The following is a 55846-nucleotide window of genomic DNA, read 5'->3' on the forward strand; positions in this document are numbered from 1 at the left end:
TTCCGCGCCTTTGCGGACCAGACGAAAAGTGACCGACTGGCGCTTGCCGCCTGTATCGAGACGTCCCGGGTTCTCGTCACCCGCGAACAGGCGGCAAAGATCGATGCGCCAACGCTGATCGCGGTTGGAACGAAGGACGATATTGCCGGTTCAGGTGCGGAGCTTGCCGCGATCATGCCGCACGCGCGGGCGATCGACATTCCCGGCCGCGACCACATGCTGGCCGTCGGCGACCGGGTGTTCAAGGCGGCGGTGCTGGAATTTTACCGCTCGCTTTGAGCGGGCGCGGCAAGAAACGTTTTTTCATGCTGCATGAAGAAAAACTGAAGCCTTGCCGCCTTTAAAGTCGTCATTCGAATCCCATTTCTAATGCACGTCTTTTTCTGTATAAAGAACGACCACTGCAAACGAGGAGACCATTCATGGTCGCACGTACCGAGGCCCGTCAGCCGGAACAGCTGGCGATCGTCGATCCCATCTGGGGCAGCCTGCTCAATGAAGCTCGAAGTGCTGCGGCACAGGATCCGCTGCTTTCGGCCTTTCTTTATTCGACCATCCTCAACCACCGGTCTCTCGAAGAATGTGTGATCTACCGCATCTGCGAACTCCTCGATCATCCCGACATGCAGGCCGTGCTGCTGCGCCAGACCTTCCAGGACATGCTGGATGATTGGCCGGAATGGGGAAGCGTGTTGCGCGTCGATATTCAGGCCGTTTACGACCGCGACCCCGCCTGCACGCGCTTCATGGAGCCGCTCCTCTATTTCAAGGGGTTCCAGGCCATCCAGACCCATCGCCTTGCTCATTGGCTGCTGCAGAAGGGCCGCAGGGATTTGGCGCTTTATCTGCAGAGCCGCTCATCGAGTATCTTCCAGACCGATATCAATCCGGCGGCGCGCATCGGCAAGGGCATTTTCCTCGACCATGCCACCGGGCTGGTGGTCGGCGAGACGGCGGTGATCGGTGACAACGTCTCCATCCTCCACGGCGTCACGCTCGGTGGCACGGGCAAGGAAGGGGCCGACCGCCACCCGAAGATCGCCAATGGCGTGATGATCGGTGCGGGGGCGAAAATCCTCGGCAATATCGAGATCGGCAGCTGCTCGCGCATTGCCGCCGGTTCGGTGGTGCTGAAGCCGGTTCCGCCGAAGACGACGGTTGCCGGCGTGCCGGCGCGCGTGGTGGGGGAAGCAGGGTGTTCGGAACCCTCGCGACTGATGGACCAGCTTATCGGGGCCGATATCTGACCGGCCCTGTCGCGCTCTGATGTGCCGGCATTTTCACGGTTGTCCGTGTGGAAGACGCGGATGACGTGCCGCTTTCACTTTACTTTGGCCTTTATCCCATGCCAAAAGCGGGCCAACGTGAACCGCACAGGAGAATAGTGGTGAAAGCCGACGAAATCAAAAAACTCGACGCCTATTTCAAGCGCACTTTCAATGAAAAGATGATTGTGAAGGCGCGTCCGCGCAAGGACGATTCCGCCGAAGTGTATCTTGGCGAAGAGTTTCTCGGCGTCGTTTATATCGATGACGAAGACGGCGACCGTTCCTACAACTTCTCCATGGCGATCCTCGACGTCGATCTGTGATCGTCACCATCCGGTGACGGATGGAGTTCGCACTAAAACAGTCGCCCGTGGCGGTCACGCCGCGGGCGATTTGTTTTTTCGGCTGCTCACCTGCATCATCAGGCGGTTTTCCGGTCGCAAGGTAACCCGCATCAGCGGTTCGGTATTTGCCGGGCTTTTGTTCCTGAGGTGGACGTCCTGCAAAATCACGGCAAGGATTGCGACAGCCTCCATCATGGCAAAGGCATTGCCGATGCAGACACGCGGGCCGGCGCCGAAGGGCATATAGGCGTAACGGTGGCGCGCCTTGACCTTATCGGGCTCGAAACGTGACGGGTCAAAGCGGTCGGGCTCGTTCCACAGCGTGGTGTGCCGGTGGACGGCGTAGATCGGCACATAAAGAACGGTGCCCGCGGGAATATCGTGTTCGCCGAGCCTGAAGGCCTGCAATGCGGTGCGTGTCACGACAGGGGCGGGCGGGTAGAGCCGCATCGCTTCCGAAAACACCTGTCTGGTATAGGTGAGGTGAGCGACATGGTCCGCAGCGACTGGCTCACCGGCGGTAACGGTTTCGATTTCCGCGATGACCTTGTGCTCCACGTCGCTGTTTTGCGAGAGCAGATGGAAGGTCCAGGCGAGGCCGAGGGCCGTGGTTTCATGCCCGGCGGTGATGAAGGTCAGGAGATTGTCGATGATTTCCGTGTCGCTCATCATGCGGCCGGTTTCCGGATCTTTCGCTTCGAGCAGCATGGAAACCAGATCGTTCCTCTCGATCGGCTTCCGCCGTCTTTCGGAAATGACGGCTGCCAGGCTGGAGCGAAGATAATTCGCCGCCGCGCGCGCCCTGCGCCGGCCTGGATGCGGAAGCCATTCCGGTGCGCCCAGCATGGCGAGTGCGAAGGTCCAGCCGGTGGGTTTCAGATAATCGGTGATGCTTTGCTCGACACGTCCTATGTCGATGCCATGGCCGCCGGACATCATGGTTTCGACGATGATGTCGAAGGTCGTCCGCATCATCTCATGGCCGATATCGATGTCTCCGTCAGGGGATGAGCGCCAGCGCCCTGGCGCGCGACGCGCGGCGTCGATCATGACCGGCAGCAATTCCAGCAGCTTCTCATGCCGAAAGGCCGCAGCGACGGATTGCCTTTGCCACTTCCAGTGATCGCCGTCGGCCGTCAGCAGTCCCTGGCCGAGTGCGGGGCCGAGGGCGCGGCGTACATCTTCGCCCTTGCCGAGCAGATGGGCGTTCTTGACCAGAGCTTCATGAATAAGCGCGGGATCGGCGAGATGAACCCGCATGACGCCGCCAAGGCGCGTGAAGACCGCCGGCTCGCTGAAAATTTCCGGCGGCAGAGCCTTCAGCGGATTGCGGATCAGCGACAGGGCGACGCGTACCGCCGCGAATTTGGAGACGGGAGGGGTTCCGGACGTATCGGGGAAGGCTGTGCGAATGTCGATGCCGGTCATTTACAGGTCCTTTGTCCGCGTTGAACACTTACATTTCCTGTTAAGGTATATACCTTATTTTGATCATTTAAGGTGTGCACCTTAGGTTTCAATGGTCAGGTTCGAAATCAATGAAGAAAAGCAGTACCGGGCGAACGGCGGCACCCCCCACACGCCAGAAAATTATCGACGCCGCTCTCATCCTGTTTAACGAGCGCGGGCCGGATCATGTGACGACGGCCGAGATCGCTAGAGCGGTAGAGATCAATGAGGGCAATCTCTATTATCATTTCCGCACCAAGGAAGCGCTGGTTCTGGCGCTGTTTGCCCGGTTCGAGGCCGATGCGCTGGAAATTGTCGGAAAGATTGACGGGGCAGATGAGGGAGCGGCGGAAACCTATGCCGGTTTTCTGCGGCTCTGGTTTTCGCTCGTATGGGACTACCGTTTCCTGTTTCGCGATCTGGTCGCTCTTGTCTCTTCCGCTCCGGCGCTGGTGGAGCCGGTGCGAACCATAAGCGCGGCCATGCGCCTTGCCGTCGGCGATATCGTCGCCCGTATGGAGAAAGCGGGGCTGGCGGCAATTCCGGAGGAAGAACGCCCAGCCGTCCTGACGAATCTCTGGATCGTTTTCACCTATTGGGCGGCCTATCTCAACCTTCAGGAAGGTATCACCGAATTTGGTCCACAGCAGCTGGACTGGGGATTGAAGCAGGTCTCAAGTCTGTTCAGACCCTATCTCTCGCAGGAAGCGAAAAACGAGCTGGACGTGCTGTTGGTAGGGGAGCCATAGTTTCACCTGACGGCGACACAGTCGAAAAATAAGACGCCCGCGACGATATCCGTCGCGGGCGTTTCAACTCGTCAGCCGTCTGCGGGCAGAAATATCAGGCGGCCTTCAGCAGATCACCATGCGGGTCGAGCACGAACTTGGTGGCAGCGCCCTGGTCAAAGCTTTCATAACCCTGCACGGCATCATCAAGCGCAATGATCTTGGCGTTGACGATATCGGCAATCGGCAGGCGGTCGTGCAGGATCGCCTGCATGAGCTGGCGGTTATATTTCAGCACCGGCGTCTGGCCGGTGTGGAAGGATTGCGCCTTTGCCCAGCCGAGGCCGAAGCGTAGCGACAGACTGCCCTGTTTTGCCGCCGCATCCACCGCGCCCGGGTCCTCGGTGACATAGAGGCCCGGAATGCCGATGGAGCCGGCGGCGCGGGTGATTTCCATCATCTGGTTGAGAACGATCGCAGGCTGTTCGCCGCCCGCATGGCCGCGTGCTTCGAAGCCGACGGCGTCGATGGCGCTGTCCACTTCGTTGGTGCCGACGATTTCGGCGATCATGTCGCCCAGCCGGTCGCCCTTGGAGAGATCGACAGGTTCGAAGCCGACTTTCGCCGCGTGCGCAAGGCGATCCTTGTTGAAATCGCCAATCATGACGACGGCCGCACCCAGAATGCGTGCGGAGGCGGCAGCGGCAAGACCGACCGGGCCGGCACCCGCGACATAGACCGTGGAGCCGACGCCAACGCCCGCCTTGACGGCGCCATGGAAGCCTGTCGGCAGAATGTCTGACAGCATGGTGAGGTCGCGGATTTTCGACATCGCCTTGTCGCGGTCCGGGAACTTCAGTAGGTTGAAATCGGCATAGGGGATGGTGACGTAACGGGCCTGTCCGCCGATCCAGCCACCCATATCGACATAACCGTAGGCGCCGCCGGCGCGGGACGGGTTCACCGTCAGGCAGACGCCGGTATCCTGCGACTTGCAGCAGCGGCAACGGCCGCAGGCGACGTTGAACGGCACGGAGACGATGTCGCCCACCTGCAGCATCTCGACGTCGATGCCTTTTTCGATGACTTCGCCGGTGATTTCATGACCGAGAACAAGGCCCGGCATCGCGGTGGTGCGGCCGCGCACCATGTGCTGGTCGGAGCCGCAGATATTCGTGGAAATCACCTTGAGAATGACACCGTGCTCGATGCGGCGGCCATCCGGCGCTTCAAGCTTGGGGTCGTCGATGTCGCGGACTTCGACCTGACCCGGCCGCATGTAAACGACGCCTCTGTTCCTGCTCATATCCATCTCCTCCATGGTTCGAACACCGTACCTGTCCGCTCCTCTGCGGCAGGATGACTGGCTGGGTGTAGCAAACCACGGGAGGGGAGATGTGGCGTTCGGGAATACGACACGCGGTGTGATCGTAACGACACCGTGTTTCGCCCGATGTCAGGGCGCGTTATCTTTCGAGTGGCTTTCTGAGGCGGCCGGCGGCGTCCTGAATATATTGCCAGGCCACACGGCCCGAGCGGCCGCCGCGCGTGGTCGCCCATTCCAGCGCCTCGTGATGCAGCGTTTCACGGTCCAGACCCAGATCGAAATGCGCCGCATAGCTGTCGATCATCGTCAGATAGTCTTCCTGGCCGCATTTATGGAAGCCGAGCCAGAGGCCGAAGCGATCCGACAACGACACCTTTTCCTCAACCGCTTCGGACGGGTTTATGGCAGTGGACTGCTCGTTCTCCATCATGTGGCGGGGCAGAAGATGGCGGCGGTTGGAGGTCGCATAAAACAGCACATTGTCGGGTCGTCCTTCGATGCCGCCATCGAGCGCCGCCTTCAGCGACTTGTAGGCCGTGTCGTCATGGTCGAAGGAGAGATCGTCGCAGAAAACGATGACGCGATGGCCTGACGTCTTCAGGATGTCGAGCAGGGCGGGCAGGGTGTGGATGTCCTCGCGGTGCACTTCCACCAGCTTGAGAGATACCCCGCTTGCCGCGCGCACATCTTCGTGAACGGCCTTGACCAGCGACGATTTGCCCATGCCGCGCGCGCCCCACAAAAGCACATTGTTGGCGGCAAAACCCTCTGCGAAACGCAGCGTGTTTTCATGGAGGATGTCGCGGACATGATCGACGCCGCGAATGAGTTTCAGGGCGATGCGATTGGGGCGGGGAACCGGCTGGATGAAGGAGTTGACCGGGACCCAGACGAAACAATCGGCCGCATTCCAGTCGTTTACGGCGGGCGCCGGCCCGGCCAGACGTTCCACGGCGATGGTGAGCCGGCGCAGTTCTGAAAGAAGCAGGGAGGCCGTTTCTTCTCGAATCATGGTGTTTCTTCCACTTGTCTGGTGTTCAAAACTCTGTTTTGCGCCCGGCCTAGCATGGCGTTTCAGGCCCATAAAGGTTAAGAGGTCCGGAATCGGTACGGCGTGGGCCCTGCATCTGTTGCAATCCCGGCGTTCCCCACTATATTCCGGCGGCTTGAAAGCTGGGGCGGCATCCAAGGTCGTGCCGTAATTCTGAGGAGTTTTATATGTTCATTAGTCAAGCTTTTGCCCAGGACGCAGCAGGCGGCGCATCTGCCTTCGGTTCCGGCCTTGAGATGCTTTTCCTGTTTGCGCCGCTCATGGTGGTCTGGTACTTTTTCCTTATCCGCCCGCAGCGCGCGCAGATGAAGAAGCGGCAGGAAACGCTGTCCAATATTCGCCGCGGCGATCAGGTCGTTCTTGGCGGCGGCATCGTCGGCAAGGTGGTCAAGGTCATCGATGACAATGAACTCGAAGTCGAAATCGCCGAAGGCGTGAAAATCCGCGCTGCCCGTGCTTACATTGCCGAAGTGCGCGTGAAGGGCGAAGTGGTCAAGACGGAAGCCGCTTCCTGATCCTGCCGGATTATCGAATGCCCGATTGCGAATTTTGACGGGTTGCGCGGAGCGCGACCCCAACCCTGACCGAGATCGAAATGCTTCATTTTTCCCGTTGGAAAACAGTCTTCATCTGGCTGCTTGTGCTGGCAAGCGTCGTCATCGCCTCTCCTAACCTGTTTACGGACAAGCAACTGGAGGGCATGCCTGCCTGGTACAAGGACAACAAGGTAACGCTCGGTCTCGACCTTCAGGGCGGTTCGCACATCATGCTCAAGATCGAGCGTTCCGACATCGTCAAGGAACGGCTTGAAACGATCGTGGGCGATGTGCGTACGCAGCTTCGCGACGCCAACATCCGCTATTCGGGGCTTACCGGCAACGGGCAGCAGATTCAGGTCCGCATCAGCGACCCCGCTCAGGTGGAAGCAGCAAAGAATGCACTTCGTGAACTGACGCAGCCGGTGTCCGCCGGCACGCTGGTTGGCGGTTCCATCACCGAAGTGACGATGAATGACGGCGGCGACAATCTGCTCAGGCTCAACCTGACGGATGAAGGCATCGACTACCGCCTGTCGTCCGCCGTGTCGCAGTCCATCGAGGTCGTGCGTCGCCGCGTTGACGAAGTCGGCACCACTGAGCCTCTCATCCAGCGTCAGGGTTCGGACCGCATCATCGTGCAGGTGCCCGGCCTTCAGGATCCGCAGCGCCTGAAATCGCTCTTGAACCAGACGGCAAAGCTTTCCTTCCGCATGGTCGACACGACGATGCCGGTACAGGAAGCCATGAATGGTCGCCCGCCCGCGACCTCCGAGGTTCTCTATTCGCAGGACGATCCGCCGGTTCCTTATCTGGTAGAACGCCGTGCGCTTGTTTCCGGCGACAATCTCGTCGACGCGCAGGCAAGCTTCAACCAGCAGACCAACGAACCCGTCGTTACCTTCCGCTTCGACAGCCGCGGTGCGCAGCGCTTTGCGCAGGCGACGCAGCAGAATGTCGGTAAGCCTTTCGCCATCGTGCTCGATAATCAGGTCATCTCCGCGCCTGTCATCCGGGAGCCGATCATCGGCGGTTCGGGACAGATTTCCGGCAATTTCTCGGTGCAGGGCGCCAACGATCTCGCGGTTCTGCTCCGCGCCGGTGCGCTGCCGGCCACGCTGACCGTCGTTGAAGAGCGCACCGTAGGCCCAAGCCTCGGTAACGACTCCATCACCGCCGGCTTGACGGCCAGCGCCATCGGCGCCGTGGGCGTCCTCATTTTCATGTTCGTCTTCTACGGCTTCTTCGGCCTGCTGGCGAATATCGCCCTTATCGTCAACGTCATCATGCTGCTCGCGGTCCTCAGTGTGATCGGATCGACGCTGACCCTGCCGGGTATTGCCGGCATCGTCTTGACCATCGGGATGGCGGTGGATTCCAACGTTCTGATCTATGAGCGCATACGCGAGGAAGTGAAGAGCGGCAAACCGCTGATTCAGGCGCTGGATAACGGCTTCACCCGCGCCTTTGCGACCATTGTCGACGCCAACCTGACGACGCTGATCGTGGCAAGCGTGTTGTTCTACATGGGTACCGGTCCGGTCAAGGGCTTCGCGGTCACGCTAGCCGTCGGTATCATCACCACCGTCTTCACGGCCTATACGCTGACGGCGTGGATGTTCGGCTACTGGGTTCGCCGCAGCCGTCCGAAACATTTGCCGAAGGGTGTCCGCACCGCCATGTTCGACGGCCGCGATATCCCCTTCATGCGCTACCGTCGCGTGGTCTTCATGATCACCGGCGCCGTGATGCTCGCCTGTGTCGGCGGCTTCGTCGCCAAGGGGCTTAACCTCGGTATCGATTTCCAGGGCGGCTCGGTCATCGAAGTGCGCGCCAAGCAGGGCGATGCCGATATTGCCGATATTCGCGATCGTCTGAACCAGCTGAACCTCGGTGAAATCCAGGCGCAGAATTTCGGTACGCCTCAGGATGTTCTCATCCGCATCCAGGCGCAGGACGGCGGCGAGAATGCCGAACAGTCCGCCATAACCATGGTGCGTGGCGAGCTTGAGGACAAATATGACTTCCGCCGCGTGGAAGTTGTCGGCCCTGCCGTTTCCGGCGACCTGACCACGTCCTCCACGATCGGCGTCGTGCTCGCCATGGCGGCGATCATGGTCTATATCTGGGTTCGTTTCGAGTGGCAGTTCGCGCTCGGTGCGGTCATCTCCATGGTGCACGACGTGGTCTTCACGATAGGCCTGTTCGTGTTCCTTGGAATAGAATTCAACCTGACCAGTATCGCGGCGATTTTGACGATCATCGGTTATTCGTTGAACGACACCGTGGTCATTTACGACCGTATTCGCGAAAACCTCAGGCGTTATAAGAAGATGCCGTTGCCGATGATTATCGACGCGTCGCTAAACCAGACGCTGTCGCGTACCATCCTTACCGGTCTGACCGTGCTTCTGGCGCTGCTCGCGCTCTACCTCTTCGGCGGCGAGGTCATCCGCTCATTCACCTTCGCCATGCTGTTCGGCGTCGGTATCGGGGTGTTCTCCTCGGTCTATATCGCAGCTCCGGTGCTGATTGCGTTCAAGCTGCGCCCCGAAAGCAAGGATGCGGAAGACGAGAAGGACGACAAGTCCGGTAACGCCATCGGCGGCAAGCCTGCCGTCTGATGGCTGGCGGGATCGAAATACGCCCGGCCCATTTTCCCGGCCGGGCGCCCATCGATGCCTATGGCAACGGCGGGTTCCGCTTTGCAGACATGTCGCATCGTGGTTCGCTGCTGCTCCTGCCTTCGGGTATCTATGGGTGGGAGCCCGTTGATGCGAAAGAATTGACCGTCGGACATTTCGAAAAGCTTCTGGCGGAAGCGCAGGATATCGAAGTGCTGCTGATCGGAACGGGTGACGGCATGCGGGTTCTGTCGAAGGAATTACGCGCCGCCTTCAAGGAGGCGGGCATTTCCGTTGACCCGATGAGCACGGGTGCCGCCGTGCGCACCTATAATATCATGCTGTCGGAATCGCGTGCCGTGGCTGCGGCGCTGATTGCCGTCGAAGGCTGACAGGACGTCTCGCGCGGGGAACCATGGCACCCACAGAAAATCTAGACGTCTGCCTCGCGACGCTGCGCGATACCGATCGTGATCGCTATCTCGCGTCTCTTCTGTCGCCCGCAGACAGGCGCAATGCACTTGCCGCATTATACGCCTTCAACGCCGAAATCGCTCGCATCCGCGATTCCGTGCGCGAAGCACTGCCCGGCGAAGTGCGCATGCAATGGTGGCGCGATCTTCTCGACGGCAATCCACACGGCGACAGCCAGTCCCACCCGGTGGCTGCCGCTCTTTTGACGACGGTCGAGCACTATCGCCTGCCGCGCCCGGTTCTCGCCAATATGATCGAGGCGCGTATCTTCGATCTCTATGACGACCTGTTCGAGGATCGCAATGCGCTGGAAGGTTATGCCGGAGAGACCGCATCCGCATTGATCCAGCTTGCAAGTCTCGTGCTTTCCACCGAAGACGCCGCATCGAGCGCGGAGGCGGCAGGGCACGCGGGCGTGGCGCAGGCCATGGCCGGCATGCTGCTGCTCATGCCGCTGCACCGGCGTCGCGGCCAGGTCTATATTCCCGCCGATATGCTGGCTGCGGCCGGGCTCGACCGAGAAACATTTCTCGAAGGTCAGGACAGGCAGCGTATCGGTATCGCCATCGAAATTTTCGCGGCCCATGCGCTGGATCATATCGAGAAGGCGAGGCGTGCGAAGATTTCGAAAAATGTCTTTGCCGCCTATCTTCCCGTCGCCCTGTCCGGTCCGGTCATCGCTGCCGCGAGAAAGGCGGGGAGCGGCGTATTTGACGGCGACCTGCAGCTGTCGCAGCTTCGCCGGCAATGGCTGCTGGCAAAGGCTTCCTTCCTCAAGCGTTTCTGATGGCGCTGACTGCGCCAGGCTGCGAATCGAGATCGATCCCGCAAAGCCACACTTCACACAAGCCTCGGTCTATATGAACCTGAACCGGTTCGCATCGTTTCGATTCGCGAATCTTGATGTTGCTATACTGAGGGAGCGCCCCGGATGAATATTGCGATCTGGATTATCGTTTTCGTGCTGCTTTCAGTCTTTGCCGTTTACGCCTGGCGCATGTCGCGGGCGACGGACGAGGATAACAGTCATGATGTGGGGCAGGCGATTATGGATTTCGCCCGCGCCTTTCCCAACGAAGCGATCAGAAGCCTGCACATGACGGCGGATGGTGGTGCCGCCTTCGTGCGGCTGCACGACAACAAGGCCGGCTTCATGCGCAATATGGGGTCGCATTATGTGTGTGTAATGATCGATCCCGAGCGCATCCGGGTCGAGAGTCTGGAAAGCGGCGACGGTTTTGTCGTCACCTTCTTCGACATGCCGAAATATAGCGGCTCATACCGGTTCAAATCGGCCGGAGAGGCGGCCGAGGTTTCCCTCTGGCTGCTCGGCAGTCTCGTGGAGGCGCAGGACCATCACGACGAAGGGCCGCTGCCCTCGAATAGTTGAGAAATAACTGTGCCGGCTGTCATTGTCCGTCAAGCGGCGGGTTTGCGCCGTCTTTCTGGCGCTCGCGCCAGATGATGAACAGGCCGGATGCGACGATGATGAAGATGCCAAGCCATTTTGACGGCGTCGGGAAATCTGAAAACAGCGCATAACCGAGGATCGTCGCCGAGATGATCTCGAAATACTGGAACGGCGCCAGCAGAGAAAGCGGCGCCAGCCGGAAGGCCCTGACGATCAAAAGGTGCATGTAGCCGGATATCGATCCCAGCAGGATTAGCAGGGTAAGCGTAAAGCCGGATTGCGGAAGCGAGACGGCGAAATCCCTGTCGCCTAGCGCATCACCGGCGAAGAGTGCGGCACCCATGAACACGGTCCCCGCGATGCCGGACATGGTCTGCATGACCAACGGGCTGTCGGCATTGCCGATGGCGCGGTTCAAAAAGAGGTAAAGCGTATAAAGAAAGGCGCAGGCAACCGGCAGAAGCGACATCCAGCCGAAGATTTCGAAGCTGGGCTGGATGACGATCAGCGCGCCGCCGAAGCCGACCGCAATCGCCGTCCAGCGCTTCCAGCCGACCTTGTCGCCGAGGAACAGGGCCGACATCATCGTCAGCATGAAGGGTTCGACGAAATAGATGGCGAAGACATCGGCGAGCGGCATGTATTTGACGGCGGCGAAGAACATCAGGCTGGCCGAGGCATGCAGGACGCCACGCAGGCAGTTCATCCATGGCCGTCTGGCACTGAACAGCGCCCTGGGTGACACCACGATCAGCAGCGGCAGGGTGCAGAGCACCTGGAAAAAGAAGCGGTAGAAGGTCACCTGCGCCGGCGACATGCCGCCGCTCACCGCCATGTATTTGGCGATGGCATCCATGACCGGCAGCACCAGCATGCAACCCGCCATGATGGCCATGCCCCTGGCGATATCGTTGAAACCGGTCTGGCTGGTCATGGAGCGGGGAATCATGGGTCAGGCTACGCTTTCGACCGAAAGGTCCAACGGGAGAGGGGACGCCCGCAAGGTCGCCCCCTTTCAGGGTCAGGCGGCCTTCTGGCGCGGCAGGCTCTTCATATCAATCACGAAACGATAACGCACATCGCTTTTTATCATGCGTTCATAAGCGTCGTTGATCTGATCGATATCGATCATCTCGATTTCGGCGGCGATGCCTTTTTCGGCGCAGAAATCCAGCATTTCCTGCGTCTCGGGAATGCCGCCGATCATCGAGCCGGCAAAGGTCTTGCGTCCGGGGATGAGGCTGAAGGCCATCACCGAGAGCGGCTTTTCCGGTGCACCCACCTGTACCAGCGCGCCGTCACGTTTCAGCAGCGCCAGATAGGCGTTGATGTCATGGTCGGCGGCCACGGCATCGATGATGAGATCGAGGCTCGAAGCGGCCTTTTTCATCTGCTCGGCGTCGCGGGAGATGATTACCTCGTGTGCGCCGAGCTTTTTTGCATCCTCGGCCTTGCCGGGCGAGGTGGTGATCATCACCACCGTCGCACCCATGGCATTGGCGAGCTTGACCGCCATATGGCCAAGACCGCCGAGACCGACGACGCCGACACGCTTGCCGGGTCCGGCGTTCCAGTGACGCAGCGGCGAATAGGTGGTGATACCCGCGCAGAGCAGGGGTGCTGCTGCCGCCGGATCGAGGCCTTCGGGAATGTTGAGGACGTAACGGTCATCGACGACCACATGGGCGGAATAACCGCCAAGTGTATGCGCGCCGCCGCCCATCGCCTTGTCGGGGGAGTTATAGGTACCGGTCATGCCGTTTTCGCAATATTGCTCCAGACCCTCCGCGCAGCTTGCGCATTCCCGGCAGCTATCGACAATACAGCCGACGCCGACGCGGTCTCCGGTCTTGAACCGGGTCACCTGCGAGCCGACACGCCCGACGCGGCCAACGATTTCGTGGCCGGGAACGCATGGGTAGAGGGAGCCCGCCCATTCGCTGCGGGCCGTGTGGATATCGGAGTGGCAGACGCCACAGAATTCGATCTCGATTTCGACATCGCGCGGGCCGGGATCGCGGCGCTTGATGGTCGCAAGCTTCATCGGCGAAGAACCGTCATCGCAGGCATAAGCGGACGTAGTGAACATGATCGTTCCTCCTCTTGTGGTGATCGATGCTGGAAACACCGGCCTGCGGCAAAGGTTGCGGTGGGATCAGCCGCTTGCGCCGGCGTCGGGCGCTGCTTCGCCAAACACCTCCTCAAAGGCCTCGCGCAGCAGAACGTCGACGTCGCCGATCATAACCGGCAATCCAAGATCAACAAGGCTGGTGACGCCATAGGCGCTGATGCCGCAGGGAACGATGCCGGAAAAATGCGAGAGGTCTGGATCGACATTGATCGAGAGCCCGTGGAAGCTCACCCATTTGCGCAGTCTGATGCCAAGTGCCGCGATCTTGTCCTCCGCCATGCCGCCATCGGGAAGCAGCGGTTTTTCCGGCCGCCGGACCCAGACGCCGACGCGGTCCTCGCGTCGCTCACCGCGGACATTCATCTTGTCGAGCGTGCGGATGATGACATCCTCCAGCGCCGCCACATAGGCGCGTACATCCTGCCGCCGCCGTTTCAGATCGAGCATCACGTAGACAACCCGCTGGCCCGGCCCGTGATAGGTATATTCACCGCCGCGACCCGTTGCGAAGACGGGAAAACGCTCCGGCTCTATAAGGTCGGCGACATCGGCGCTGGTGCCGGCGGTGTAGAGCGGCGGATGTTCCAGAAGCCAGACGAGTTCATCGGCCTCGCCGCTGGCGATGGCGGCGACTTCACGCTCCATTTCCTCAATCGCCTGCTCATAGGGCACGAGGCCTTCCGAGATTCGCCAGCGAACGGGCGGGGAACCGGCGGCGGGCAGCATGTTTGTCTCTATTTCGGTGCGTGTGAGCATGAAAAAGTCCTTTCCACAGCCTTCTCGCAAAATGACGACAGGGCGGCAACCCCAGCATTTCCGGGCTTCCTGCATATAGGATGGTGCGGCGCGATTTTTAATTTCAAAAAACTGTCACGACGCTCTTGTGCACCGAAAATCCTTTTGCTACATGCACCCCCGTCGGCGCAAGTCGACACCTACCACGATGCGGTCGTGGCGGAATTGGTAGACGCGCAGCGTTGAGGTCGCTGTGGGGCAACCCGTGGAAGTTCGAGTCTTCTCGACCGCACCAAAGAAACCCGCTTCGGCGGGTTTTTTCTTTTTTAGCCAGTCGTTTAGATAGCTTTCTGTTTTCTGCTCGCGGTTTCGTTGGGCCAGAGCTCGGGCGGCTGCGATGTGATTTTCGTCACTGCCCGGGCTTTATAATTTGGTTCGGAAAATTCTCGATCTGCTGCTATTCCAGCATGTTCATCGCGATTTAGCGTCGAATGATATTTGAAGCCGTACCATTTCCCTGATGGTTGCCATCTCCGACGCGATACGGGTCACCGTCCATGACTTGGTCCATGCGCCATTGAGACCCTCGGTATGGACTTTCCCACGTCTGGCACCCGGCAAGAGCGGCAGTTACCGTCAGCAGTCCGAGAGTGAGAGCGGTTCGCAGCATATTAGCCTCCTATGGAATTTCGTCGCACAGCTATGTAGGATGAGGTTGGCGGCTTTGCGATGTCTTCCAGGAATTTATCGCTCCTTTGAAATCGTACTCCGATCAGACCGACATGAAATTTCGGTGGATATCAATGCACGCTCCGGTGGACATCGGCTTCACCCTAAAAAACGAGGGGTGGAATATCAGAGGTCTGATGTTAGCTTTCGTCAGGAAAAATGTCCGGGGGGTTTCGTGCTGGGGGACAAAACGGATTCAGACAATGCGCTTGGCTATTACATGTGGAGTATTTCCGACAACAGGCTGATCATGGATGCCGTCACCGCGGAGTGTCATGGCTTTTCGGAACCGGTTGCGTCACGCGGCGTGACGATTGAGGCGATTCTCGAAAGAATAGATGTCGAAATGCGCGATCAGGTGGCGCAGGCCATTTTTGAGAGCATTACGACAGGTGTTTTTTTTGACCAGCGTTACAAGGTCAATCTGCCGGACGGATCGAACCGGTGGATCGTGGCGAAGGGCAGGGCGATTTTTGATGCCGACAATACGCCGTTTCTGGGCATTGGCAGCGTTCGGGATATTACCCTGAAAAAAACCTATCAGTTCGAGCCTCGGCAATAGCAATCCGGGCGCTTGAAACCGCGCATAAAAAGAGGCGGCCTTCGCCGCCTTTTTTAGTTTGCACCGTGCTTGGACATCAGAAGACGGCAAGATATTTCAGCAGCGAAATAATGCCGATGATGATGACGATCACCTGCGCAATCTGTTTCGCACCGCCGCCGACCGGCAGGCGCGCGATAAGCCACAAGACGAGCACGATCACCAGGAAGGTGATCAGAATGCTGACGAGCGTAGATGTAACCATATGTCCCAGCTCCCTGTAAAATAAAGGCTTCAACGGTCGTTCACCGTTGTGTGAGTAAAAAGCGCCAGATAGATTTTTGTTCCACGCAGTTGATTGCGCGCGATTAAATTAGGACTTGCTGAATGGCAGATGGTGGGAAGGTGAAGTTGCGTCCCGTGGGGGCGAGGGCCGCGGTGGGGCGGCTCGGTCGCCCCACCATTTCGACGGTGACAGGCGGTAAACTGGATGTCGTGACCGGCGTTGCGGAGCCGGGATTCAACCCGATCGATCTACTGTATTCGTCACTCGCCGCCTGTCTTGCACTGAGCGCCCGGATCGCCGCCAGTCGGCTAGGTTTGCTGGAGCGCTTCAATGGTGTGGTTGTTGAGGTCACGGGCGAAAAATCCGCCGAGGAGCCGTACAGCATTGTCCGTTTCGACATTGACATTGCGGTGAGCGGCGATTTCGATGAGAATAGCCGCAACGTCATTGCCCATCTTGCCGAGGATATATGCACCGTCAGCAATACGCTGAAGGGCGATGCGGAATTCGCGATGTCTGTTACCGGCTGACGATCAAGGCTTCCGAGATTTTTCCCATTTTTTCACCAGGCGGTCGCGTTTGAGCTTCGAGAGGCGCTTCAGCCAGAAAATGCCATCCAGCTGGTCGATCTCGTGCTGGATGCAGATGGCGTGAAATCCCTCGGCGGTCTGCCGGTGTCCGCCGCCGGATATGTCCTGAAACCTCACCTCGATACTGCAAGGCCGCTCCACCTCGTCGGTAAAGCCCGGTATCGAGACGCTGCCCTCCATATGGCGCATGGTCTGCGTGGATTGGCTGATTATTTCGGGATTGATGTAGGTCAGGACGGTTCCCGGTGTCAGTTCCAACACGAAAACTCGCTGTTTTATGCCGATATGGGCGGCGGTGATGCCGACGCCTGGTGCAGCGCGCATCGTGTCGGTCAGGTCCGTTACCAGTTCCTGCAATTGGCCGTCGAAAGCCGTGACCGGCGCGCAGATTTCGGACAAACCGGGATGAGGGTAGGGCAGGATCGGCCTGATTGCCAAAGAATGCTCCGTTCGTTTCAAATCCGCAGGGACGCCGCCGCAAGGGCCTGTCCTTCTTCGGTTGCCTCCAGAAAGCTGCGCTGGGTGCGGGCATCGCGTTTTGCCACCCGCACGAAACGTGGCGACAGGGCAGTGATTTCGCGCAGAATGAGGGCGTGCGCAAGCCCCAGCCGGTTGGCGATGCTGCGGCTGTCAGCGGCAATGTTCAGATAAACCGAAAGAAGGATCGCCGCGCCCGTGGCCGTCAACCTCTGTGAGGAGCTTTCCTGTACCCGCTCCACCGCCGCCATGAACGCTGCGGCGGACTGCGCCTCGTCCATCAGGAGACATCCCGGCGCAGGCGAACGGAGACGAGCACCGATTTTGATGTCGGCGTGAAACTGTCTTCGCCATAGCTCGACAGCGGCACCAGCACGTTCAGTTCCGGATAATAACCGCCGACGCTGCCCTGCGGGATATTATAGGGCACCAGCCGGAAATTTCTCGCAATGCGTTCCACGCCGTCGCCATATTCGCCGATGACATCGACGCGCTGGCGGGAATGGGCGCCGAGCGTTTCCATGTCCTTCGGGTTCATGAAGATGACGTTACGTTCGCCATATACGCCGCGATAACGGTCATCCATGCCGTAGATCGTGGTGTTGTATTGATCGTGACTGCGGAAGGTCTGCAAGACGAACAGGTCATCGCGCGTGAGCGCCTGCTGGTGTTCGGTCTGTTCGGGCAGCGGACCGCTATAGAAGGTGGCCTTTTTCGTCGGCGTGTTCCATTCCCGTTCGGCTGCCGCGTTACGCAGATGAAAACCGCGCGGCACACGGACGCGCTCGTTGAAATTATCGAAACCGGGAATGACCCGCTCGATCATGTCGCGGATGAGGTCGTAATCATCGGCAAGCGCTTTCCAGTCGACATGCGCATTGCCAAGTGTCGCCTCGGCGATGCCAGCGACGATGGCCACTTCCGAACGCAGCTCATCCGAGGCCGGTGGATTGATGCCGCCGGAACCGTGCACCATGCTCATGGAATCCTCCACCGTAACGATCTGCGAGCGCCCGGCCGAATTGCGGTCGATTTCCGTTCGGCCGAGGCAGGGCAGCACAAAGGAGGTTTCGCCCGGCACCAGATGCGAATGGTTGAGCTTGGTGGCGATGTTGACGGTCAGCTTCTGCTTTTCGAAAGCCTTGACGATCAGCGGGCTGTCGGGCGTCGCCCGCATGAAATTGCCGCCAAGCGCGATGAAAGTCTGAGCCTTGCCGTCCAGCATCGCGGCGACGGCTTCGACGGTATTGTGGCCGGGCTTGCGCGGCATGGGGACGCCGAGTTCCTTTTCCAGCGCGTCGAGAAGTGCTGGCGGGGCTTTCTCGTCGATGCCGACGGTGCGGTCGCCCTGCACGTTGGAATGGCCGCGCACGGGGCAAAGGCCGGCGCCCGGACGGCCGATATTGCCACGCAGCAGCATGAAATTGGTGATTTCGCGAACGATGATGACCGAATGCCTGTGCTGGGTGACACCCATGGCCCAGGTGGCGATGACTGAACCGGCGTTCATGTAGATGCGGGCGGCTTCCTCGATCTCCGCGCGGGTGAGGCCGGACTGGTCCAGGATGCTCTCCCAGCTCGTCGCATCGACGGCGGCGCGATAGGCATCGAATTCAGCCGAATGTTCGGCAATGAAGTCGTAGTCGATGATGGCGGGTTCGCCCGCCGCCCTTGCTGCATCGTCGGCGGCGAGTACTGCCTTGCTCATGCCGCGCACTGCCGCCATATCGCCGCCCTGACGCGGCTGGTAATAGTTGGTGGCGATTTTTGTGCTGCTGCCGGTGATCATTTCGATCTTGTCCTGCGGGTCGGCGAAGCGCTCCAGACCCTTTTCCCGGATGGGGTTGAAGACGGCGATGCGGGCGCCGCGAAGGGCGGCGCGGCGCAGGTCGCCCAGCATGCGTGGATGGTTGGTGCCGGGATTCTGCCCGATGACGAAAATGGCGTCCGTCTGCTCGAAATCCTCCAGCAGCACCGTGCCCTTGCCGACGCCGATCGATTCTTTCAGGCCGACGCCGCTCGCCTCGTGGCACATGTTGGAGCAGTCGGGGAAATTATTGGTACCGTAGAGCCTGACCATCAGCTGATAGAGGAAGGCCGCCTCGTTGGAGGCGCGGCCGGAGGTATAGAACTCCGCCCGGTCCGGGCTGTCGAGACTGTTGAGGATACGGCCGATTTCGGCGAAGGCCTCGTCCCAGGAGACGGGCAAATATCTGTCGCTCTCCCGGTCATAACGCATGGGATGGGTGAGGCGGCCCTGTTTTTCCAGATCGTAGTCAGACCAGCTGCTCAGTTCGGATACGGTGCGGCTGGCGAAGAAATCCGGCGGCACCCGGGCTTCCGTCGCTTCCCATGATACCGCCTTGACGCCGTTTTCGCAGAACTCGAAAGAGGAGCCATGTTCCGGGTCGCCCCAGGCGCAGCCCGGGCAGTCGAATCCGTCCGGCTGGTTGGTCTTCAAAAGAGTGCGTGCGCCGGAAATTGGCGCGCCGGATTCCAGGAGGCGTTTGCCAACGCTTTTGAGTGCGCCCCAGCCGCCTGCGGCGGTCGATGCCTTGCCTATGAAGTCCGTCTTGCTCATGATCCTGATTCCCGGAATCTGTCTTTTCGTGCCCGCCTGTCGGCGTTTGCCGTTTGTCAAACGCCTATCCAGAAGCTCCTATCCACTCTGACTGTCAATGTCTTAATTGTGCATTGCGGCAAAACCTTTGTTCGCCCGTTCGACATTTAAAACGGGAACGGCGTAAAGGGGGTGGACGTTGTCGTAAAACAAGCTGCAAAGCTTGGTTAAACATGCCTTTAGCCATCGGCGGAGGCTGAGCCTGAAAACAGGAAGAGGAATGTTGAATGGATTTTTCGCCGCGGCCGGAGAGCTTGTGTATTTGCTGCTACCCGGTTGTTGACAATATACCTTTTAACGCCATTCTGCCTGCGCATCCGTGCACTGCCGTATTTGAATACAAGGGGACGCCAGATGACAGACCGTGACGACGATCCTGTCGCGCCCGAGGACATGAAACCGATGGAAGCGCCCTCCGATATCTACGCAGAAGACGGTTCGGTACGCTCCGACTTTCTGACGATGGTGGGTGCGGCGATCGCTGACCGCGATCTGCTTTTCCTGCGCAAGAATGTGGCGCGGCTGCACGAATCGGAACTCGGTGACCTCCTGGAATCCATCCTGCCGGAACAGCGCCACGCGCTGGTGCGGCTTCTCGGTTCCGATTTCGACATGACGGCGTTGACCGAGGTGGATGAGGGTATCCGTCTCGATATCGTCGACCAGATGTCGAACGAGCAGATTGCCGCCGGTATCGGCGAGCTGGATTCGGACGACGCCGTCTATATTCTCGAGGACCTCGACGACGAAGACCGCGAGGATATCCTCTCGCAACTGCCATTCACCGAACGTGTGCGGCTGATGCGGGCGCTGGATTATCCGGAAAGTTCGGCCGGCCGCCGCATGCAGACGGAATTCGTCGCCGTGCCGCCGTTCTGGACCGTGGGGCAGACCATCGACTATCTGCGCGAGGAGGAAGAGCTGCCGGAATCCTTCTCGCAGATTTTTGTCATCGATCCCACCTTCAAGCTGGTCGGCGCGCTCGATCTCGACAGGGTTCTGCGCGCCAAGCGCCAGGTGAAGATCGAAACGATCATGCACGAGACCAACCACTCCATTCCGGCGGAGATGGACCAGGAAGAGGCCGCACAGCTTTTCGAGCAATATGACCTTCTCTCCGCCGCCGTGGTCGATGATAACGGCCGACTGGTGGGCGTGCTGACCATCGATGACGTGGTGGACGTCATTCAGGAAGAGGCCGAGGAGGATCTGCTGCGCCTTGGCGGTGTCGGTGACGAAGAGCTGTCGGACTCGATTGCCAGCACGTCCCGTTCGCGCGTGCCCTGGCTTGCGGTTAATCTCATCACCGCCTTTCTCTCCGCCTCCGTCATCAGCCTGTTCGATGCAACGATCCAGCAGATCGTCGCGCTGGCGATCCTGATGCCGGCGGTGGCCGGTATGGGCGGCAATGCCGGATCGCAGACCATGACGGTGTCGGTGCGGGCGCTCGCCACCAAAAGCCTTGATATTCACAACGCTGCGCGCATCATCCGGCGCGAGGCGGGCGTGGGTATTCTGAATGGCATGCTGTTCGGCTGCGCCATCGGCATCGTTGCCGGTATCTGGTTTCAGGATATCCATATCGGCGGCATCATCGCCACGGCCATGTGTCTCAACATGCTGGCGGCGGCGCTGGCGGGCATTCTCATTCCGCTGGTGCTCGACAAGTTCGGTGCAGACCCGGCGGTCTCGTCGGCAGTTTTCGTGACGGCGGTCACCGATATTGTCGGCTTTTTCGCCTTTCTGGGGATCGCGACCTGGTGGTACGGTATTTCCGGATAGCGCCAGACGGGCGAAAATTGACTTTTACGTGAAGGTCAAATAATATCTTCCGGTGATGAATCGGATAGGCCCTTGGATAAGTATTATAGCATAACCGAACTGACACGCGAATTCGGTGTTTCCACCCGCACCTTGAGGTTTTACGAGGACGAGGGACTGATTCACCCTGAACGTCGCGGGCGCACACGGCTTTTCAGGGCTGCGGACCGCCGCCTCATTCAGGAAATCCTGCGCGGTCGTCGTATCGGTTTCACGATCTCCGAAATTCGCGAGATCATTCACGTCTACAAGGAACCGCCGGGCGAATCGGGCCAACTGGTGCTTCTGATGAAGAAGGTCGATGAAAAGCGCGCCGAGCTTCGGCAAAAACGCAAGGACATCGAAGAGACGCTGGCGGAACTCGACAATGTCGAAGAAGCCTGTCTGACGCGGCTTGCCGAAATCGGTGTTGGGACGTGAATCCGGCCCTATAGCGGTGTCGGTTATTCCATTGACGTAATTGTCCAGAATGGCTCTGAAGCCTTTCCACTTGTGCTGCATATGGAACGAGAGGGTTTCGCTTGTCTCTTCTCCCCGGCGGAGAGAAGAAAAGGCGGCAAGCGCTAACGTTCTGGCTACCTGAACCTACTGCGCCTCAACCGTGCACTGCTGCGCCACCTCGCTGACCTTCGTCTGCTGATCGGCGCTGAGCTTGCCTTCCATCATCGTGTCGAACAGGTTTTCCGCCTGCAGCTTCTCCAGCGTGCAGCCACAGAAACGCTGGCACAGTTCCAGCCCATTGGCCTGGTCGACACAGCTCTTTTCACAGCTCGATTTGTAAAGCTCGACCTGATCGACAGGCGAGGGCGGGGCTATGAGCGAGAGGGTATAGACAAGGCCGATAAGCACCGGCTGGTGGATGAGGTAGAATGCCAGGCTGTGGCGGCCGGCGCCTGCGATCAGGTTGCGAGGCGAACTCGGGCTTCGAAAGCGATCCAGCCAGTCGCGCGGCGTGACGAATTGCGACACCGCAAGCCCGGCAAGGAAGGGCGCAAGCCAGGGCAGAAGCGGCACATAGTCGTTCGAACGGGGCGGCGTGGTGGAAAAACCAATCCAGGCCAACCATTTTGCGTTGAACAGTTCGGATTGCAGATATTGCGGCAGGGTGAAGGCGATCACGGCAAAAAGCAGCGTCACGGCCGCGGGGGCACGCACGAACAGCAGCCCGACAAGACTTGCCGCTGCGATATTGTGCAATATACCGAAGAAGATGAAGCTGTCCGGAAAGGCGAAATAGGTGGCGATGGTAATGAGCAGTGCCGAGCCGGCCACCATCGCAAAACGTTTGCCGAAAGACGGCCAGTTGACGCCCTTGCCATGGGCGAGAAACAGGCTGAAACCGGCCAGAAACAGGAACGAGCTGGCGATGCCACGCGCATAGAGTTTCCACAGGCCGGTGGTCGCCGTGCCGGGTTCCAGATAGCCGAAATATTCCAGATTCCATGTGAAGTGGTAGGACGCCATGGCGATAAGGGCCAGCCCGCGCAAGGTGTCGAGACCGCCTATGCGGCCTTTGCGGCGGTTTTCGTTTGCGGCTGCGTTCGTGTCCATGGTTTCCGTTTTCGGCTTTCGGGGGGCGGTATTACGCTCGGCTTGGCCCTTGAAGTGCGGCTATTTCAAGGCCCGTTTTCTTCCATGATGGCGCGTCGTGCTTCGGAAAAGAACTGGCGGCGTAACAACGCCACGATGATGATGACCGTGCTGGCGATGAAGACATAGGGGCTAATGAACCAGCCGAGATAACCGATTGACAGAAAGATGGTCCGCAGGCCGTCATTGAAGTTCTTAGCAGCGATGATGTTCATCTTTATGACGTTCTCCGCCGCCCGCTCGGCCGCCCTGCGATCGGCGCCGACATCGTGGACCATGGGAATGGCGCCGAACAGGATGGTGCAATAGTTGAACAGGCGGTAGGACCAGCCAAACTTGAAGAAGGAATAACCGAAAAGACAGGTCAGCCCGATGACCTTCAGCTCGAAGGCCGTGCGCCCGGCATATTGCACGAACGGCATATCGCGAAACACCGATTCGACCTGTTCTGTCGCGCCCAGAAGGGCGAAACATCCGCCGATGGCGAAGATGGAGGTGGAGGCGAAAAAGGCGGTGCCGTTCTGAAGGCCGGCCATAATCTGCGTGTCGATCATCTTCAGGTCGCGCTTCAGCGAATTCATGATCCACTCGCGGCGGCGCTCGGCCATGGCCTGGTTGAGACTGGCTCTCGAAAACAGCCTCGTGCCCGTCGTGACATGGGTGTAGACGGCCCATAGCAGGATGAAAACCACGATCGAGATATAGTCCATCACGGTCATCACGGGCGGGCCACCTTGCTGTTTGCGAATCTTCGAAAGCATATTGATTTGAAGGCCATGGCAAGGCAATGGCGGCGGCTGCCGTCACTCCATATTCTCCTTGGGCGTTGCGGTTTCATCATTCGGTTTTTCGCTAACGTTCCGGTAACCAAGTCGCATTATCAATCCAGTCGCGGACGATGTGTCTGCCGGTTCCGGATTAAGGTTTTGCGTCCCGGTTCCGCCTGATTTTTCGCCAGCGGTGAGGGCCGATTGACAGAATGGCCGTTCGCACCTAGCCTTTAATCTGGACCGGTGTTTCCGGTATCCGGAATAGCCAAGGCTGATATGCCTCGCATCCTGCAGGCAAGTCTTGTTTTCTCCGGCCCGGTATCAGCGGCAGTCCGGCATGAGCAACCGGGGAACGCCTTTTTCTACGAATCGTTCCCTTCCTGTCTGTCTGCCCCTGGCTTGCGACACGGCGAAGATGCCGGTCCGTTTCATTCTCTTCCTTCAGGTTTCAGATGACAGATAAAAACCGCTCCGTTTTCATTCTTGGCGGCGCGCGCTCCGGCAAGTCCCGTTTTGCGGAGGAGCTTGCGGGCAAGTCGGGTGGAAGCCTGCATTATCTGGCCACTGGCCGGGCATGGGATGACGAGATGCGCGACCGCATCGTCCATCATCAGGCGCGGCGCGGCGGCGAATGGACAACACATGAAGCGCCCGTCGATATTGCCGCCGTGCTGGACCAGCTCGGCGCGCCGGAAAATGTCGTTCTCATCGATTGCCTCACCCTGTGGCTCACCAATCTGATGATGGAGAATGCCGATATCGAGGCTGCTTTTGCGGCGCTCGAGACAGCGATTGCATCGGCTCGAGCTAAGCTGATTTTCGTCTCCAACGAAGTCGGTCTCGGCATCGTGCCGGAAAACCGCATGGCGCGGGAGTTCCGCGATCACGCCGGCCGCCTGCATCAGCGAATCGCCGCCATCGCCGGAGAGGTCTATTTTGTCGCCGCCGGCCTACCCCTGAAGATGAAGGGCTGAAGGGTACGCGCGCAAGCGGGGCCGACATCGCCGCGCATTTTTGCTCTTGTACAAATTTCTCTCGTAAAGCCGCATCCCGTTTTGCCTGGGCTGCGACAGCTTTGCTTTCTTGACCTGGATCAAGGTGGCGCTCTCCTGCCGGTGGCAATGCTCCAACCGACGCATAGGCACGTTTCCGCTCTCTTGGGCGTGTGCCGTGCCTTTCGTCGGTCGGCTTGCACGTTGGGGGAAACCAACAATGAATTACACGTTAGAAACCGCGATCGTGGCGCTCGGCGCCTTTCTCGCGTTGCTCGGGGCAGCCTTTGCCCATGACAGTCTTTTCGCAGCCCATATGTGGGTACTGTTCTTTACGCTTCTGGTCAGCACGGTGCTTTTGCTGCGCCGTGTCTCCTTCGCGCCTGTCGGTTCTGCCACGCGTGCTCACTTGAAGTCGGAATATTTCGACGAGGTGGTGAAGTATGGCGTCATAGCCACTGTCTTCTGGGGTGTTGTCGGCTTTCTGGTTGGCGTTGTCGTGGCGCTTCAGCTCGCCTTTCCCGATCTCAACATCGCGCCCTATTTCAATTTCGGCCGGATGCGGCCGCTGCACACATCGGCGGTGATCTTCGCTTTCGGGGGAAATGCGCTGATAGCCACTTCCTTTTACGTGGTGCAAAGAACCTGTCGGGCGCGCCTTTTCGGCGGCAATCTCGGCTGGTTCGTGTTCTGGGGCTACAACCTCTTCATCGTCATGGCCGCCACCGGCTATCTGCTCGGCATCACGCAGGGCCGCGAATATGCAGAACCGGAATGGTATGTGGACATCTGGCTGACCATTGTCTGGGTCGCCTATCTGCTTGTGTTCCTTGGTACGATCCTCACGCGCAGGGAGCCGCATATCTATGTGGCGAACTGGTTCTACCTCAGTTTCATCGTCACCATCGCCATGCTGCATATCGTCAACAATCTCGCCATTCCCGTCTCGTTCCTTGGCGTCAAGAGCTATTCGGCTTTTTCGGGCGTGCAGGACGCGCTGACGCAATGGTGGTACGGCCATAACGCTGTCGGCTTCTTCCTGACGGCCGGCTTCCTCGGCATGATGTATTATTTCATTCCGAAGCAGGTGAACCGCCCGGTCTATTCCTATCGGCTTTCCATCATCCACTTCTGGGCGCTGATCTTCATGTATATCTGGGCCGGCCCGCACCATCTGCACTATACGGCACTGCCGGACTGGGCGCAGACGCTGGGCATGGTGTTCTCGATCATGCTGTGGATGCCCTCCTGGGGCGGCATGATCAACGGTCTGATGACGCTTTCGGGCGCTTGGGATAAGATCCGCACCGACCCCATTGTGCGCATGATGGTGATGGCCGTTGCCTTCTACGGCATGGCGACCTTCGAAGGCCCGATGATGTCGATCAAGGCCGTCAACTCGCTCAGCCATTATACCGACTGGACCATCGGCCATGTGCATTCGGGTGCTCTCGGCTGGAACGGCATGATCACCTTCGGTGCCATCTATTATCTGACGCCGAAACTCTGGGGCAGGGAGCGTCTTTACAGCCTGCAGCTCGTCAACTGGCACTTCTGGCTCGCCACGATCGGCATCGTCATCTACGCCGCCGTCATGTGGGTGGCCGGCATCCAGCAGGCGCTGATGTGGCGCGAATACGATACCCAGGGATTCCTCGTCTATTCCTTCGCGGAGTCGGTCGCAGCGCTGTTCCCCTACTACGTGATGCGCGCATTGGGCGGTCTGATGTTCCTCAGCGGCGCGCTGATCATGGCCTACAACGTCACCATGACCATCCTCGGTCATCAACGCGAGGAGAGCGCCAGCAAAGGCGCGGCTCCTTCGCTGCAGCCTGCTGAATAGGAGGGGCCGATGTCCATACTCGACAAACACGGCGTCATCGAACGTAACGCCACCCTGCTTCTGGTCGGCTCGCTGCTTGTGGTCTCGATCGGCGGTATCGTGGAAATCGCACCGCTCTTTTATCTCGAAAACACCATCGAGAAGGTAGAGGGTATGCGGCCCTACACGCCGCTGGAGCTGGCCGGGCGCAACATCTACATCCGCGAGGGATGTTATGTCTGCCACAGCCAGATGATCCGGCCTTTCCGCGACGAGGTGGAGCGTTACGGGCATTACAGCCTGGCAGCAGAATCCATGTATGACCATCCGTTCCAGTGGGGTTCCAAGCGCACGGGGCCGGACCTCGCGCGTGTCGGTGATCGCTATTCCAACGAGTGGCATGTGCAGCATCTGGCTGATCCGCGTTCGGTCGTGCCGGAATCGATCATGCCCTCCTATGCTTTCCTGAAGACCTCGACGCTGAAGTTCACCGAGGTTTCCATGGAGCTGAAGGCCAACCGCGCCGTCGGCGTACCCTATAGCGACGAGATGATCGAAAAGGCGAGCGCTGACATGAAGGCGCAGGCTGACCCGAATGCCGATACCAGCGAGCTGCTAGCGCGCTACCCGAAGGCCAAGGTCGGAGATTTCGACGGCGATCCGGCCAAGCTCACCGAAATGGATGCGCTGGTGGCCTATCTGCAAATGCTCGGCACGCTGGTCGATTTCTCGACCTATGACGATGCCGCCGGATACCGGTGAGGAGGTGTGAGCCATGGAAACCTACACGGCCATGCGCCACTTCGCCGACAGCTGGGGTCTGCTTGCCATGACCCTGTTCTTCGCCGGCGTCGTCGTTTTCACCCTTCGCCCCGGCTCGAAGAAGGCCGCGGACGATGCCGCCAGCATTCCGCTCAAGGAGGACTAGGATATGTCCGAAAAACACATCGATAAAATCAGCGGCGTCGAAACCACCGGCCATGAGTGGGACGGTATCCGCGAGCTGAACAACCCCATGCCGCGCTGGTGGGTCTGGACCTTCTATCTCACAATACTGTGGGCCATCGGCTATACCATCGCCTATCCGGCATGGCCGCTGATCAACGGGGCGACGCAAGGGTTGCTCGGCTGGAACAGCCGCGGCGATATTGCCGCCGATATTGCCGATGCAAAACAGTTGCAGAGCGTCTTTGTCGACAGGATCGCCAATGCGTCGCTTGCCGACATTCAGACCGACCCGACCCTGAGGCAATTTGCCCTTTCCGGCGGCGCTGCCGCTTTCAAGGTCAATTGCATTCAGTGTCACGGTTCGGGTGCGGAAGGCGGGCAGGGGTATCCCAACCTCAACGATGACGACTGGATGTGGGGCGGCAGCGTCGACGATATCTATACGACGGTGAAGCACGGCATCCGTTTTGCCGATGATCCCGATACGCGCGCTTCGGAAATGCCGGCCTTCGTCGACATTATGAAGTCTGACGAAATCCGTGAGGTTGCCGCCTATGTTGTCAGTCTGACCGGAAAGCCTTCCAATCCGGCGCTGGTGGAACCTGGCAAGCAACTCTTTGCCGATAATTGTGCCTCGTGTCACGGTGAGGATGCCATGGGCAACCGCGAGTTCGGAGCACCCAATCTTGCAGATGCGATCTGGCTGAAGGCCCACGGTGAAGAAGGTATCGCTGCGCAGATACGGTCACCGAAACATGGGGTGATGCCTGCCTGGGGCGAGCGTCTCGGTGATACGACCGTCAAGCAGCTTGCCATCTTCGTGCATTCGCTTGGTGGGGGTGAATAAGGTGAGCAGAATGTGGAGAGGGGCGCCGGGGAGGCGCCCCTTATATCATGGGCAGATCAGGCGTTGTCCGCCCGTCCATCCGGATATTCGGCTGGTCCCTTCAACTCGATCTTGTTGCCGAAGGGATCACGGAAATAGAACGAATGTCCCATTCCTCTCGCGCCGCCGTGAAAGGCTTCCTGTTCTATCGTAACGTTAAATTTCGCCAGATGTGCGCGAAGTGCATCATGGTTCAGAGGGCCGGTCGCTATGCAGATGTGATCGACATTCCGTCCTCCGGCGACGGGCGGAGCAGCCTTTGTGCCACCGGGATGTGTGACATCCCACAGCACGATCAAGGCATTTCCGCACCAGACCTGTTCCATGCCGAGCGCAGGGTAAGAGTAACCATCCCTACACCCCAGCACGTTCCGGTAAAAATCGAGCGCCCGCGCCATATCGTCGACGATGAAGACGATATGATCGATACCGACCAGCGAAAAAGGCGGCGTTGTCAAAGTCATGGCGGGTTCCTGCCGATCAGTTTTTCGACCAGACGGCCAGTTCGTATCCATCCGGATCGGTGAAATGGAAACGCCGGCCGCCGGGAAATTCGAAGAGCGGAACGCTGATCTGTCCGCCGGCAGCCAAGATGCGGCGCCCTGCATCCTCGATATCGTCGGCGTAGAGAATGACCAGCGGGCCGCCTTTGGCAGAAACGGGCGCGGTGGTGGTGAAGCCGCCCGTCAGGCGGCCGTCGGAGAATTCGCAATATTGCGGGCCGTAATCCTTGAAGGTCCAACCGAACGCGCCGCCGTAAAATTCCTTGCTGCGCTCAATATCGGCGACGTTGAATTCGACATAGTCGATGCGCCGGTCGTTTGTTTTCGTGGTCATATTTCCTCCATCAGTTCTTTTCGAGCAGCGCCTTCAGCGTTTCGAGATCGGCCGTGACCGCTCTTGCATCCTGATCGAAATCCTCTTCCGTCATGCCCTGAAGGCGAAGCAGGGTGAAACTCACCTCCGTACCGCCGCCATTCGGCGTCACCCGTAGCGCGTTATAAACTTTGATACCATCCGGCAATGTCACGACGTGGTCGATGACGCCGAATTCGTTTGCGGGCGCAAAATTGACGCGTACCTCGCCAAGCGGCCCGCCCTCGGCGATCCAGTCCTCGCCGTCGGGTGTGAGGTCGCCGGCAAGGCCTGCGGCCCAGCGCGGCATGTTCTGCGGGTCGGAGGCGAAGTCGTAGACCTGGGCCCAGGGTTTTTCGATCGACAGATGAATGATTCTCGACTGCATGACAGGCATTTCATCCTCCTTTGGCGGCGCGTTCCCTCCCTGCGCCACTTTGTCGTCACTTGATGCAAGTCAAGGATGTTTCACCGGGGAGATGGGAGAAAGCAAGGAGATAAAAACGGACATCTTACCATGAACATCTATCGCGCCGGACAGGACAGCCCGCAACAGCCCGTCGAAAGGCTGGAGGCGGAAGCCGTCAATTCCGCAAAAACGCGCAAACCGCTCTATGAAGCCCGCAGAAAGATTTTCCCCAAGCGCGCGGAAGGTCGGTTCCGGCGGTTCAAATGGCTGGTGATGCTCGTCACCCTCGGCATTTATTATCTGACGCCGTTCCTGCGCTGGGACAGGGGACCTTATGCACCCGATCAGGCAGTACTGATCGATATTGCCAACCGGCGCTTTTATTTCTTTTTCATCGAAATCTGGCCGCAGGAGTTCTTCTTCGTCGCCGGATTGCTGGTCATGGCGGGGCTGGGGCTGTTTCTCGTCACATCCGCTGTCGGGCGTGCATGGTGCGGTTACACCTGTCCGCAGACCGTCTGGGTCGATCTGTTTCTGGTGGTCGAGCGGGCGATCGAGGGCGACAGGAATGCCCGCATGAAACTGGACGCCGCGCCCTATACGGTTACCAAATTGCGCAAGCGTGTGCTGAAACATGCGATCTGGCTGGTGATCGGCGTTCTGACCGGCGGCGCCTGGATCTTTTATTTTGCCGATGCGCCGACGCTGGCGATGGAGTTCATGACGGGGCGGGCGCCGATGATCGCCTATTCGACCGTCGCCATCCTTACCGCCACAACTTACGTTTTCGGCGGGCTGATGCGGGAGCAGGTCTGCACCTATATGTGTCCCTGGCCGCGCATCCAGGCGGCGATGCTGGATGAGAATTCGCTTGTCGTCACCTATAATGACTGGCGCGGCGAACCGCGTTCGCGGCACGCCAAAAAGGCTGCGGCGGCAGGGGAGAGTATCGGCGACTGCGTCGATTGCAACGCCTGCGTGGCGGTCTGTCCAATGGGCATCGACATCAGGGACGGGCAGCAGCTGGAATGCATCACCTGCGCGCTCTGCATCGATGCCTGCGACGGGGTGATGGACAAGATCGGCAAGCCGCGTGGCCTGATCGCCTATGCGACGCTTTCCGAATACCAATCCAACATGGCGCTGGCGACCGGTAATGGTCAGCACCCGATTCGCCCCGCGAATGTGCGTGACCAGGATGGCAGCTTCAGCAAGGGCGTTCGCCATTTCAACTGGCGCATCATCTTCCGGCCGCGCACGCTGCTTTATACGGTCATCTGGGCTGCTGTCGGCATTGGCATGCTGTTTGCGCTCGTCACGCGCGAGCGGTTGGCAGTCAATGTTCTGCACGATCGCAACCCGCAATATGTGCTGGAATCAAATGGCTCGATCCGTAACGGCTATACCGTGCGCATTCTCAACATGGTGCCGCAGCCGCGCATAATGAGCCTGACCATCGAGGGCATTCCGAACGCGGTGATGAAAATCAATGGCATGGCCGAAGATGCCGCGCGGGCCTTCGAGGTGACGGTCGAGCCGGACGAGGCGACAACACTCAAGGTCTTCGTCACCCTGCCGGGCGAGGATATCTCGCGTACGGCGGAAAATTTCGAATTCATCGTCAGCGACACGGCCGGCCACGAAACGGCTCGCTACGATGCTGTCTTCAATGCTCCGGGAGTGACAAAATGACCGTGAACAATCGCCAGACGTCCGGTTTCATGTTCACCGGCTGGCATATGCTGGGTGTCATGCTGCTGTTTTTCGGCACCGTCATCACCGTCAACATGGTGATGGCCTGGAACGCGATCAACAGCTGGAGCGGGCTCGTCGTGCCCAATACCTATGTGGCCAGCCAGCAGTTCAACGCCAAGGCGGAAGCCGCCAAGGCAAGGGCTGCGACCGGTATCAAGGGCAAGCTCATCGTGGATGAAAAGACGGTGCGTTACGAGGTGTTTCATCCCGAAACCGGCCCGGTCGACACCGATAAAGTGACGGCGCATTTTCGGCGGCCTGTCGGGGAACGCCAGAATTTCGACATGGAACTGACCCCGGTTTCCACCGGCGTCTTCACCGGCCCGCATGACATGCTGCCGGGGCAATGGATCGTCGAGGTCACCGCCGTCAAGGACAGCCGGATCATCGTGCATGAGGGCACACGGATTGCCGTTATCAGGGGACGTCAATGAGCTGCTGTGCACCGGGAACAGAAGGTTCGCTGCAACTCGGCGAGCCGGTCAATCCGCCATCGTCGGAGGAATTGTTGCTGGCGAGCCGCGATCTGGGGCAGGGGTTGCGGCAGACCGATCTCAGCGTGCCGGATGTCTATTGCGGCGCGTGCATCACAACCATCGAGGCCGTGCTTAACCGTTTGCCACAGGTGGAACAGGCGCGGGTTAACCTGTCGTCCAAACGGGTGGCGGTTGTCTGGAAGGAAGAGGTCGATGGCGTCAGGACCGATCCCGCCGATCTTGCCCGCGCAATCCTGTCGGCCGGATACCGCACTCATCTTTTCGCCAGCGGGCAGGATGCCTCGGACGCCTTGCGTTCGCAATTGATCAGGGCGGTGGCGCTGTGCGGCTTTGCCTCCGCCAATATCATGCTTCTGTCTGTCTCCGTCTGGTCGGGGGCGGATACGGCGACGCGCGACATGTTCCACTGGATTTCGGCGATGATCGCTGCGCCGGCGCTGATCTATGGCGGTCGTTTCTTTTACCAATCTGCCTGGAACGCGCTGAAACACGGCCGCACCAATATGGATGTGCCGATCGCGCTTGCCATCACGCTCTCCTATGCCGTCTCGCTGTGGGAAACGATCCATCACGGCGAACATGCGTGGTTCGACGCGACCGTGTCACTGCTGTTCTTCCTGCTGATTGGCCGCACGCTTGACCATATCATGCGCGACAAGGCGCGTTCGGCCATTGCGGGCTTGGCCCGGCTTTCGCCGCGCGGCGCGACCGTCATCGGTGTGGATGGAACGCGGGAATACCGCCAGCTTGCCGATGTTCAACCCGGAATGTCGATTGCGATTGCGGCCGGCGACCGAGTGGCGGTGGACGCCGTGGTCGTCGCCGGCAGCAGCGATCTCGATATGTCCATCGTCAACGGTGAAAGCGCGCCGCGCCGCGTTACGGCAGGCGACAGCCTGCAGGCCGGCACGCTCAATCTCACCGGTTCGCTGACTGCCCGGGTGACGGCATCGGCGAAGGATTCCTTCCTTTCGGAAGTGATCGGGCTGATGGAAGCGGCCGAAGGCGGGCGGGCGCGTTACCGGCGCATCGCAGATCGTGCCGCGAGCTATTATTCTCCCGTCGTGCATCTTCTCGCGCTGGTGGCGTTTTTGGGCTGGGGCATTTTCGGCGGCGACTGGAAACAGGCGATGCTGATCGCCATTGCGGTTCTCATCATCACCTGCCCCTGTGCGCTCGGCCTTGCGGTTCCCGTCGTGCAGGTTGTGGCCGCTGGAAGGCTTTTCCGGCACGGCATCATGGTCAAGGAAGGCTCGGCCATGGAGCGGCTGGCTGAAATCGATGCCGTGCTATTCGACAAGACAGGCACCCTGACCGTTGGAAAGCCGAGACTGGTCGAGACAGGTGACGTGAAGCCGGCCACCATGGCGATTGCTGCGGGGCTTGCCGCCCATTCGCGTCACCCCCTCTCGAAAGCCCTGTATGCCGCCTATAACGGTGCCATGCCGACCTATGAGGTAGTGCGGGAAATTCCCGGCTCCGGCGTTGAGGCCGAGACGGAAGCCGGAACCTACCGGCTCGGCAATCGCCGTTTCGCCTGCCCGGATGACGACGCGGGCGTCGATAATGGCGATGCGCGGTCGGAAGTTGTGCTGTCCCTTGACGGCCGGCATCTGGCGAGCTTCGGCTTCGAGGACAATCCGCGCGCAGGTGTGGTTGCGGCATTGCGCAGCCTGTCGGTGCGGGGCCTGATGCAGGAAATCGTTTCGGGTGACCGGGCAGCAGCCGTCAGCGCCATGGCGCAGCGGCTGGGGATCGGCAACTGGCGTGCGGATCTGTCGCCGAAGGACAAGGCGGCGCGCTGCGCGGAGCTTGCCGGTGAGGGTCGCAGGGTGCTGATGGTGGGAGACGGTATCAACGACGCGCCGGCGCTTGCCGCCGCCCATGTGTCCATGGCGCCCGCCACCGCCGCCGATATCGGCCGGCAGGCCGCCGATTTCGTGTTCATGCAGGAGGATCTCGATGCCGTGCCTTTTGCAATCGAGACATCGCAGCGGGCAGGAAGGCTCATCCGGCAGAACTTTGCCCTTGCCATCGGCTATAACGTCGTCGCCGTGCCAATTGCGATCGCCGGTTATGCGACGCCGATGATCGCGGCCATTGCGATGTCGACGTCCTCGCTGATCGTTGTCGCCAATGCGTTGCGGCTTGCCGGTGCGGCTGAAACCGTCCGTCCTCAAAATGAAACGAACGTGGGATTTGCGGGCGAGGGGGCGCAACTGGCATGAACATGCTGATCTACCTCATTCCCGTCGCGCTGTTCCTGGGCGCGCTCGGACTTTTCGCCTTCCTCTGGTCGGTACGTTCAGGTCAATATGAGGACATGGACGGGGCGGCCTGGCGGGCGATAGAAGACGGCGATGACCGGCCCCGGCCGCCATGTTGAGCGCAATGGGAACTGCTGTCTCGACCCGTCGCAAATATGCAAAGCTGACTTGCGTCATCAAAATTTAATCGTTTCAGTCGCCGCCAGCCTTGCCGTTTGCCTATTACAGTGCCACAACACGACCACCTAAAAGCAAGATGGAGGCACATCCGTGGAACAGGCAGAAATCGGTTTGATCGGTCTCGGCGTCATGGGCTCAAACCTGGCGTTGAACATCGCTGAAAAAGGCAACAAGATCGCCGTATTCAACCGAACCCCTGAAGCGACAAAAAAATTCTACGCCGAGGCGGGTGAGTTGCAGGGACAGTTGATCCCTTGCGAAACCATCGAGGAATTCGTCGCCGCCATTCGTCCTCCGCGCCCGATCATCATCATGATCAAGGCCGGCGATCCGGTTGACCAGCAGATGGAAATCCTGAAGCCGCATCTCTCGAACGGCGACATCATGATCGACGCCGGCAATGCGAATTTCCGCGATACGATCCGCCGTTTCGACAATCTGAAGGATAGCGGACTGACCTTTATCGGCATGGGCGTTTCCGGCGGTGAAGAGGGCGCGCGCCACGGACCGTCGATCATGGTCGGCGGTACCGAAGACAGCTGGAAGCGTGTCGAGAAGGTGCTGACCTCCATTTCCGCCAAGTACAATGACGATCCGTGCGTGGCATGGCTCGGCAATGACGGCGCTGGCCATTTCGTCAAGACCATCCATAACGGCATCGAATATGCCGACATGCAGATGATTGCCGAAATCTACGGCATCCTGCGTGATGGCCTTGGCATGAGTGCCATCGAAATCGCCGACGTCTTCGCCGAGTGGAACAAGGGCCGCCTGAATTCCTACCTGATCGAAATCACCGAGAAGGTTCTGCGCGCCGCCGATCCGATCACCGGCAAGCCGATGGTCGATCTGATCCTCGACAAGGCAGGCCAGAAGGGCACCGGCAAGTGGTCGGTCATCGAGGCGCAGAACATGGGTGTTGCCGCAACCGCCATCGAGGCGGCCGTGGCTGCGCGTATTCTGTCGTCGCAGAAGGATGAGCGCGAGGCTGCCGAGAAGATTTTCGGCCTGCCGACGCTTGCAGCCGCACCCGCAGACAAAAAGGCGTTTATCGCCGATCTGGAAAGCGCGCTTCTGGCCGCCAAGGTCGGCGCCTATGCGCAGGGCTTCGCCATCATGTCGGCCGCGTCGAAGGAGTTCAACTGGAACCTGCCGATGCCGACGATCGCCCGCATCTGGCGCGCCGGCTGCATCATCCGCTCGGAATTCCTCGATGAGATCACTTCGGCCTTCACCAAGGATCCGCATGTGGCCAACCTCATCGTGACGCCGGCCTTCTCCGCCATCGTCAAGGATACCGACGCGCCGCTGCGCCGTGTGGTTTCCTACGCCGTCCTGTCGGGCCTGCCGGTTTCCGCGCTGGCTTCGGCACTCGGCTATTTCGACGCCTATCGCCGTGGCCGCGGCAGCGCCAATCTCATCCAGGCGCAGCGCGACTTCTTCGGCGCCCACGGCTTCGAACGCACCGACGGTGTGGACAAGCCGCACGGCCCCTGGGGCAGCGGTGCCGACATTTTCTGATCGGCTGAAACGATAAACGACAAAAGGCCCGCTTGCGCGGGCCTTTTTCATTTCATCGATGCCTGGATTAGCGGGTGGCGGCGAGACCGACGATGAGGCCGCTGACGGCGTTGATGAGCAGGAACTGGTTATCCACGCGCACCCAGCGCTGATCGCGGCGCGGTTCTGCAAGGTGGTAACGGCGGTAGTCACGGCGGTCCACCATGTTGCGGCGCTCACGGGCCGAGAGGCGCTGGCCGCGATCCCAGCGGTGCTTCTTGACGATGACTTTCTTGGTGGTGACCTGACGCTCGACGGTGACGCCGCGATGGCGATCGTCGTGGCGGCTTTGGGCCTGTGCCATCGGAGCTGCAAGAACGGTGGCTGCCAGAAGAATGGTGACGAACTTTTTCATGGAAGTTTCCTCTCGTGTTTCGATGAGGGGAACTTACGAATATACGAATGAACGGAAACTGAATTTAAAATTACATTTATGTAATGGTTGTTAATGGTTATGGGTGTGAGTTAAACTTTTGATTTGAGATTTTTGGCACAGTTTTCGGAGCGAGCAGGCCGCCCAGCGGAGCTGGGCGACCGTTTCGGTATCAGGTGCGTTCGGCGGATTTTGCCCAGAGGTTGATATCCGCATCCTTGGCGTAACCGTCGATTTCCGCAAGCTCCTCGGTGGAGAACTCGGCATTGTCGAGTGCCTTCACGCAATCCTCGACCTGTTCAACACGGCTTGCGCCGATCAGCGCCGAGGTGATGCGACCGCCGCGCAGCACCCAGGCGATGGCCATCTGCGCCAGCGTCTGGCCTCGGCGTTCGGCGATGCTGTTGAGCGCGCGGATGTTTTCAACATTGCGCTCATTGAGGAAGGCCGGGTTCAGCGACTTGCTCTGCGATGCACGGCTTCCATCAGGCACGCCGCCGAGATATTTCGTCGTCAACATGCCCTGCGCCAGCGGCGAGAAGACGATGGAGCCGATGCCCAGTTCTTCCAGTGTATCGACGAGACCGTCTTCCTCGATCCAGCGATTGATCATGGAATAGCTCGGCTGATGGATGATGCAGGGCGTGCCGAGGTCCTTCAGGATGGCGGCGGCCTCACGGGTGCGCTTGGAGTTGTAGGAGGAGATGCCGACATAAAGCGCCTTGCCCGAGCGTACGATCTGGTCCAGCGCGCCGCAGGTTTCCTCAAGCGGCGTGTCGGGGTCGAAGCGGTGGGAATAGAAAATATCGACGTAGTCCAGCCCCATGCGCTTCAGGCTCTGGTCGCAGGATGAGATCAGATATTTGCGGCTGCCCCATTCGCCATAGGGGCCAGGCCACATGTTGTAACCGGCCTTGGAGGAGATGATCATCTCGTCGCGATAGCCACGGAAATCCGTCTTCAGAATCTCGCCGAAGGCGGTTTCGGCGCTGCCGGGCGGCGGGCCGTAATTGTTGGCGAGATCGAAATGGGTAATGCCGAGATCGAAAGCACGGCGGCAAATGGCCTGTTTCGTCTGGTGCGGCGTATCGTTGCCGAAATTGTGCCAGAGCCCCAGCGAAATCGCCGGCAGTTTCAGGCCGGTCTTTCCGCAATGATTATATTTCATGGACGCGTATCGGTTTTCGGCCGGTTGCCAAACCATGGGTGTTCCTCCACTTGCTGATGACTGGCTGCCGGAGAACCCGGCAACCCTTTGAACCGATGAAAACAGGTGCGGGCGCACCTGTCATTCCCGAGAGGGATGGTTATGCCTTTCTCCGCATGGTTTCAATGTCGGGATTGGGCGGGGATTGGCAGGTATGAAGATCGAAGATGCGGAAATGCGGCTGGCGCCCGTCCGCCTTCGGGGTGAAGATGATGCGGCGCGTTTCGCCGGCGGAAAGATCGAAAAGGTTGTCGGAATAACGTCCGGGTTGATCAGCCTCCAGCATGACGAAGAGGGCGAGACCAGCAGCGGTGACATCGATTTCGAACTGACCGTTTTTCAGTGTATTGGTGGTGAATGCTAGGCCTGCCGGCTGAAGCTCCAGCGCTTTATAGCTATCGCGCACGTGGTGGCCTTCGCCGGTCATGCCGTTGGAAGCGATGAAGCTCCACGCAAGGATAGCGCCATCCGGCAGGCTGTCCATGTCGATGTCTGTCAGCGTCGCGGCCTTATCCGTCGCGCATGTGCCGTTGGCAGATTTCAGCGGCACGCGGTGGCCGTCCATGGTTAGTGCCACGATGTTCATGTCGATTTCCACATCCTCCGCCGTGTCGTTGACCATGGAGAATTTCACCCGGCGTCCATCCTCCGAGGGAATGGCCGAGACCGTGACTGGCTGGAAGAAACGGCGGGCGGCATAATGCAGCGCCTTCCAGCCGCCGCCATAATCGAGGCTCGACCATGAGGCGACCGGCCATGTGTCGTTGAGCTGCCAATAAAGCGTGCCCATGCAATGGGGCTTTAGCGAGCGCCAGTAATCGACGGCCGTGCGGATGGCAAGCGCCTGCTGCACCTGGCTCAGATAAACGAAGTTTTCGAAATCCTTGGGGAAGCGGAAGTAGCGGAACATGGTGCCGGCGATCCGTTCATTGCCGCCGACATTCTTCTGGTGCAGCTCGATGACCGGGGAGGCGATGTTCATGTCCTTCTCTTCCGCATAGGTGCGGATGACCGGCATCGACGTATAGGACTGGAAACCGAATTCGGAGCAGAAACGCGGCTTGACCGAGCGGTAATTGTCGAACGACTTGTTTTCGTGCCAGACGGACCAATAATGCATGTCGCCGGAGCCATCCGCGTGCCAGGCGTCGCCATAATCGAGATAACCGGAGGCGGGGCTTGACGGCCACCAGAGCGCTTCGGGGGCGGCTTTTTTCAACGCCTTTTCGATGGTGCGGTTCAGGCGGTCATAAGCGACGAGATAACGGTCGCGATTGTTGCTGGATTCGTCGAACCAGGTCAGCGCGCCCACCAGTTCGTTATCACCGCACCAGAGTGCTATGGAGGGATGCGAGGACAGGCGTTTGACCTGATAATCGACCTCGTGTTCGACATTGTCGAGGAAGTCATCGCTGCAAGGATAGAGATTGCAAGCGAACATGAAGTCCTGCCAGACCAGAAGGCCGAGACGGTCACAGAGATCGTAGAACCAGTCTTCCTCATAAAAGCCGCCGCCCCAGACACGGATCATGTTCATATTGGCCTCGACCGCGGAGCAGAGGAGATCTTCGGTCTTTTCCCGGCTGGTCAGCGAATAAAGCGCATCGGCGGGAATCCAGTTGGCGCCGCGGCAGAAGATTTCCCGTCCGTTGATGCGGAAGGCGAAGCGGCTGCCGGCCTCATCCTTGTCGGTCAGAAGCTCGATGGTCCTGAAGCCGATCCGCCGGGTCACGGTCTCATCGGGCAATTTCACGGTCAGTCTGTAGAGCGTCTGCTCGCCACTGCCGACCGGCCACCAGAGCTCCGGATTTTCCACGAAGAAGACGTGGCGTATCACCGTTTCGCCGGCACCGACGCCGCAATCGAGCCTGAGCCTATCGTCATTCAGCGACAGATAGACCGGCAGGCTTGCCGGGCCTTCGGCAAACAGCGTGATGGCCACATGCAGCTCGACACCGCCTTCGACATGGTGCTGCGAGGTGACGACATGTTCGATGCGGGCCGTATCGAGCCGCTTCAGCAGGATTTTGCCGTAAAGTCCAAGCGGTGCAATCGCGATGTTCCAGTCCCAGCCGAAATGGCATTGCGGCTTGCGCAGCATGTTGCCATTAGCAATGGGTGAATTGCCGGGGTGATAGGGAATATAAAAAGGCTGCCGCGCCTGCCGCTCCGCACCGGCAGCGATATTGGAATGGAAATGAATCCGGATTGTGTTTTCACCCGGACGCACAGCCCGCGAAACATCCGGGCGGTAACGGCGAAAACAATTGTCGGCGGTCAGGACCGGGACGTCGTTGACGAAGACGATGGCGACGGTGTCGAGGTAATCGATATCGAGATACCAGCTCGCCTCCGCATCATCGAGAATGAATGTGCGTTCGAGGATCCAGTCCCGCTGCGCCACCCATTGCACCGCCTTCTCATTGGCGCCGTGATAGGGATCTGGAATGATGCCCGCATTTTTGAGCGCGGTATGAATATCGCCCGGTACCGAAAGCTGGGTGGCGTGGTCTCCTTCCACCGAGGTCAGGCGCCAGGACCCGGCCAGATCGATGACGGTTTCGGGCGAGGAAGAAGAAAGCATAATCGGACCCTGCATAATATGAATTCGAAGAAGACTGGCCTGCATCATGGTGCAGGCTTGTGTCAGAATCTGGGGGAAAGGATGCGCGCAAAGCGGCTGCCTCACATTTATCCGGCTTTGCGATTTCCTCCCTTCGGCAACGTTACCGTAAAACAATCGTTCCGTCATTCCTTTGAGTGGGAATCAGTAATATGAAAAATGCCGGGGAAGGCCGGGTCTTGATAATGACATCGTCCAAGTTGAAAACTTACGATTTTTATCGTTTTTTATTAATTAGTTATTTTGAATTTTTAATCTATTTACTGAGGGTGTTCATCCAATGATATCCGGACTTTTGGCCCCGCAAGAAAAGGAGCGCAGTCGGGAAATATTTTCCGACTCTATATCGTTTTAGCTGAATTGGCGGATGTTCGAGCGAACTGGTTTTCGACTGCCGCGCTTTGCCTTTGCAACAGAGCAAAAGCTATCTATGATTATTGTTCGGTAAAGCGTGGCGAAATGACATGAACGATACTGGAAAATCCGGCAGGGACGACATATCCGCAACGACAGGCGAACGTCCGACCTTAAAGACAATCGCCTATATGACGGGTCTCGGCATCACCACTGTCTCGCGCGCACTGAAGGATGCGCCCGATATTGGTGCTGAAACCAAGGAGCGTGTGCGGCTGATAGCTCGCCAGATCGGCTACCAGCCAAACCGCGCCGGGGTGCGCCTTCGTACCGGCAAGACCAATGTGATTGCCCTTGTTCTGAGCGTCGATGAAGAACTGATGGGTTTCACCAGCCAGATGGTATTCGGCATCACCGAGGTTCTTTCCACGACACAATATCATCTGGTTGTGACGCCACACATCCATGCCAAGGATTCGATGGTGCCGATCCGCTATATTCTCGATACCGGTTCGGCGGATGGGGTCATTATTTCGAAAATCGAGCCCAACGATCCGCGCGTTCGTTTCATGACTGAGCGCAACATGCCCTTCGTCACCCATGGGCGGTCAGATATGGGCATCGCCCATGCTTTTCACGATTTCGATAACGAGGCCTATGCCTATGAGGCGGTCGAGCGGCTGGCGCAATGCGGGCGTAAAAGGATCGCCGTCATCGTGCCGCCATCGCGGTTTTCATTCCACGATCACGCCCGCAAGGGGTTCAACCGGGCGATCAGGGATTTCGGCCTTAGCGAATTTTCGCTGGACGCCATCACCATCGAAACGCCGCTTGAAAAAATCCGCGATTTCGGCCAGCAGTTGATGCAATCCGATGAACGTCCCGACGGCATCGTTTCGATCAGCGGCAGCAGCACTATCGCGCTGGTGGCCGGTTTCGAGGCGGCGGGTGTGAGGATCGGCGAAGATATCGATATCGTCTCGAAACAGTCCGCCGAGTTCCTGAACTGGATCAAACCGCAGATCCACACCGTCAATGAAGATATCAAGCTGGCGGGCAGGGAGCTTGCAAAGGCCCTTCTGGCGCGCATCAACGGCGCGCCGCCGGAAACCCTGCAGAGCATCAGCAGCCCTGTCTGGTCTTCGATGGCGCCGAAGCCGTAACGAGCTTCTTTGCGATTGATGGCGCGACGTCTCTACCCAGCGATTGTCGCGCCTCGTTTCCTTATGCGGTACTTTATATTTCAATCGCAAGTAATTGGTTTAAAATATGTATTATTCCGGTCATTCGCGCTTCGGCCGTTTCCGGTTCAAAGCCGGAATGACGGCGCCGGAGCGTTAGGGGCGGCGATGCGCATCAGGACAGGCAATCCTTCAGCGAGCCGGCAATGCCGCGCATCAGCTTGAAATAGAGGTCCGGGCCGGGTTCCAATGTCGCTGCCTCCGGATCGAGCGTCGCCGACTTGGCGGCGGTGCCTTCGGTGATAACCGAAATCAGCTTCGGCTCGAATTGCGGTTCCGCGAAGACGCAGGTTGCGCCGAGCTGGCGGACCTTTTCCTGCATCTGTTTGACGCGGTCAGCGCCTGGCAGGGTTTCGGGGCTGACGGTGATCGATCCCGCCGTCTTCACGCCGTAACGATGCTCGAAATATTGATAGGCATCGTGGAAGACGATGAAGGGCTTGTCCTTCACCGGCTTTACCGTTTCCTTCAGTTCAGCATCAAGCGCATCGAGATCGTCGATCAGTTTTTTGGTATTGGCCTGATAGGTCGCGGCATTGCCGGCATCGGCAGCGATCAGCGCGGTTTCTATCGTCTGCGCCATGGCCTTGGCATTGGCGGGGTCGAGCCAGAGATGGGTGTCGTATGCGCCGTGGTCATGGTCCCCGTGGCCCTCCGCATGGTCGTGTCCATGATCGTGTGCGCCTTCCTCTTCGGCGTGGCCGTCATGCGTATCATGGCCTTCGTCGCCATGGTCGTGTGCTTCAAAGGGGCCGCCTTCACGGAAGGGCAGCTTCTCCAGCCCCTTGGCGTCTTCCAGTTCAACCACGGTCGCCTTGCTGGCAAGCGCCTCCAGCGGCTTTTCCAGGAATGCTTCCAGTCCCGGGCCGACCCAGAAGACCACATCCGCCTTTTCCAGCTTGCGCGCATTGGACGGTCTGAGATTATAGGTATGCGGCGAGGCCGCGCCGTCGACAATGAGCTGCGGTTCGCCGACGCCCCGCATGATTGCGGCGACGAGGGAATGGACCGGCTTGATCGAGACCACGACATCGGGCGCTGCCGTGGCGCCGGAAGCGGCGGCTGCGATAGCCACCGATGCCATGAGCGGGACCAGGAACGATTTCATGAAATGCACTCCACTTGAAGAAGTATAGTTATGTTATTACATTTATTGCGTTACTCTATAACGTATGCAATAGCGGTAAGCAACATCGCCGAACGGATAATCCCATGCTTCATTCCGCCCATCGGGGCAACGAGATACTGGTTTCCCTTGCCAATGCCGGCGTGCAGCGCAACGGTCGCTGGCTGGTGCGCGGCGTGGAGTTTTCCGTCAGCAAAGGCGAGATCGTCACGCTGATCGGGCCGAACGGTTCCGGCAAATCCACCAGCGCGAAAATGGCGATCGGTGTGGTGAAGCCTACCGAGGGTGAGGTCTCGCGCATTGCCGGTCTGAGGGTCGGTTATGTGCCGCAGAAGCTCTCGGTTGATTGGACCATGCCGCTTTCGGTGCGCCGGCTGATGACGCTGACCGGGCCGCTGCCAGCCCGCGAAATCGACGCGGCGCTGAATGCGACTGGCATTGCGCATCTCGCCAATGCCGAGGTCCAGCACCTTTCCGGCGGCGAGTTCCAGCGCGCGCTTCTTGCCCGCGCCATCGCCCGCAAGCCCGATCTGCTGGTTCTTGACGAGCCCGTGCAGGGCGTCGATTTCTCCGGCGAGATAGCTCTCTATGATCTGATAAAAAATATCAGAAATTCAAATAATTGCGGAATTCTGTTAATCTCGCATGATCTGCATGTGGTGATGGCGGAAACCGACACCGTCATATGCCTGAACGGCCATGTCTGCTGCCGGGGCACGCCACAGGCGGTGAGCCAGAGCCCGGAATATATGCGCCTGTTCGGCGGCTCGGCAGCCAAGGCGCTTGCCGTCTATAGCCACCATCACGATCATACCCATTTGCCCGATGGCCGGGTGCAGCATGCGGATGGTTCGGTGACCGACCATTGCCACCCGGAGGATGGGCACCACTATATGCATGACCACGGTCACCATCACGACAGCCATGACGAATGCGGCTGCGGCCATGAGCATGAACATGAGGGCCATGCGCCTCCCAGCGAGCGGCAGGGAGAACGCCATGTTTGACGATTTCTTCGTTCGCGCCATGGTTGCGGGTATCGGCGTTGCGCTGACTGCCGGTCCTCTCGGCTGTTTCGTCGTCTGGCGTCGCATGGCCTATTTCGGCGATACGATGGCCCATTCGGCACTGCTCGGCGTTGCGCTGTCGCTGCTGTTACAGCTCAACCTCATCGTCAGCGTCTTTCTGGTGGCGTCGGCCGTGTCGATCCTGCTGCTCTTTTTACAACGGCGTCAGGCGCTCTCCGCCGATGCACTGCTTGGCATTTTGTCCCATTCGGCGCTGGCGATCGGTCTTGTCATCGTCGCTTTCATGAGTTGGGTGCGTATCGACCTCGTCTCGTTCCTGTTCGGCGATATTCTCGCCGTTACCCGCAGCGATATCGCCCTGATATGGGGCGGTGGGCTGGTGGTCGTCATCTCCATGGTCTTCCTGTGGCGGTCGCTGCTTGCCTCCACCGTCAATACGGAACTGGCCGAGGCCGAGGGTCTGAACCCGGAGCGTGCAAAGCTGATCTTCACGCTACTGATGGCGTTGGTGATCGCCATTGCCATGAAGGTGGTCGGCATCATGCTCATCACCTCGCTGCTCATCATACCGGCTGCCACTGCCAGGCGTTTTTCCGCCACGCCGGAGGTGATGGCCGTCGTGGCGTCGCTGATCGGTTCGATTGCCGTTGTCGGCGGACTGTTCGGCTCGCTGACCTACGATACGCCGTCCGGTCCATCCATCGTGGTTGCCGCGGTGATCCTCTTCGTTATAAGCCTGTTGCCGGCGCCGGGTTTCTCCCGCGTCGCGGATGAAGGAGGCAAGTCATGAATGTGCAGACCCAGCAAAACCTCACCAAAAACCAGTCGCTGGTCATGAATGCCCTCTCGAACGCGCATCAGCCGCTGAGCGCCTATATGATCCTCGACAAGCTGCGGGATGAGGGGTTTCGTGCGCCGCTGCAGGTTTACCGGGCGCTGGAAAAGCTGGTGGAATTTGGTCTCGTGCACCGGCTCGAGAGCCTCAACGCCTTTGTCGCCTGCACCCATACGCAGGCGGAGTGCTGCTCGCAGCACCATGGCACGGTGGCTTTCGCCATCTGCGAATCCTGCGGGCAAGTGACGGAATTCCACGATCATGAAATCGACCACCGTCTCGAGCGCTGGGTAAAGGACAGCAAGTTCAAGGCGGAAAAGACCACCATTGAAATTCGCGGCCTCTGCGCCGCCTGCTCGGCTTAATCTCACGACGGGGCGGGCGTAGGCGCCCGCCGTTTCCTATCCCTCGATGATCGCCAGATCCTTCGAAAAACGCTTCCAGTTTTCGATGTATTTTTCCGCCGAGCGGCGAAGCCCCGCGACGCTGTCATCATCCAGCGTCCGGATGGCGCGCGCCGGCGAACCGACAATCAGTGAATTGTCCGGGAATTCCTTGCCCTCCGTCACCAGCGCATTGGCGCCGACGAGGCAGTTGCGGCCGATCTTTGCGCCATTCAGGATCGTCGCCCCCATGCCGACGAGCGAATTATCGCCGATGGTGCAGCCATGCACGATGGCGTGGTGGCCGATGGTGCACATTTCGCCGATGACGGCGGGAAAACCAGGATCGCTATGCACCATCACGCTTTCCTGAATATTGGTGCCGCGCCCGATGCTGATCGGTTCATTATCGCCGCGCAGCGTCGCGCCGAACCAGATGCCGACATCTTCTCCTAGCGTCACCGAGCCGATGACGTTGGCGTCGGGCGCTACCCAGTAGCGATCCGGCGCAGGGGTCTGCGGCACCCGGTCGGCGAGGCGGTAAAGCGGCATGTCGGTATCCTCCCTTTTGTTTTTTTGACGGTTTCAGGCAACCGTCACGGCAAGCGTGCCGATACCCTCGACGCCGCATTCGATGCGGTCGCCGCGGACGATCGGGCCGACGCCGGCCGGCGTGCCGGTCATGATGACGTCACCGGCGGCAAGCGTGAATAGCTTGGAGAGCTCGGCAATCACTTCCGGCACCTTCCAGATCATCTGGGCAAGATCGCCCGTCTGCCTGCGTTCGCCATTGACGTCTAGCCAGATCGCGCCGGTGGCGGGATGGCCGATCCTGTCTGCGGGGACGATCGCCGAAATCGGCGCGGAATATTCGAAAGCCTTCGCGCCTTCCCAGGAGCGGCCCATCTTCTTCAGGCCGTCCTGCAGATCGCGGCGGGTCATGTCTATGCCGACGGCGTAACCCCAAACATGGTCCAGTGCCGAGGACACCGGGATATCGGCGCCGCCGCTTTTCAGAACCACGACACATTCGACTTCGTAATGTACATTCGATGACAGTGGCGGGTAGGGGAAGTCTTGACCGGCTGGCAGCAGATTGTCCGGGTTCTTCTGGAAATAAAAGGGCGGCTCGCGCGAGGGATCATGGCCCATCTCAATGGCGTGATCGGCATAATTGCGGCCGACGCAATAGACCCGCCGTACGGGGAACAGGTCGCCCGCGCCTTCAACGGGCAGGAGAACGGGCTTTGGAGCGGGGATGACGGTGGCAGCCATGTGGATTTCCTGTCGTCTTTTTCGAGTGTAATTCTTGTCCCGCGATTCCGGGGCGATTTCCAGTTCAAAATGACCCTGCCTGCAAAACTGGCTTTTTACGGTCCTTTGCTGTAGAAGCCGGCGCAAAGAGGTTAATCCATGTACAGACAAGCGCTTGCAAGCGGCGAAAAAATCTTCGCCGTGGCCCCCATGATCGACTGGACCGATACCCGCTGCAGATTTCTGCACCGGCAATTGTCGAAGCGCGCGCTGCTTTATACCGAAATGATCGTCGCCGACGCCATCATCCATGGTCAGCGTGACAGGCTGCTCGGTTATCATCCTCAGGAGCATCCCGTTGCGCTGCAGCTTGGCGGGTCTGATCCGGTCAAGCTTGCCGAGGCGGTGCGGATCGCCGGCGATTACGGATATGACGAGATCAACCTCAATGTCGGTTGCCCCTCGGATCGGGTGCAATCAGGCACTTTCGGTGCATGCCTGATGCGCGAGCCTGACGTTGTGGCGCAATGTGTCTCGGCAATGAAGGCTGTCGCTCGCATTCCGGTTACGGTGAAATGCCGGATCGGCGTGGACGATCAGCAGCCGGAAGCGGTTCTGCCGGATTTTCTGAAGCGGGTTGTTGCCGCAGGCGCGGACGCGGTCTGGGTTCATGCGCGAAAAGCCTGGCTGCAAGGGCTTTCGCCGAAGGAAAACCGCGAAGTGCCGCCGCTCGATTATGATCTCGTCTATCGCATGAAGCAGGAAAATCCGGATGTCTTTATCGGCATCAACGGCGGCATCGCCGATCTTGATCAGGCAAGCGTGCATCTCCAACATATGGATGGCGTGATGCTCGGCCGGGCCGCCTATCACAACACTTCCATCCTTGCCGATGTCGACCATCGCATCTATGGCGAAGAGGCTCGCCAGCCGGACTGGATGGCGCTGCGTGATGCGATGATGGCCTATGCCGCCGACTATATTGCCAAGGGCGGACGCCTCAATCACGTTACCCGCCATATGGTCGGTCTGTTTCAGGGCATGCCCGGCGCGCGCCGTTTCCGGCAAATCCTCTCCAGCGACGCCACCCGGCCGGGAGCTGGCCCGGAGGTGGTAGAGGCCGCTTTCGCGTCCATCGATTTCAGCCCGACAAAAGACATGGCGGGCTGAAAGCGCTCAGACCGCCTTTTGTAATTCCTGCGCACCATTGGGTGCATTGACCTTGCCGCCGGTAATGAAGAAAGCGAAAACATCGCGCGGGGTTTTCTCGACATTCCGATCCGGCGCGATCAGCGGCAGATCGTCCGGCACGCCGCCTCTGGCATAGGTTTTCACCCGCTCAGACCAGTGGACGATCTCTTTTTCCGGATAACAGGTCTTGATATCGTCCTCGCCCTTCTGCAGGCGGCAATAGACGAAATCGGCCGTTACATCCGGCAGCATCGGATAATCGTGATGGTCGGCGCAGACGACGGCCACCTTGTGTCTGGCGAGAAGATCGATGAATTCCGGAACCTGAAATGTCGGGTTGCGCACCTCGACGACATGGCGAAGGGTGAGGCCGTCCTGCTTTTCGGGCAGCAGCGACAGAAACGCGCCGAAATCCTCCGCGTCGAATTTTTTCGTCGGCGCGAATTGCCAGAGGATCGGGCCGAGGTGAGACCCAAGTTCCGTCAGTCCCTGCGTCAGGAACTTCGTCATCGATTCACCGGCCTCGGCCAGAACCCTGCGGTTGGTGACGAAGCGGCTTGCCTTCAGCGAGAAGACGAAATCCTCCGGCACTTCGGAGGCCCATTTGGCGAAGGTCTCCGGCTTCTGGCTGCTGTAATAGGTGCCGTTCACCTCAATGGCCGTGAGCTGCCGGCTGGCGTGCTCCAGCTGGCGCTTCTTCGGCAATTTTTCGGGATAAAACGTGCCTTCCCAGGGCTCGAAGGTCCAGCCGCCGATACCGGTGCGGATCGTGCCTGATGTCGACATGTGTTATTCCTCCTCCGGCCTTCGGCCTTTCGTACTCTTGCGACGAAAGCTGCGGATTACTCCGCAGCCTCCCGTTTTCCGGCCGGACGGCGCTCCAGAAGTTCCTTCAGGAAGTGGCCGGTATAGGAGCGCTCGACCTTGACCATGTCTTCCGGTGTGCCGGTCGCCACCACTTCGCCGCCGCCCGTGCCGCCTTCAGGCCCGATATCGATGATCCAGTCGGCCGTCTTGATGACTTCGAGATTGTGCTCGATCACCACGACGGAATTGCCCTGTTCCACCAGAGCATGCAGCATTTCCAGGAGCTTGTTGACGTCGTGGAAGTGCAGGCCGGTTGTCGGCTCGTCGAGAATATAGAGCGTGCGGCCCGTCGAGCGCTTTGACAGTTCCTTGGCGAGCTTGACGCGCTGCGCCTCGCCGCCGGAGAGCGTATTGGCCTGCTGGCCGACCTTGATGTAACCGAGACCGACATCGAAGAGCGATTGCAGCTTGTCGCGTACGGCCGGGACGGCCGCGAAGAATTCCACGCCTTCCTCCACCGTCATATCCAGCACATCGGCAATGGATTTGCCCTTGAAGGTCACATCGAGCGTCTCGCGATTATAGCGCTTGCCGTGGCAGACATCGCAGGTGACATAGACGTCAGGCAGGAAGTGCATCTCGATCTTGATGACACCGTCGCCCTGGCAGGCCTCACAGCGGCCACCCTTGACGTTGAAGGAGAAACGGCCCGGCGCATAACCGCGCGCCTTGGCTTCCGGCAGGCCGGCGAACCAGTCACGGATCGGCGTAAAGGCACCGGTATAGGTGGCCGGGTTGGAACGCGGTGTGCGGCCAATCGGCGACTGGTCGATATCGATCACCTTGTCGATGAATTCGAAACCATCGATGCGATCGTGCTCGGCCGGGATTTCGCGCGCGCCCATCACCCGGCGGGCCGCCGATTTATAAAGCGTCTCGATCAGGAAGGTGGATTTGCCGCCGCCCGAAACGCCGGTTACGGCGGTGAAGACGCCAAGCGGCACAGCTGCGGTGACATTTTTCAGATTGTTGCCGCGTGCGCCAAAAACCTTGATCTCGCGGCCCTTCTTGGGCTTGCGGCGCTCCACCGGCACGGCGACGCCGAGTTCGCCCGAGAGATATTTGCCGGTCAGCGATTTCGGATTGGCCATCACCTCCTGCGGTGATCCTTCGGCGATCACCTGACCGCCATGAATGCCGGCGGCCGGGCCAATATCGACCACATAATCCGCCGTCAGAATGGCGTCTTCGTCATGTTCGACCACGATGACGGTATTGCCGATATCGCGCAGGTGTTTCAGCGTATCGAGCAGGCGGGCGTTGTCGCGCTGGTGCAGGCCGATTGACGGCTCGTCGAGAACATAGAGAACGCCTGTCAGGCCCGAGCCGATCTGCGAGGCCAGACGGATACGCTGGCTTTCACCGCCGGAAAGCGTGCCGGAATTGCGCGACAGGCTGAGATAATCCAGTCCGACATCATTGAGGAAGCGCAGGCGCTCGCGGATTTCCTTGAGGATGCGGACTGCGATTTCGTTCTGCTTGGCGTTGAGATTTTCCGGCAGCACTTCAAACCAGTCGCGCGCCGTGCGGATCGACATTTCGGTGACTTCACCGATGTGAAGCTTGTTGATCTTGACGGCGAGCGCTTCCGGCTTCAGGCGATAACCGGCGCAGGCCGGGCAGGGGGCTGCCGACATGTAACGTTCGATTTCCTCGCGCGCCCAGGCGCTGTCAGTCTCTTTCCAGCGACGCTCCAGATTGGGCACGATGCCTTCGAAGTTCTTCACCGTCTTGTAGGAGCGGGCGCCGTCCTGATAGTTGAACTCGATCTTGTCATCGGTGCCCTGCAGGATGGCGTGCTGCGCTTCCTTCGAAAGCTCCGACCATTTGCTCGACAGCTTGAAACCGAAGGCTTTGCCGAGCGCTTCCAGCGTCTGGTTGTAATAGGGCGAGGAGGATTTGGCCCAGGGCGCAATCGCGCCGTCGCGCAGCGTGCGGGCCGGCTCCGGCACGATGAGGTTTTCATCGACCTTCTGCTGCGAGCCGAGACCGTCGCAGCTGGGGCAGGCGCCGAAGGGGTTGTTGAAGGAGAACAGCCGGGGTTCGATTTCCGGAATGGTGAAGCCGGAAACGGGGCAGGCGAATTTTTCCGAAAACAGCACGCGCTCATGGGTCTCGTTGAGAGACTTGTTAGCCGAACCACCGGCGGCTGTCTCTTCGGGCGGCAGAGGCTTGTCGGCAAATTCGGCAATTGCCAGCCCGTCGGCGAGCTTGAGGCAGGTCTCGAGACTGTCGGCAAGACGTGCTGCCATATCCGGGCGCACGACGGCGCGGTCGACCACCACGTCGATATCGTGCTTGTATTTCTTGTCGAGGGCCGGCACGTCGGCGATTTCGTAGAACTGGCCATCCACCTTGACGCGCTGGAAGCCCTTCTTCATCAGATCGGCGAGTTCCTTTTTATATTCGCCTTTGCGGCCGCGCACGATCGGCGCGAGAATATAAAGACGCGTGCCTTCCTCGAAAGCGAGGATCCGGTCGACCATCTGGCTGACCGTCTGGCTTTCGATCGGCAAGCCGGTTGCCGGCGAATAGGGCACGCCGACACGGGCGAACAGCAGGCGCATATAGTCATAGATCTCGGTGACCGTGCCGACCGTGGAGCGCGGGTTGCGCGAGGTGGTCTTCTGCTCGATGGAAATAGCCGGCGACAGGCCGTCGATCTGGTCGACATCCGGTTTCTGCATCATCTCCAGGAACTGGCGCGCATAGGCCGAAAGGCTTTCGACATAACGGCGCTGGCCCTCGGCATAGATCGTGTCGAAGGCAAGCGACGACTTGCCCGAACCGGAAAGGCCGGTCATGACGATCAGCTTGTTGCGCGGCAAATCCAGATCGATGCCCTTGAGGTTATGCTCGCGGGCGCCACGGATGGAAATCGTCTTCAGTTCACTCATGACAAGGCTCGGACAAAAATAACACACTTGATGGCAGCGCGTCCTTATGTAGTGACGCAGCCGGAGGTGTCGAGGTCTATTTCTTATCGGTCGCAGCTTTTCGGAATGCTTGACTCGAAATCTGCGATTCAATAGAACAAAAAAGGAACGAATTGCAAGCGCGAATGTCGCTCCCGCAGCTTAAGATTATTCTTTGTGGATAGTTCCATGCTTGCGGTGCCCTTTGCGGGCCGCGGCAGCTATTGTGTGGCGAATTTTTTGAAATGCAATTGCCGGTCATGATGGCCGGCGGACAGGATGACGAGATGGCTGGTAGCGTAAACAAGGTAATTCTGATCGGGAATGTGGGCGCCGATCCCGAAATCCGCCGGACGCAGGATGGCCGCCCCATCGCCAATCTGCGCATTGCAACTTCGGAGACCTGGCGAGACCGTAACAGCGGCGAGCGCAAGGAAAAGACCGAATGGCACACCGTCGTGGTCTTTAACGAAGGCCTGTGCAAGGTCGTCGAGCAATATGTCAAGAAGGGCGCCAAGCTCTATATTGAAGGCCAGCTGCAGACGCGCAAATGGCAGGACCAGACCGGCAACGACCGCTACTCCACCGAAATCGTGCTGCAGGGCTTCAACTCCACGCTGACCATGCTGGATGGTCGCGGTGAGGGCGGCGGCCGTAGCGGCGGTGGCGACTTCGGCGGCGGCAACGATTATGGCAGCGGTGGCGGTTCCGGCTATGGCGGCGGTTACGACCAGCAGTCCTCGTCGCGCGGCGGCTCTTCCCGTAGCGGCGGCCAGCCTTCCGGCGGCTTCTCCAACGACATGGATGACGATATTCCGTTCTGACGCTGATATCGAGGAAACTATCACAAGTCAGAATTTTTGTGATTTTTTCCTATGCTCTGGTATCCTGGGAGGACTGACGGGAGATTCACACACATGGCGACCATGACCGTGTCCTTACCAGATCCCATGAAAGAATGGATTGAGACGCAGGTTCTGACAGGCGAATATGCCAGTGTCAGCGACTATGTGCGGGATCTGGTGCGTCGTGACAGGGCACGGCGGGGGCAGGAGTTCAGCGTTGATGAGCTTCGCCAGATCGTTGCGGATTCCCGCGCGAGCGGCATCGGGTCCCGCAGCATGGATGATCTGTTTGCGGAAGCCGAACGGATAGCAGCGGCACATGGAGTTGTGCGTGTAGCTATCGGCTGACTAAACAGGCCGAAAGCGAAATTCTCGATATCTTTATCTATGGCGTTGAACAGTTTGGATTGAGACAGGCACATTTTTACAGGAATGAATTGGAAGGCTGTTTCCAGTTGCTTGGTGATAATCCGCGCATGGGACGTCTTTCCCCGACGATTGGGGAAGGTGTGCGCCGACACGAGCATGGTAGCCATATCGTCCTTTATGAAATTGACGGTTCAGGCGTCCTCATTCTCACGGTGGTGCATGGTCGAAGCATCCGCCGCCTAAAGTTTTGACGCTTTCGGGCAGCGGTGGACGTCCTTGGAATTGTTCAGCGTGTGTTCTTCCCGTTCATTGGCCTGAGTGCTGCCGTTTATGCCGCGACCTTGTCCGCCAGCATCGCGACCATGACATCTGATTGCGACACAATGCCCACCATCTTGCCCCTGCCATCGATCACCGGCAGGTAGTGCAACCCTTCTTCAGCAAAGCGAATGATGGCCTCCTCGATTGCCGTTTCCGGCCGCACGGTTCTGACCGGCGATGTCATGATGTCCTTGACGGTATCGTTGGGGGCGCTTGCGCCAGAGAGGATGAGGCGCAGCCGCTGCAGGAAACCGATGGAGGGACGGCCGTTTCTCCAGCTCGCCTTTTCCAGAAAATCCGTCTGGGTGACGATGCCGACGATCTCCGCCTTATCGTTGGTGACCGGCAATGCCTTGAAATGACGGCTATGCATCAACGCATGGGCATGGCGCAGACTGTCATCAGGCGCAACCCCGACCACATCGCGCGACATGACGCTGGCGCAATCGAGATGCAGCGCACGACGACGCCAGGAGCGCAGTTCGGTCCTGCGTAGAATGGTTTCGAGCTCGTCCCTATCGATATCCAGGACCTGGTCATATTCCTTCAGCACCTCGTCGAGGTCGTTGGACGAAAAACCGATTTTCTGGATGGGGGTCGGATCCGTAGTGCCGTGCGCGGTCTTGCCAAGCTTCAGGCCGTGCGGGTAGGCGCGGCCGATGGCGTTGTTATAGGCGAGGGCCAAAGCAAGAAGGATCAGCGAGTTTCCAGCGACCGGCCAGAGCAGGAAGCCATAGCCGAGGCTATGGATGGCAGGGCCGCCCAGGACGGCGGTGAGCGCCACCGCACCGCTTGGCGGGTGCAGGCAGCGCAAGACCATCATCGCGGCGATGGCGAAGCCGACGGCTAGTGCACTGGCAAGGAATGGATCCGGAACCAGCAGCGCCACGGTGACGCCGACGAAAGCCGAGACCAGATTGCCGCACAGGATAGACCAGGGCTGCGCCAGCGGGCTGGACGGCACGGCGAACAGAAGCACGGCCGAAGCGCCCATCGGCGCGATCATGGCGGGCAGGTTGGGATCGAAACGCAGAGCGAGACTTCCAACAAGGCCGGTCAGCAGAATGCCGACAAAGGCGCCGGTCGCGGAGCGCAGCCTTTCCCTGTTGCTGACCGGTGCGGCATCCGGGATGAGGCGACGCAGCGTGGAACGCATGGAGATAACTTTCGAATCCGAAAAAACATGCGTCTTTTAGACGAAGCGGCGGCCGGTTTTAAAGGGAGGATTTTCCGGCGTTTTGGCGGTTGGCGGCAATTTATTGCGCTGGTGTCGTGAAGGGGCGGTTTTTCAGAAATCAAAGGCCGATTTTATGCCGTCGACCACGAATTGCACCGATAGTGCCGCCAGCAGCACGCCGAGCAGCCGGGTGAGGATCGCACGGCCGGTATTTCCTAGAAAGCGGTCCATGCGTTCCGAGACGATCAGGGCTGCATAAACGAGGGCCATGGCGAAAGCGAGGATCAGGATGAGCACCACCATCTCGACCGTGGTCTTCATCGATCCGGCTAGCAGCACGGTGGCTGAAATGGCGCCCGGCCCGGCGATCAGAGGCAGCGCCAGCGGAAAGACCGCCAGATTATGAAGCTGGTCCCTGGTGATGGCGATTTCGGAAGTCTTTTCCTTGCGCTCCTGGCGTTTTTCGAAAATCATCTCGAAGGAAATCCAGAACAGCAGAAGGCCGCCGGCGATGCGAAAGGCGCCGAGCGAGATGCCGAGAAGATTGAGGATCGCGAGGCCGAAAAGCGCGAAGACGGCGAGAATGCCGAAGGCGATGATGGTGCCGCGCAGCGCCACCTGGCTGCGCTGGTCGCGCGTCATGCCGACGGTGAGCGCCAGGAAAACGGGGGCGAGACCAGGTGGATCGAGTGTGACCAGAAGTGTGGTGAGCGCATTGATGAGCGTTTCGCTGCTGGCCATTCTTTCCCCGCTTATTGCCTTTTTGCGTATGAGCCTACGCAAGTCGTGGCTGCTTTGAAAGGGAACGGACCCACTTTTGTCGGGCTAAATCGTGAAAAGCGGCGTTCGTCTTGCAAATGACGCAAAAGCCTGTTCAAAACTCGCCGGGAAATTGGCTTAACGTTGCTGTTTCCGCTATAAAAATCCATCCGATTCTTAACAGAGAATGTGATCCGTTTTGACTGACCAGAGCCCCCCCGGCGGCGGAAAACTTCCGCCAGGCATTGAACCGATTTCCATCATGGAGGAAATGCAGCGGTCGTATCTCGATTACGCCATGAGCGTTATCGTGTCCCGCGCGCTTCCCGATGTGCGAGACGGCCTGAAGCCGGTCCATCGTCGTATCCTCTACGGCATGTCCGAACTCGGCATCGACTGGAACAAAAAATACGTCAAATGCGCCCGGGTTACCGGGGACGTGATGGGTAAATTCCATCCGCACGGCAATTCGGCGATCTATGATGCGCTGGCGCGTATGGCGCAGGACTGGTCGCTGCGCCTGCCGTTGATCGACGGGCAGGGCAATTTCGGCTCCATCGACGGCGATCCGCCGGCGGCAGAACGTTATACCGAATGCCGTCTCGATAAGGCCGCGCATTCGCTGCTCGACGATCTCGACAAGGAAACGGTCGATTTCCGGGATAACTATGACGGCACGCTGCAGGAGCCGGTGGTCATTCCGGCCAAGTTCCCGAATCTGCTGGTCAACGGGGCAGGCGGCATTGCGGTCGGCATGGCCACCAATATTCCGCCGCACAATCTTTCTGAGGTCATCGACGGGTGTATCGCTCTCATCGAAAATCCGGCGATCGAGCTGCCGGAACTGATGCAGATCATTCCCGGCCCGGATTTCCCGACCGGCGCGCTGATCATGGGCCGGTCCGGCATCCGCTCGGCTTACGAGACGGGTCGCGGATCGGTCATCATGCGCGGCCGCGCCACCATCGAACCGATGCGCGGCGACCGCGAGCAGATCATCATCACCGAGGTTCCCTATCAGGTGAACAAGGCGTCGATGATCGAAAAGATGGCCGAACTGGTCAAGGAAAAGCGCATCGAGGGCATTTCCGACCTGCGCGACGAGTCTGACCGCCAGGGCTACCGCGTGGTCGTCGAGCTGAAGCGCGATGCCAATGCCGATGTCATCCTGAACCAGCTTTACCGTTACACACCGCTGCAGACCTCCTTCGGCTGCAACATGGTGGCGCTGAACGGCGGCAAGCCGGAGCAGATGACACTGCTCGACATGCTGCGCGCTTTCGTTTCGTTCCGCGAGGATGTCGT

General features: G+C 59.3%; 57 protein-coding genes and 1 tRNA gene (2 of these 58 cut by a window edge). 33 read left to right on the forward strand and 25 right to left on the reverse strand.

The annotated features are described in order from the left end of the window. From AGR1_RS05850 to AGR1_RS05860, 3 genes are all read left to right on the forward strand, one after another. Positions 1-279, forward strand: partial view of an alpha/beta hydrolase gene (locus AGR1_RS05850; protein ID WP_149146419.1) — the end only. It extends 498 nt beyond the left edge of the window; 279 of the gene's 777 nt are visible here — the last part of the coding sequence; the start codon falls outside the window, past its left edge; its stop codon occupies positions 277-279. Positions 280-422: 143 nt separating this feature from the next. Further along, positions 423-1247: a serine O-acetyltransferase gene (gene cysE, locus AGR1_RS05855; protein ID WP_077982243.1), complete on the forward strand. Its 825-nt coding sequence runs from the start codon at positions 423-425 to the stop codon at positions 1245-1247. A 140-nt stretch (positions 1248-1387) separates the two neighbouring features. Next, positions 1388-1591, forward strand: coding sequence for a DUF3126 family protein (locus tag AGR1_RS05860; RefSeq protein ID WP_003502851.1), 204 nt, complete (start codon positions 1388-1390; stop codon positions 1589-1591). A 54-nt stretch (positions 1592-1645) separates the two neighbouring features. Here AGR1_RS05860 and AGR1_RS05865 read toward each other — a convergent pair whose 3' ends face one another. Beyond that, positions 1646-3040 (reverse strand): cytochrome P450, encoded by a 1395-nt coding sequence (locus tag AGR1_RS05865; RefSeq protein ID WP_080790700.1) that lies wholly within the window; start codon positions 3038-3040, stop codon positions 1646-1648. Between the two features lie 110 nt (positions 3041-3150). Between AGR1_RS05865 and AGR1_RS05870 the strand changes: the two genes are divergently transcribed. Continuing rightward, positions 3151-3810 (forward strand): TetR/AcrR family transcriptional regulator, encoded by a 660-nt coding sequence (locus AGR1_RS05870; RefSeq protein WP_149146420.1) that lies wholly within the window; start codon positions 3151-3153, stop codon positions 3808-3810. A 94-nt stretch (positions 3811-3904) separates the two neighbouring features. Here AGR1_RS05870 and fdhA read toward each other — a convergent pair whose 3' ends face one another. Both fdhA and AGR1_RS05880 read right to left on the reverse strand, forming a co-directional pair. Next, entirely contained in the window at positions 3905-5095 is a 1191-nt protein-coding gene (fdhA, locus tag AGR1_RS05875; protein ID WP_187772057.1) for a formaldehyde dehydrogenase, glutathione-independent, read from the reverse strand. A 160-nt stretch (positions 5096-5255) separates the two neighbouring features. Beyond that, entirely contained in the window at positions 5256-6128 is an 873-nt protein-coding gene (locus AGR1_RS05880; protein ID WP_149146421.1) for an ATP-binding protein, read from the reverse strand. Between the two features lie 206 nt (positions 6129-6334). Here AGR1_RS05880 and yajC point away from each other — a divergent pair, with 206 nt between their 5' ends. The 5 genes from yajC (at position 6335) to AGR1_RS05905 (ending at position 11191) form a co-directional block, all read left to right on the forward strand. After that, the gene (yajC, locus tag AGR1_RS05885; RefSeq protein ID WP_149146422.1) at positions 6335-6682 is read left to right on the forward strand and encodes a preprotein translocase subunit YajC; all 348 of its coding nucleotides are present in this window, start codon (positions 6335-6337) and stop codon (positions 6680-6682) included. An 80-nt stretch (positions 6683-6762) separates the two neighbouring features. Beyond that, on the forward strand, positions 6763-9327 hold the full coding sequence (gene secDF / locus AGR1_RS05890; RefSeq protein WP_149146423.1) for a protein translocase subunit SecDF: 2565 nt from the start codon (positions 6763-6765) through the stop codon (positions 9325-9327). Next, a complete protein-coding gene (locus AGR1_RS05895; protein WP_080790704.1) occupies positions 9327-9719 on the forward strand; it encodes an Mth938-like domain-containing protein in 393 nt (130 codons plus the stop codon). The genes secDF and AGR1_RS05895 overlap by 1 nt, the downstream gene beginning before the upstream one ends. A gap of 23 nt (positions 9720-9742) precedes the next feature. Beyond that, on the forward strand, positions 9743-10588 hold the full coding sequence (locus AGR1_RS05900) for a phytoene/squalene synthase family protein (protein ID WP_080790705.1): 846 nt from the start codon (positions 9743-9745) through the stop codon (positions 10586-10588). Between the two features lie 144 nt (positions 10589-10732). Beyond that, complete coding sequence (locus AGR1_RS05905) at positions 10733-11191, forward strand: hypothetical protein (protein WP_080790706.1); 459 nt, start codon at positions 10733-10735, stop codon at positions 11189-11191. 19 nt (positions 11192-11210) lie between these two features. Here the strand turns inward: AGR1_RS05905 and AGR1_RS05910 are convergent, their stop codons facing one another. The 3 genes from AGR1_RS05910 to lipB form a co-directional block, all read right to left on the reverse strand. Beyond that, a complete protein-coding gene (locus tag AGR1_RS05910) occupies positions 11211-12146 on the reverse strand; it encodes a DMT family transporter (protein WP_162927355.1) in 936 nt (311 codons plus the stop codon). A gap of 87 nt (positions 12147-12233) precedes the next feature. Next, the gene (locus tag AGR1_RS05915; protein WP_149146424.1) at positions 12234-13301 is read right to left on the reverse strand and encodes an NAD(P)-dependent alcohol dehydrogenase; all 1068 of its coding nucleotides are present in this window, start codon (positions 13299-13301) and stop codon (positions 12234-12236) included. A 66-nt stretch (positions 13302-13367) separates the two neighbouring features. Next, complete coding sequence (gene lipB, locus AGR1_RS05920) at positions 13368-14099, reverse strand: lipoyl(octanoyl) transferase LipB (RefSeq protein ID WP_121459688.1); 732 nt, start codon at positions 14097-14099, stop codon at positions 13368-13370. A gap of 189 nt (positions 14100-14288) precedes the next feature. On the opposite strand from lipB, the gene AGR1_RS05925 reads away from it, so the two are divergent. After that, positions 14289-14373, forward strand: a tRNA-Leu gene (locus tag AGR1_RS05925). A gap of 609 nt (positions 14374-14982) precedes the next feature. Further along, positions 14983-15369: a PAS domain-containing protein gene (locus tag AGR1_RS05935; protein WP_136903024.1), complete on the forward strand. Its 387-nt coding sequence runs from the start codon at positions 14983-14985 to the stop codon at positions 15367-15369. A 76-nt stretch (positions 15370-15445) separates the two neighbouring features. Here AGR1_RS05935 and AGR1_RS05940 read toward each other — a convergent pair whose 3' ends face one another. After that, positions 15446-15613, reverse strand: coding sequence for a Thivi_2564 family membrane protein (locus AGR1_RS05940; RefSeq protein ID WP_003502827.1), 168 nt, complete (start codon positions 15611-15613; stop codon positions 15446-15448). Between the two features lie 122 nt (positions 15614-15735). On the opposite strand from AGR1_RS05940, the gene AGR1_RS05945 reads away from it, so the two are divergent. After that, a complete protein-coding gene (locus AGR1_RS05945; protein ID WP_149146425.1) occupies positions 15736-16164 on the forward strand; it encodes an OsmC family protein in 429 nt (142 codons plus the stop codon). 3 nt (positions 16165-16167) lie between these two features. On the opposite strand, the gene AGR1_RS05950 is transcribed toward AGR1_RS05945, so the two are convergent. Genes AGR1_RS05950 through AGR1_RS05960 form a run of 3 tightly spaced genes read right to left on the reverse strand, consistent with a single transcriptional unit; the run spans position 16168 to position 19282 of the window. Beyond that, positions 16168-16662 carry a peptide deformylase gene (locus AGR1_RS05950; RefSeq protein WP_149146426.1) on the reverse strand — a complete coding sequence of 165 codons (495 nt, stop codon included), beginning with the start codon at positions 16660-16662 and terminating at the stop codon, positions 16168-16170. Between the two features lie 17 nt (positions 16663-16679). Beyond that, positions 16680-16982, reverse strand: coding sequence for a hypothetical protein (locus tag AGR1_RS05955; protein ID WP_149146427.1), 303 nt, complete (start codon positions 16980-16982; stop codon positions 16680-16682). Beyond that, positions 16982-19282 (reverse strand): FdhF/YdeP family oxidoreductase, encoded by a 2301-nt coding sequence (locus AGR1_RS05960; protein WP_187772058.1) that lies wholly within the window; start codon positions 19280-19282, stop codon positions 16982-16984. The genes AGR1_RS05955 and AGR1_RS05960 overlap by 1 nt, the downstream gene beginning before the upstream one ends. A gap of 393 nt (positions 19283-19675) precedes the next feature. Here AGR1_RS05960 and mgtE point away from each other — a divergent pair, with 393 nt between their 5' ends. Beyond that, on the forward strand, positions 19676-21103 hold the full coding sequence (gene mgtE / locus AGR1_RS05965; protein ID WP_149146429.1) for a magnesium transporter: 1428 nt from the start codon (positions 19676-19678) through the stop codon (positions 21101-21103). Positions 21104-21175: 72 nt separating this feature from the next. Continuing rightward, a complete protein-coding gene (locus AGR1_RS05970; RefSeq protein ID WP_003524989.1) occupies positions 21176-21562 on the forward strand; it encodes a MerR family DNA-binding transcriptional regulator in 387 nt (128 codons plus the stop codon). A gap of 165 nt (positions 21563-21727) precedes the next feature. Here the strand turns inward: AGR1_RS05970 and AGR1_RS05975 are convergent, their stop codons facing one another. Together AGR1_RS05975 and AGR1_RS05980 are read right to left on the reverse strand one after the other, a co-directional pair. After that, a complete protein-coding gene (locus tag AGR1_RS05975; protein ID WP_149146430.1) occupies positions 21728-22693 on the reverse strand; it encodes a DUF1624 domain-containing protein in 966 nt (321 codons plus the stop codon). Between the two features lie 65 nt (positions 22694-22758). Continuing rightward, the gene (locus AGR1_RS05980) at positions 22759-23451 is read right to left on the reverse strand and encodes a DUF599 domain-containing protein (RefSeq protein ID WP_080792974.1); all 693 of its coding nucleotides are present in this window, start codon (positions 23449-23451) and stop codon (positions 22759-22761) included. A gap of 503 nt (positions 23452-23954) precedes the next feature. Here AGR1_RS05980 and cobU point away from each other — a divergent pair. The 5 genes from cobU to ccoP all read left to right on the forward strand — a co-directional run bounded on the left by cobU (position 23955) and on the right by ccoP (position 28111). After that, complete coding sequence (gene cobU / locus AGR1_RS05985) at positions 23955-24476, forward strand: bifunctional adenosylcobinamide kinase/adenosylcobinamide-phosphate guanylyltransferase (protein WP_149146431.1); 522 nt, start codon at positions 23955-23957, stop codon at positions 24474-24476. Between the two features lie 238 nt (positions 24477-24714). Then, positions 24715-26337 (forward strand): cytochrome-c oxidase, cbb3-type subunit I, encoded by a 1623-nt coding sequence (gene ccoN / locus AGR1_RS05990; protein WP_080790716.1) that lies wholly within the window; start codon positions 24715-24717, stop codon positions 26335-26337. A 9-nt stretch (positions 26338-26346) separates the two neighbouring features. Beyond that, a complete protein-coding gene (gene ccoO, locus AGR1_RS05995; protein ID WP_149146432.1) occupies positions 26347-27078 on the forward strand; it encodes a cytochrome-c oxidase, cbb3-type subunit II in 732 nt (243 codons plus the stop codon). Between the two features lie 13 nt (positions 27079-27091). Further along, a complete protein-coding gene (locus AGR1_RS06000) occupies positions 27092-27244 on the forward strand; it encodes a CcoQ/FixQ family Cbb3-type cytochrome c oxidase assembly chaperone (RefSeq protein WP_003502810.1) in 153 nt (50 codons plus the stop codon). Positions 27245-27247: 3 nt separating this feature from the next. Continuing rightward, positions 27248-28111 carry a cytochrome-c oxidase, cbb3-type subunit III gene (ccoP, locus tag AGR1_RS06005; RefSeq protein ID WP_149146433.1) on the forward strand — a complete coding sequence of 288 codons (864 nt, stop codon included), beginning with the start codon at positions 27248-27250 and terminating at the stop codon, positions 28109-28111. A gap of 56 nt (positions 28112-28167) precedes the next feature. Here the strand turns inward: ccoP and AGR1_RS06010 are convergent, their stop codons facing one another. The 3 genes from AGR1_RS06010 to AGR1_RS06020 are packed head-to-tail and all read right to left on the reverse strand — an operon-like array spanning position 28168 to position 29402. Then, positions 28168-28614, reverse strand: coding sequence for a VOC family protein (locus tag AGR1_RS06010; RefSeq protein ID WP_149146434.1), 447 nt, complete (start codon positions 28612-28614; stop codon positions 28168-28170). Positions 28615-28630: 16 nt separating this feature from the next. Next, the gene (locus AGR1_RS06015) at positions 28631-28987 is read right to left on the reverse strand and encodes a VOC family protein (protein ID WP_149146435.1); all 357 of its coding nucleotides are present in this window, start codon (positions 28985-28987) and stop codon (positions 28631-28633) included. Between the two features lie 10 nt (positions 28988-28997). Continuing rightward, entirely contained in the window at positions 28998-29402 is a 405-nt protein-coding gene (locus AGR1_RS06020; RefSeq protein WP_149146436.1) for an SRPBCC family protein, read from the reverse strand. 120 nt (positions 29403-29522) lie between these two features. On the opposite strand from AGR1_RS06020, the gene ccoG reads away from it, so the two are divergent. The 5 genes from ccoG (at position 29523) to gndA (ending at position 35634) form a co-directional block, all read left to right on the forward strand. Then, entirely contained in the window at positions 29523-31106 is a 1584-nt protein-coding gene (ccoG, locus tag AGR1_RS06025; RefSeq protein ID WP_149146437.1) for a cytochrome c oxidase accessory protein CcoG, read from the forward strand. Then, positions 31103-31603, forward strand: a complete 501-nt coding sequence (locus AGR1_RS06030; RefSeq protein ID WP_080790724.1) for a FixH family protein — start codon at positions 31103-31105, stop codon at positions 31601-31603. Before ccoG ends, AGR1_RS06030 begins: the two co-directional genes overlap by 4 nt. Beyond that, the gene (locus AGR1_RS06035) at positions 31600-33894 is read left to right on the forward strand and encodes a cation-translocating P-type ATPase (protein WP_149146438.1); all 2295 of its coding nucleotides are present in this window, start codon (positions 31600-31602) and stop codon (positions 33892-33894) included. Before AGR1_RS06030 ends, AGR1_RS06035 begins: the two co-directional genes overlap by 4 nt. Next, entirely contained in the window at positions 33891-34052 is a 162-nt protein-coding gene (gene ccoS, locus AGR1_RS06040) for a cbb3-type cytochrome oxidase assembly protein CcoS (protein ID WP_149146439.1), read from the forward strand. The genes AGR1_RS06035 and ccoS overlap by 4 nt, the downstream gene beginning before the upstream one ends. 151 nt (positions 34053-34203) lie before the next feature. Further along, positions 34204-35634, forward strand: a complete 1431-nt coding sequence (gene gndA, locus AGR1_RS06045) for an NADP-dependent phosphogluconate dehydrogenase (protein ID WP_149146440.1) — start codon at positions 34204-34206, stop codon at positions 35632-35634. A 67-nt stretch (positions 35635-35701) separates the two neighbouring features. Here the strand turns inward: gndA and AGR1_RS06050 are convergent, their stop codons facing one another. From AGR1_RS06050 to AGR1_RS06060, 3 genes are all read right to left on the reverse strand, one after another. Next, entirely contained in the window at positions 35702-36028 is a 327-nt protein-coding gene (locus AGR1_RS06050) for an RcnB family protein (RefSeq protein ID WP_149146441.1), read from the reverse strand. 190 nt (positions 36029-36218) lie between these two features. After that, positions 36219-37250, reverse strand: a complete 1032-nt coding sequence (mgrA, locus tag AGR1_RS06055; RefSeq protein WP_149146442.1) for an L-glyceraldehyde 3-phosphate reductase — start codon at positions 37248-37250, stop codon at positions 36219-36221. A gap of 103 nt (positions 37251-37353) precedes the next feature. Next, on the reverse strand, positions 37354-39852 hold the full coding sequence (locus AGR1_RS06060) for a glycoside hydrolase family 2 protein (protein WP_187772059.1): 2499 nt from the start codon (positions 39850-39852) through the stop codon (positions 37354-37356). Between the two features lie 488 nt (positions 39853-40340). On the opposite strand from AGR1_RS06060, the gene AGR1_RS06065 reads away from it, so the two are divergent. Next, on the forward strand, positions 40341-41393 hold the full coding sequence (locus AGR1_RS06065) for a LacI family transcriptional regulator (RefSeq protein ID WP_121459689.1): 1053 nt from the start codon (positions 40341-40343) through the stop codon (positions 41391-41393). A 193-nt stretch (positions 41394-41586) separates the two neighbouring features. Here AGR1_RS06065 and znuA read toward each other — a convergent pair whose 3' ends face one another. After that, positions 41587-42579, reverse strand: coding sequence for a zinc ABC transporter substrate-binding protein ZnuA (gene znuA, locus AGR1_RS06070; protein ID WP_149146444.1), 993 nt, complete (start codon positions 42577-42579; stop codon positions 41587-41589). Between the two features lie 104 nt (positions 42580-42683). On the opposite strand from znuA, the gene znuC reads away from it, so the two are divergent. The 3 genes from znuC to zur are packed head-to-tail and all read left to right on the forward strand — an operon-like array spanning position 42684 to position 44825. Further along, a complete protein-coding gene (znuC, locus tag AGR1_RS06075) occupies positions 42684-43604 on the forward strand; it encodes a zinc ABC transporter ATP-binding protein ZnuC (protein WP_149146445.1) in 921 nt (306 codons plus the stop codon). Continuing rightward, on the forward strand, positions 43597-44415 hold the full coding sequence (gene znuB, locus AGR1_RS06080; protein WP_149146446.1) for a zinc ABC transporter permease subunit ZnuB: 819 nt from the start codon (positions 43597-43599) through the stop codon (positions 44413-44415). The genes znuC and znuB overlap by 8 nt, the downstream gene beginning before the upstream one ends. Continuing rightward, positions 44412-44825 (forward strand): zinc uptake transcriptional repressor Zur, encoded by a 414-nt coding sequence (gene zur, locus AGR1_RS06085; RefSeq protein ID WP_080790732.1) that lies wholly within the window; start codon positions 44412-44414, stop codon positions 44823-44825. Before znuB ends, zur begins: the two co-directional genes overlap by 4 nt. Positions 44826-44861: 36 nt before the next feature. Here zur and AGR1_RS06090 read toward each other — a convergent pair whose 3' ends face one another. Both AGR1_RS06090 and AGR1_RS06095 read right to left on the reverse strand, forming a co-directional pair. Next, the gene (locus AGR1_RS06090; protein ID WP_149146447.1) at positions 44862-45395 is read right to left on the reverse strand and encodes a gamma carbonic anhydrase family protein; all 534 of its coding nucleotides are present in this window, start codon (positions 45393-45395) and stop codon (positions 44862-44864) included. A 33-nt stretch (positions 45396-45428) separates the two neighbouring features. Next, positions 45429-46118 (reverse strand): fumarylacetoacetate hydrolase family protein, encoded by a 690-nt coding sequence (locus AGR1_RS06095; RefSeq protein ID WP_149146448.1) that lies wholly within the window; start codon positions 46116-46118, stop codon positions 45429-45431. A gap of 138 nt (positions 46119-46256) precedes the next feature. On the opposite strand from AGR1_RS06095, the gene dusA reads away from it, so the two are divergent. Next, entirely contained in the window at positions 46257-47267 is a 1011-nt protein-coding gene (gene dusA, locus AGR1_RS06100; RefSeq protein WP_149146449.1) for a tRNA dihydrouridine(20/20a) synthase DusA, read from the forward strand. Positions 47268-47273: 6 nt separating this feature from the next. Here the strand turns inward: dusA and AGR1_RS06105 are convergent, their stop codons facing one another. Then, entirely contained in the window at positions 47274-48074 is an 801-nt protein-coding gene (locus AGR1_RS06105) for a DUF72 domain-containing protein (RefSeq protein WP_149146450.1), read from the reverse strand. Positions 48075-48130: 56 nt separating this feature from the next. Beyond that, the gene (gene uvrA / locus AGR1_RS06110; RefSeq protein WP_149146451.1) at positions 48131-51052 is read right to left on the reverse strand and encodes an excinuclease ABC subunit UvrA; all 2922 of its coding nucleotides are present in this window, start codon (positions 51050-51052) and stop codon (positions 48131-48133) included. Positions 51053-51315: 263 nt separating this feature from the next. On the opposite strand from uvrA, the gene AGR1_RS06115 reads away from it, so the two are divergent. From AGR1_RS06115 to AGR1_RS06125, 3 genes are all read left to right on the forward strand, one after another. After that, entirely contained in the window at positions 51316-51894 is a 579-nt protein-coding gene (locus AGR1_RS06115) for a single-stranded DNA-binding protein (RefSeq protein WP_187772060.1), read from the forward strand. A gap of 93 nt (positions 51895-51987) precedes the next feature. Continuing rightward, entirely contained in the window at positions 51988-52263 is a 276-nt protein-coding gene (locus AGR1_RS06120) for a type II toxin-antitoxin system ParD family antitoxin (protein WP_149146453.1), read from the forward strand. 35 nt (positions 52264-52298) lie between these two features. Next, entirely contained in the window at positions 52299-52535 is a 237-nt protein-coding gene (locus AGR1_RS06125; RefSeq protein WP_236760871.1) for a type II toxin-antitoxin system RelE/ParE family toxin, read from the forward strand. Between the two features lie 77 nt (positions 52536-52612). Here the strand turns inward: AGR1_RS06125 and AGR1_RS06130 are convergent, their stop codons facing one another. After that, positions 52613-53761 carry an HPP family protein gene (locus tag AGR1_RS06130; protein WP_149146454.1) on the reverse strand — a complete coding sequence of 383 codons (1149 nt, stop codon included), beginning with the start codon at positions 53759-53761 and terminating at the stop codon, positions 52613-52615. 132 nt (positions 53762-53893) lie between these two features. Next, the gene (locus AGR1_RS06135; protein ID WP_149146455.1) at positions 53894-54523 is read right to left on the reverse strand and encodes a MarC family protein; all 630 of its coding nucleotides are present in this window, start codon (positions 54521-54523) and stop codon (positions 53894-53896) included. Positions 54524-54740: 217 nt separating this feature from the next. Here AGR1_RS06135 and gyrA point away from each other — a divergent pair, with 217 nt between their 5' ends. After that, positions 54741-55846 carry the beginning of a DNA gyrase subunit A gene (gene gyrA, locus AGR1_RS06140; protein WP_080790742.1) on the forward strand. Its footprint extends 1687 nt past the window's final position, so the window shows 1106 of its 2793 coding nt (coding positions 1-1106); it begins with the start codon at positions 54741-54743; its stop codon lies off the right edge, out of view.

This window comes from Agrobacterium sp. B1(2019) (genome assembly GCF_008274755.1).
Lineage (GTDB): Bacteria > Pseudomonadota > Alphaproteobacteria > Rhizobiales > Rhizobiaceae > Agrobacterium > Agrobacterium salinitolerans.

Bases quoted from the DNA above. Each gene is read 5' to 3' on its own strand.
- ccoG (WP_149146437.1), top strand. From the start codon at position 29,523: ATGAACATCTATCGCGCCGGACAGGACAGCCCGCAACAGCCCGTCGAA.
- AGR1_RS06105 (WP_149146450.1), bottom strand. From the start codon at position 48,074: ATGTCGACATCAGGCACGATCCGCACCGGTATCGGCGGCTGGACCTTC.
- AGR1_RS05955 (WP_149146427.1), bottom strand. From the start codon at position 16,982: ATGGACGAGGCGCAGTCCGCCGCAGCGTTCATGGCGGCGGTGGAGCGG.
- cobU (WP_149146431.1), top strand. From the start codon at position 23,955: ATGACAGATAAAAACCGCTCCGTTTTCATTCTTGGCGGCGCGCGCTCC.
- mgrA (WP_149146442.1), bottom strand. From the start codon at position 37,250: ATGGTTTGGCAACCGGCCGAAAACCGATACGCGTCCATGAAATATAAT.
- dusA (WP_149146449.1), top strand. From the start codon at position 46,257: ATGTACAGACAAGCGCTTGCAAGCGGCGAAAAAATCTTCGCCGTGGCC.
- znuA (WP_149146444.1), bottom strand. From the start codon at position 42,579: ATGAAATCGTTCCTGGTCCCGCTCATGGCATCGGTGGCTATCGCAGCC.
- uvrA (WP_149146451.1), bottom strand. From the start codon at position 51,052: ATGAGTGAACTGAAGACGATTTCCATCCGTGGCGCCCGCGAGCATAAC.
- znuB (WP_149146446.1), top strand. From the start codon at position 43,597: ATGTTTGACGATTTCTTCGTTCGCGCCATGGTTGCGGGTATCGGCGTT.
- AGR1_RS06135 (WP_149146455.1), bottom strand. From the start codon at position 54,523: ATGGCCAGCAGCGAAACGCTCATCAATGCGCTCACCACACTTCTGGTC.
- mgtE (WP_149146429.1), top strand. From the start codon at position 19,676: ATGACAGACCGTGACGACGATCCTGTCGCGCCCGAGGACATGAAACCG.
- cysE (WP_077982243.1), top strand. From the start codon at position 423: ATGGTCGCACGTACCGAGGCCCGTCAGCCGGAACAGCTGGCGATCGTC.
- AGR1_RS05895 (WP_080790704.1), top strand. From the start codon at position 9,327: ATGGCTGGCGGGATCGAAATACGCCCGGCCCATTTTCCCGGCCGGGCG.
- AGR1_RS06015 (WP_149146435.1), bottom strand. From the start codon at position 28,987: ATGACCACGAAAACAAACGACCGGCGCATCGACTATGTCGAATTCAAC.
- AGR1_RS05880 (WP_149146421.1), bottom strand. From the start codon at position 6,128: ATGATTCGAGAAGAAACGGCCTCCCTGCTTCTTTCAGAACTGCGCCGG.
- AGR1_RS05940 (WP_003502827.1), bottom strand. From the start codon at position 15,613: ATGGTTACATCTACGCTCGTCAGCATTCTGATCACCTTCCTGGTGATC.
- AGR1_RS05945 (WP_149146425.1), top strand. From the start codon at position 15,736: ATGGCAGATGGTGGGAAGGTGAAGTTGCGTCCCGTGGGGGCGAGGGCC.
- AGR1_RS06035 (WP_149146438.1), top strand. From the start codon at position 31,600: ATGAGCTGCTGTGCACCGGGAACAGAAGGTTCGCTGCAACTCGGCGAG.
- AGR1_RS05915 (WP_149146424.1), bottom strand. From the start codon at position 13,301: ATGTTCACTACGTCCGCTTATGCCTGCGATGACGGTTCTTCGCCGATG.
- AGR1_RS06065 (WP_121459689.1), top strand. From the start codon at position 40,341: ATGAACGATACTGGAAAATCCGGCAGGGACGACATATCCGCAACGACA.
- fdhA (WP_187772057.1), bottom strand. From the start codon at position 5,095: ATGAGCAGGAACAGAGGCGTCGTTTACATGCGGCCGGGTCAGGTCGAA.
- AGR1_RS05980 (WP_080792974.1), bottom strand. From the start codon at position 23,451: ATGACCGTGATGGACTATATCTCGATCGTGGTTTTCATCCTGCTATGG.
- AGR1_RS05960 (WP_187772058.1), bottom strand. From the start codon at position 19,282: ATGAGCAAGACGGACTTCATAGGCAAGGCATCGACCGCCGCAGGCGGC.
- AGR1_RS06010 (WP_149146434.1), bottom strand. From the start codon at position 28,614: ATGACTTTGACAACGCCGCCTTTTTCGCTGGTCGGTATCGATCATATC.
- ccoN (WP_080790716.1), top strand. From the start codon at position 24,715: ATGAATTACACGTTAGAAACCGCGATCGTGGCGCTCGGCGCCTTTCTC.
- znuC (WP_149146445.1), top strand. From the start codon at position 42,684: ATGCTTCATTCCGCCCATCGGGGCAACGAGATACTGGTTTCCCTTGCC.
- AGR1_RS06000 (WP_003502810.1), top strand. From the start codon at position 27,092: ATGGAAACCTACACGGCCATGCGCCACTTCGCCGACAGCTGGGGTCTG.
- AGR1_RS06030 (WP_080790724.1), top strand. From the start codon at position 31,103: ATGACCGTGAACAATCGCCAGACGTCCGGTTTCATGTTCACCGGCTGG.
- AGR1_RS05865 (WP_080790700.1), bottom strand. From the start codon at position 3,040: ATGACCGGCATCGACATTCGCACAGCCTTCCCCGATACGTCCGGAACC.
- AGR1_RS06020 (WP_149146436.1), bottom strand. From the start codon at position 29,402: ATGCCTGTCATGCAGTCGAGAATCATTCATCTGTCGATCGAAAAACCC.
- AGR1_RS06115 (WP_187772060.1), top strand. From the start codon at position 51,316: ATGCAATTGCCGGTCATGATGGCCGGCGGACAGGATGACGAGATGGCT.
- AGR1_RS05870 (WP_149146420.1), top strand. From the start codon at position 3,151: ATGAAGAAAAGCAGTACCGGGCGAACGGCGGCACCCCCCACACGCCAG.
- yajC (WP_149146422.1), top strand. From the start codon at position 6,335: ATGTTCATTAGTCAAGCTTTTGCCCAGGACGCAGCAGGCGGCGCATCT.
- AGR1_RS06050 (WP_149146441.1), bottom strand. From the start codon at position 36,028: ATGAAAAAGTTCGTCACCATTCTTCTGGCAGCCACCGTTCTTGCAGCT.
- AGR1_RS06120 (WP_149146453.1), top strand. From the start codon at position 51,988: ATGGCGACCATGACCGTGTCCTTACCAGATCCCATGAAAGAATGGATT.
- AGR1_RS06130 (WP_149146454.1), bottom strand. From the start codon at position 53,761: ATGCGTTCCACGCTGCGTCGCCTCATCCCGGATGCCGCACCGGTCAGC.
- ccoS (WP_149146439.1), top strand. From the start codon at position 33,891: ATGAACATGCTGATCTACCTCATTCCCGTCGCGCTGTTCCTGGGCGCG.
- AGR1_RS05910 (WP_162927355.1), bottom strand. From the start codon at position 12,146: ATGACCAGCCAGACCGGTTTCAACGATATCGCCAGGGGCATGGCCATC.
- AGR1_RS06090 (WP_149146447.1), bottom strand. From the start codon at position 45,395: ATGCCGCTTTACCGCCTCGCCGACCGGGTGCCGCAGACCCCTGCGCCG.
- AGR1_RS05905 (WP_080790706.1), top strand. From the start codon at position 10,733: ATGAATATTGCGATCTGGATTATCGTTTTCGTGCTGCTTTCAGTCTTT.
- ccoP (WP_149146433.1), top strand. From the start codon at position 27,248: ATGTCCGAAAAACACATCGATAAAATCAGCGGCGTCGAAACCACCGGC.
- lipB (WP_121459688.1), bottom strand. From the start codon at position 14,099: ATGCTCACACGCACCGAAATAGAGACAAACATGCTGCCCGCCGCCGGT.
- AGR1_RS06095 (WP_149146448.1), bottom strand. From the start codon at position 46,118: ATGGCTGCCACCGTCATCCCCGCTCCAAAGCCCGTTCTCCTGCCCGTT.
- AGR1_RS05900 (WP_080790705.1), top strand. From the start codon at position 9,743: ATGGCACCCACAGAAAATCTAGACGTCTGCCTCGCGACGCTGCGCGAT.
- AGR1_RS05975 (WP_149146430.1), bottom strand. From the start codon at position 22,693: ATGGACACGAACGCAGCCGCAAACGAAAACCGCCGCAAAGGCCGCATA.
- ccoO (WP_149146432.1), top strand. From the start codon at position 26,347: ATGTCCATACTCGACAAACACGGCGTCATCGAACGTAACGCCACCCTG.
- AGR1_RS06060 (WP_187772059.1), bottom strand. From the start codon at position 39,852: ATGCAGGGTCCGATTATGCTTTCTTCTTCCTCGCCCGAAACCGTCATC.
- secDF (WP_149146423.1), top strand. From the start codon at position 6,763: ATGCTTCATTTTTCCCGTTGGAAAACAGTCTTCATCTGGCTGCTTGTG.
- zur (WP_080790732.1), top strand. From the start codon at position 44,412: ATGAATGTGCAGACCCAGCAAAACCTCACCAAAAACCAGTCGCTGGTC.